Source organism: Rhodococcus sp. H36-A4, assembly GCF_027158005.1.
In the GTDB taxonomy this organism is placed as follows: domain Bacteria; phylum Actinomycetota; class Actinomycetes; order Mycobacteriales; family Mycobacteriaceae; genus Rhodococcoides.
In genome coordinates, this window is the sequence record NZ_JAPVLQ010000004.1 from 340,394 (window position 1) to 397,858 (window position 57,465).

Annotated in this window: 56 protein-coding genes and 1 tRNA gene (2 of these 57 only partly in view); 20 read left to right on the forward strand and 37 right to left on the reverse strand. The window is 62.1% G+C overall.

What is annotated here, in order from left to right:
* Window positions 1–2,164, forward strand: partial view of a DEAD/DEAH box helicase gene (locus O1W68_RS13440; protein ID WP_269304236.1) — the 3' portion only. The gene continues 1,337 nt to the left of window position 1, outside the view; 2,164 of the gene's 3,501 nt are visible here — the last part of the coding sequence; its start codon lies beyond the left edge, outside the window; the stop codon is at window positions 2,162–2,164.
* A gap of 503 nt (window positions 2,165–2,667) precedes the next feature.
* On the opposite strand, the gene O1W68_RS13445 is transcribed toward O1W68_RS13440, so the two are convergent.
* The 5 genes from O1W68_RS13445 to O1W68_RS13465 form a co-directional block, all read right to left on the reverse strand.
* Window positions 2,668–3,390: a hypothetical protein gene (locus O1W68_RS13445; RefSeq protein WP_269304238.1), complete on the reverse strand. Its 723-nt coding sequence runs from the start codon at window positions 3,388–3,390 to the stop codon at window positions 2,668–2,670.
* 201 nt (window positions 3,391–3,591) lie between these two features.
* Window positions 3,592–4,122 (reverse strand): TIGR02391 family protein, encoded by a 531-nt coding sequence (locus O1W68_RS13450; RefSeq protein WP_331283586.1) that lies wholly within the window; start codon window positions 4,120–4,122, stop codon window positions 3,592–3,594.
* 431 nt (window positions 4,123–4,553) lie between these two features.
* On the reverse strand, window positions 4,554–5,684 hold the full coding sequence (locus O1W68_RS13455; RefSeq protein WP_269304241.1) for a hypothetical protein: 1,131 nt from the start codon (window positions 5,682–5,684) through the stop codon (window positions 4,554–4,556).
* The gene (locus tag O1W68_RS13460) at window positions 5,681–6,181 is read right to left on the reverse strand and encodes a DUF4365 domain-containing protein (protein ID WP_269304243.1); all 501 of its coding nucleotides are present in this window, start codon (window positions 6,179–6,181) and stop codon (window positions 5,681–5,683) included. The genes O1W68_RS13455 and O1W68_RS13460 overlap by 4 nt, the downstream gene beginning before the upstream one ends.
* A 277-nt stretch (window positions 6,182–6,458) precedes the next feature.
* Window positions 6,459–6,531 (reverse strand) — tRNA-Asn (locus tag O1W68_RS13465).
* Window positions 6,532–6,721: 190 nt separating this feature from the next.
* On the opposite strand from O1W68_RS13465, the gene O1W68_RS13470 reads away from it, so the two are divergent.
* The gene (locus O1W68_RS13470) at window positions 6,722–6,970 is read left to right on the forward strand and encodes a hypothetical protein (protein ID WP_088944798.1); all 249 of its coding nucleotides are present in this window, start codon (window positions 6,722–6,724) and stop codon (window positions 6,968–6,970) included.
* Here O1W68_RS13470 and dnaG read toward each other — a convergent pair whose 3' ends face one another.
* From dnaG to O1W68_RS13505, 7 genes are all read right to left on the reverse strand, one after another.
* Window positions 6,971–8,902 (reverse strand): DNA primase, encoded by a 1,932-nt coding sequence (gene dnaG / locus O1W68_RS13475; RefSeq protein ID WP_269304248.1) that lies wholly within the window; start codon window positions 8,900–8,902, stop codon window positions 6,971–6,973.
* Window positions 8,903–8,944: 42 nt separating this feature from the next.
* On the reverse strand, window positions 8,945–10,222 hold the full coding sequence (locus tag O1W68_RS13480) for a deoxyguanosinetriphosphate triphosphohydrolase (protein ID WP_269304546.1): 1,278 nt from the start codon (window positions 10,220–10,222) through the stop codon (window positions 8,945–8,947).
* The gene (locus O1W68_RS13485; RefSeq protein WP_269304249.1) at window positions 10,219–10,950 is read right to left on the reverse strand and encodes a YdcF family protein; all 732 of its coding nucleotides are present in this window, start codon (window positions 10,948–10,950) and stop codon (window positions 10,219–10,221) included. Before O1W68_RS13485 ends, O1W68_RS13480 begins: the two co-directional genes overlap by 4 nt.
* A gap of 65 nt (window positions 10,951–11,015) precedes the next feature.
* Complete coding sequence (locus tag O1W68_RS13490; RefSeq protein ID WP_269304251.1) at window positions 11,016–11,624, reverse strand: response regulator transcription factor; 609 nt, start codon at window positions 11,622–11,624, stop codon at window positions 11,016–11,018.
* Window positions 11,621–12,730, reverse strand: a complete 1,110-nt coding sequence (locus tag O1W68_RS13495; RefSeq protein ID WP_269304253.1) for a sensor histidine kinase — start codon at window positions 12,728–12,730, stop codon at window positions 11,621–11,623. Before O1W68_RS13495 ends, O1W68_RS13490 begins: the two co-directional genes overlap by 4 nt.
* Window positions 12,731–12,773: 43 nt before the next feature.
* Entirely contained in the window at window positions 12,774–13,562 is a 789-nt protein-coding gene (locus O1W68_RS13500; protein WP_269304256.1) for an ABC transporter permease, read from the reverse strand.
* Window positions 13,559–14,470 (reverse strand): ABC transporter ATP-binding protein, encoded by a 912-nt coding sequence (locus O1W68_RS13505; RefSeq protein ID WP_269304258.1) that lies wholly within the window; start codon window positions 14,468–14,470, stop codon window positions 13,559–13,561. Before O1W68_RS13505 ends, O1W68_RS13500 begins: the two co-directional genes overlap by 4 nt.
* Before the next feature lie 102 nt (window positions 14,471–14,572).
* Here O1W68_RS13505 and O1W68_RS13510 point away from each other — a divergent pair, with 102 nt between their 5' ends.
* Window positions 14,573–16,600 (forward strand): TPM domain-containing protein, encoded by a 2,028-nt coding sequence (locus tag O1W68_RS13510; RefSeq protein WP_269304259.1) that lies wholly within the window; start codon window positions 14,573–14,575, stop codon window positions 16,598–16,600.
* Window positions 16,601–16,687: 87 nt separating this feature from the next.
* On the opposite strand, the gene O1W68_RS13515 is transcribed toward O1W68_RS13510, so the two are convergent.
* On the reverse strand, window positions 16,688–18,073 hold the full coding sequence (locus O1W68_RS13515) for a glycine--tRNA ligase (protein ID WP_136171884.1): 1,386 nt from the start codon (window positions 18,071–18,073) through the stop codon (window positions 16,688–16,690).
* 326 nt (window positions 18,074–18,399) lie between these two features.
* Here O1W68_RS13515 and O1W68_RS13520 point away from each other — a divergent pair, with 326 nt between their 5' ends.
* Together O1W68_RS13520 and O1W68_RS13525 are read left to right on the forward strand one after the other, a co-directional pair.
* Entirely contained in the window at window positions 18,400–18,687 is a 288-nt protein-coding gene (locus O1W68_RS13520) for an ArsR/SmtB family transcription factor (RefSeq protein ID WP_136172813.1), read from the forward strand.
* Window positions 18,688–18,695: 8 nt separating this feature from the next.
* Complete coding sequence (locus O1W68_RS13525) at window positions 18,696–19,136, forward strand: Fur family transcriptional regulator (RefSeq protein ID WP_269304263.1); 441 nt, start codon at window positions 18,696–18,698, stop codon at window positions 19,134–19,136.
* 22 nt (window positions 19,137–19,158) lie between these two features.
* On the opposite strand, the gene O1W68_RS13530 is transcribed toward O1W68_RS13525, so the two are convergent.
* The 3 genes from O1W68_RS13530 to recO are packed head-to-tail and all read right to left on the reverse strand — an operon-like array spanning window position 19,159 to window position 21,146.
* Window positions 19,159–19,554 carry a hypothetical protein gene (locus O1W68_RS13530; RefSeq protein WP_269304265.1) on the reverse strand — a complete coding sequence of 132 codons (396 nt, stop codon included), beginning with the start codon at window positions 19,552–19,554 and terminating at the stop codon, window positions 19,159–19,161.
* Complete coding sequence (locus tag O1W68_RS13535) at window positions 19,547–20,365, reverse strand: isoprenyl transferase (RefSeq protein WP_269304266.1); 819 nt, start codon at window positions 20,363–20,365, stop codon at window positions 19,547–19,549. The genes O1W68_RS13530 and O1W68_RS13535 overlap by 8 nt, the downstream gene beginning before the upstream one ends.
* Window positions 20,322–21,146, reverse strand: a complete 825-nt coding sequence (gene recO / locus O1W68_RS13540; protein ID WP_269304551.1) for a DNA repair protein RecO — start codon at window positions 21,144–21,146, stop codon at window positions 20,322–20,324. The genes O1W68_RS13535 and recO overlap by 44 nt, the downstream gene beginning before the upstream one ends.
* Window positions 21,147–21,214: 68 nt before the next feature.
* On the opposite strand from recO, the gene O1W68_RS13545 reads away from it, so the two are divergent.
* From O1W68_RS13545 to O1W68_RS13555, 3 genes are all read left to right on the forward strand, one after another.
* The gene (locus O1W68_RS13545; protein WP_269304268.1) at window positions 21,215–22,618 is read left to right on the forward strand and encodes an amidase; all 1,404 of its coding nucleotides are present in this window, start codon (window positions 21,215–21,217) and stop codon (window positions 22,616–22,618) included.
* A gap of 98 nt (window positions 22,619–22,716) precedes the next feature.
* Window positions 22,717–23,607: a hypothetical protein gene (locus tag O1W68_RS13550; RefSeq protein WP_269304553.1), complete on the forward strand. Its 891-nt coding sequence runs from the start codon at window positions 22,717–22,719 to the stop codon at window positions 23,605–23,607.
* Window positions 23,608–23,718: 111 nt separating this feature from the next.
* Entirely contained in the window at window positions 23,719–25,050 is a 1,332-nt protein-coding gene (locus O1W68_RS13555) for a diacylglycerol/lipid kinase family protein (RefSeq protein WP_269304270.1), read from the forward strand.
* On the opposite strand, the gene O1W68_RS13560 is transcribed toward O1W68_RS13555, so the two are convergent.
* Window positions 25,038–26,252 (reverse strand): cation:proton antiporter, encoded by a 1,215-nt coding sequence (locus tag O1W68_RS13560; RefSeq protein ID WP_269304272.1) that lies wholly within the window; start codon window positions 26,250–26,252, stop codon window positions 25,038–25,040. The two genes, O1W68_RS13555 and O1W68_RS13560, sit on opposite strands and share 13 nt — an antisense overlap.
* A gap of 85 nt (window positions 26,253–26,337) precedes the next feature.
* Entirely contained in the window at window positions 26,338–27,690 is a 1,353-nt protein-coding gene (locus O1W68_RS13565) for a hypothetical protein (protein ID WP_269304274.1), read from the reverse strand.
* Window positions 27,691–27,955: 265 nt separating this feature from the next.
* Between O1W68_RS13565 and O1W68_RS13570 the strand changes: the two genes are divergently transcribed.
* Window positions 27,956–28,264 carry an amphi-Trp domain-containing protein gene (locus tag O1W68_RS13570; RefSeq protein WP_269304276.1) on the forward strand — a complete coding sequence of 103 codons (309 nt, stop codon included), beginning with the start codon at window positions 27,956–27,958 and terminating at the stop codon, window positions 28,262–28,264.
* A gap of 167 nt (window positions 28,265–28,431) precedes the next feature.
* Window positions 28,432–28,812: an SHOCT domain-containing protein gene (locus tag O1W68_RS13575; RefSeq protein WP_269304278.1), complete on the forward strand. Its 381-nt coding sequence runs from the start codon at window positions 28,432–28,434 to the stop codon at window positions 28,810–28,812.
* Window positions 28,813–29,025: 213 nt separating this feature from the next.
* Here the strand turns inward: O1W68_RS13575 and era are convergent, their stop codons facing one another.
* From era to hrcA, 8 genes are all read right to left on the reverse strand, one after another.
* Window positions 29,026–29,940: a GTPase Era gene (gene era, locus O1W68_RS13580; protein WP_269304280.1), complete on the reverse strand. Its 915-nt coding sequence runs from the start codon at window positions 29,938–29,940 to the stop codon at window positions 29,026–29,028.
* Window positions 29,941–30,008: 68 nt separating this feature from the next.
* A complete protein-coding gene (locus O1W68_RS13585; protein WP_269304282.1) occupies window positions 30,009–31,319 on the reverse strand; it encodes a hemolysin family protein in 1,311 nt (436 codons plus the stop codon).
* Window positions 31,316–31,858 (reverse strand): rRNA maturation RNase YbeY, encoded by a 543-nt coding sequence (gene ybeY / locus O1W68_RS13590; protein WP_269304284.1) that lies wholly within the window; start codon window positions 31,856–31,858, stop codon window positions 31,316–31,318. The genes O1W68_RS13585 and ybeY overlap by 4 nt, the downstream gene beginning before the upstream one ends.
* A gap of 39 nt (window positions 31,859–31,897) precedes the next feature.
* Window positions 31,898–32,914 (reverse strand): PhoH family protein, encoded by a 1,017-nt coding sequence (locus O1W68_RS13595; RefSeq protein ID WP_210730070.1) that lies wholly within the window; start codon window positions 32,912–32,914, stop codon window positions 31,898–31,900.
* 127 nt (window positions 32,915–33,041) lie between these two features.
* A complete protein-coding gene (locus O1W68_RS13600; protein ID WP_269304286.1) occupies window positions 33,042–33,809 on the reverse strand; it encodes an alpha/beta hydrolase family protein in 768 nt (255 codons plus the stop codon).
* A complete protein-coding gene (locus O1W68_RS13605) occupies window positions 33,809–34,582 on the reverse strand; it encodes a 16S rRNA (uracil(1498)-N(3))-methyltransferase (protein WP_269304288.1) in 774 nt (257 codons plus the stop codon). Before O1W68_RS13605 ends, O1W68_RS13600 begins: the two co-directional genes overlap by 1 nt.
* A 2-nt stretch (window positions 34,583–34,584) precedes the next feature.
* On the reverse strand, window positions 34,585–35,739 hold the full coding sequence (gene dnaJ, locus O1W68_RS13610) for a molecular chaperone DnaJ (protein WP_269304289.1): 1,155 nt from the start codon (window positions 35,737–35,739) through the stop codon (window positions 34,585–34,587).
* An 83-nt stretch (window positions 35,740–35,822) separates the two neighbouring features.
* Complete coding sequence (gene hrcA, locus O1W68_RS13615) at window positions 35,823–36,866, reverse strand: heat-inducible transcriptional repressor HrcA (protein WP_269304291.1); 1,044 nt, start codon at window positions 36,864–36,866, stop codon at window positions 35,823–35,825.
* Between the two features lie 211 nt (window positions 36,867–37,077).
* Here hrcA and O1W68_RS13620 point away from each other — a divergent pair, with 211 nt between their 5' ends.
* On the forward strand, window positions 37,078–37,383 hold the full coding sequence (locus tag O1W68_RS13620; RefSeq protein ID WP_084344746.1) for a type II toxin-antitoxin system VapB family antitoxin: 306 nt from the start codon (window positions 37,078–37,080) through the stop codon (window positions 37,381–37,383).
* A gap of 52 nt (window positions 37,384–37,435) precedes the next feature.
* Here O1W68_RS13620 and hemW read toward each other — a convergent pair whose 3' ends face one another.
* Complete coding sequence (gene hemW / locus O1W68_RS13625) at window positions 37,436–38,644, reverse strand: radical SAM family heme chaperone HemW (RefSeq protein WP_269304295.1); 1,209 nt, start codon at window positions 38,642–38,644, stop codon at window positions 37,436–37,438.
* Between the two features lie 407 nt (window positions 38,645–39,051).
* Between hemW and O1W68_RS13630 the strand changes: the two genes are divergently transcribed.
* From O1W68_RS13630 to O1W68_RS13655, 6 genes are read left to right on the forward strand one after another with little or no spacing between them, the layout of a single operon-like run.
* Window positions 39,052–40,785, forward strand: coding sequence for a nitrite/sulfite reductase (locus O1W68_RS13630; RefSeq protein WP_269304296.1), 1,734 nt, complete (start codon window positions 39,052–39,054; stop codon window positions 40,783–40,785).
* Window positions 40,786–40,793: 8 nt separating this feature from the next.
* Window positions 40,794–41,492 carry a phosphoadenylyl-sulfate reductase gene (locus tag O1W68_RS13635; protein ID WP_269304299.1) on the forward strand — a complete coding sequence of 233 codons (699 nt, stop codon included), beginning with the start codon at window positions 40,794–40,796 and terminating at the stop codon, window positions 41,490–41,492.
* A complete protein-coding gene (gene cysD / locus O1W68_RS13640) occupies window positions 41,489–42,433 on the forward strand; it encodes a sulfate adenylyltransferase subunit CysD (protein ID WP_269304301.1) in 945 nt (314 codons plus the stop codon). Before O1W68_RS13635 ends, cysD begins: the two co-directional genes overlap by 4 nt.
* Window positions 42,433–43,743, forward strand: coding sequence for a sulfate adenylyltransferase subunit 1 (locus O1W68_RS13645; protein WP_269304302.1), 1,311 nt, complete (start codon window positions 42,433–42,435; stop codon window positions 43,741–43,743). Before cysD ends, O1W68_RS13645 begins: the two co-directional genes overlap by 1 nt.
* On the forward strand, window positions 43,740–44,489 hold the full coding sequence (locus tag O1W68_RS13650) for a sirohydrochlorin chelatase (RefSeq protein ID WP_269304304.1): 750 nt from the start codon (window positions 43,740–43,742) through the stop codon (window positions 44,487–44,489). Before O1W68_RS13645 ends, O1W68_RS13650 begins: the two co-directional genes overlap by 4 nt.
* A 42-nt stretch (window positions 44,490–44,531) precedes the next feature.
* A complete protein-coding gene (locus tag O1W68_RS13655; RefSeq protein WP_269304305.1) occupies window positions 44,532–45,236 on the forward strand; it encodes a hypothetical protein in 705 nt (234 codons plus the stop codon).
* Here O1W68_RS13655 and O1W68_RS13660 read toward each other — a convergent pair.
* From O1W68_RS13660 to O1W68_RS13680, 6 genes are all read right to left on the reverse strand, one after another.
* Window positions 45,226–46,284: a sulfate/molybdate ABC transporter ATP-binding protein gene (locus O1W68_RS13660; protein WP_269304307.1), complete on the reverse strand. Its 1,059-nt coding sequence runs from the start codon at window positions 46,282–46,284 to the stop codon at window positions 45,226–45,228. The two genes, O1W68_RS13655 and O1W68_RS13660, sit on opposite strands and share 11 nt — an antisense overlap.
* A complete protein-coding gene (gene cysW / locus O1W68_RS13665; RefSeq protein WP_088944772.1) occupies window positions 46,284–47,084 on the reverse strand; it encodes a sulfate ABC transporter permease subunit CysW in 801 nt (266 codons plus the stop codon). The genes O1W68_RS13660 and cysW overlap by 1 nt, the downstream gene beginning before the upstream one ends.
* Complete coding sequence (cysT, locus tag O1W68_RS13670) at window positions 47,081–47,902, reverse strand: sulfate ABC transporter permease subunit CysT (protein WP_269304308.1); 822 nt, start codon at window positions 47,900–47,902, stop codon at window positions 47,081–47,083. The genes cysW and cysT overlap by 4 nt, the downstream gene beginning before the upstream one ends.
* A gap of 45 nt (window positions 47,903–47,947) precedes the next feature.
* Window positions 47,948–48,970 carry a sulfate ABC transporter substrate-binding protein gene (locus O1W68_RS13675; RefSeq protein ID WP_269304309.1) on the reverse strand — a complete coding sequence of 341 codons (1,023 nt, stop codon included), beginning with the start codon at window positions 48,968–48,970 and terminating at the stop codon, window positions 47,948–47,950.
* Window positions 48,971–49,209: 239 nt separating this feature from the next.
* Window positions 49,210–49,302 carry an Ms4533A family Cys-rich leader peptide gene (locus O1W68_RS21625; protein WP_349307561.1) on the reverse strand — a complete coding sequence of 31 codons (93 nt, stop codon included), beginning with the start codon at window positions 49,300–49,302 and terminating at the stop codon, window positions 49,210–49,212.
* 146 nt (window positions 49,303–49,448) lie between these two features.
* The gene (locus tag O1W68_RS13680) at window positions 49,449–49,679 is read right to left on the reverse strand and encodes a hypothetical protein (protein ID WP_269304310.1); all 231 of its coding nucleotides are present in this window, start codon (window positions 49,677–49,679) and stop codon (window positions 49,449–49,451) included.
* A gap of 79 nt (window positions 49,680–49,758) precedes the next feature.
* Between O1W68_RS13680 and O1W68_RS13685 the strand changes: the two genes are divergently transcribed.
* Window positions 49,759–51,801, forward strand: a complete 2,043-nt coding sequence (locus O1W68_RS13685; protein ID WP_269304312.1) for a glycoside hydrolase family 15 protein — start codon at window positions 49,759–49,761, stop codon at window positions 51,799–51,801.
* A 34-nt stretch (window positions 51,802–51,835) separates the two neighbouring features.
* Here the strand turns inward: O1W68_RS13685 and O1W68_RS13690 are convergent, their stop codons facing one another.
* On the reverse strand, window positions 51,836–52,849 hold the full coding sequence (locus O1W68_RS13690; protein WP_269304315.1) for a nitronate monooxygenase: 1,014 nt from the start codon (window positions 52,847–52,849) through the stop codon (window positions 51,836–51,838).
* The gene (gene lepA / locus O1W68_RS13695; protein WP_269304317.1) at window positions 52,846–54,687 is read right to left on the reverse strand and encodes a translation elongation factor 4; all 1,842 of its coding nucleotides are present in this window, start codon (window positions 54,685–54,687) and stop codon (window positions 52,846–52,848) included. The genes O1W68_RS13690 and lepA overlap by 4 nt, the downstream gene beginning before the upstream one ends.
* 114 nt (window positions 54,688–54,801) lie before the next feature.
* Here lepA and O1W68_RS13700 point away from each other — a divergent pair, with 114 nt between their 5' ends.
* Window positions 54,802–55,365 carry a type II toxin-antitoxin system PemK/MazF family toxin gene (locus tag O1W68_RS13700; RefSeq protein WP_269304318.1) on the forward strand — a complete coding sequence of 188 codons (564 nt, stop codon included), beginning with the start codon at window positions 54,802–54,804 and terminating at the stop codon, window positions 55,363–55,365.
* A 1-nt stretch (window position 55,366) separates the two neighbouring features.
* Here the strand turns inward: O1W68_RS13700 and O1W68_RS13705 are convergent, their stop codons facing one another.
* Entirely contained in the window at window positions 55,367–56,137 is a 771-nt protein-coding gene (locus tag O1W68_RS13705) for an aquaporin (RefSeq protein WP_269304319.1), read from the reverse strand.
* 312 nt (window positions 56,138–56,449) lie between these two features.
* Here O1W68_RS13705 and rpsT point away from each other — a divergent pair, with 312 nt between their 5' ends.
* The gene (gene rpsT / locus O1W68_RS13710; RefSeq protein ID WP_084344722.1) at window positions 56,450–56,710 is read left to right on the forward strand and encodes a 30S ribosomal protein S20; all 261 of its coding nucleotides are present in this window, start codon (window positions 56,450–56,452) and stop codon (window positions 56,708–56,710) included.
* 55 nt (window positions 56,711–56,765) lie between these two features.
* Here the strand turns inward: rpsT and holA are convergent, their stop codons facing one another.
* Window positions 56,766–57,465 carry the 3' portion of a DNA polymerase III subunit delta gene (gene holA, locus O1W68_RS13715; protein ID WP_269304321.1) on the reverse strand. The gene runs 275 nt beyond the window's last position, so the window shows 700 of its 975 coding nt (coding positions 276–975); the start codon falls outside the window, past its right edge — the gene reads right to left on this strand; it ends in the stop codon at window positions 56,766–56,768.

Below are 57,465 nucleotides of genomic sequence, written 5' to 3' on the forward strand. Positions count from 1 at the left end.
CGCCAGCGGCGCACGACTCATCCTCCTCTCCGGCGTGATCGGCAACGCTGCATCTCTCGCCGCGTGGACATCCAAGGGCAAGGCAGACGTGCTGTTCACCGACGATTGGAGAGCCCCGCGTCGGCTCCATGTCCTCCTGAATACTGAGAAGATCGAGGAAAGCCGCGCAGACATCCCCGCCAACCGAGCAGGGGGGAAGAACAAGACCCGATACGACCTGCGTGCGCGCCTCGCGGTTCGGCCCACCAGAGCCACCGCGCAAGACCTTGCCACCAGCAAGGACACCCCTGTCGGCCAGCTCATTATCGGCCCCGACAGCACGCGACTCTCTGGTTCCTCCAGCGCCTACTCAATGACCGCCAAGACGGCCGCACTGCTATTGCGCGCCGGAAGTCTCCTCATGATCGTCTCCCAACGGGCCACTGCCCGCGACGCCGCGAAAGTGATGGCCGACGAACTCGAAGACGACCCTCGCTCGCAGGGCCTTGCCGACGCCCTCGTAGCCCGCCTGGGCGACGACCATCCTCTCATTGCCACAGTCCGCAAGGGCGTGGCCTACCACCACGCCGGGTTGCCTGTCGAAGTACAAGAGGCCGTCGAAGATGCGATCCGTAGCGAGACGATCAAGGCCGTCGTCGCAACAAGCACGCTCACTGACGGTGTGAATCTGCCCGTCCGTACCGTCATCATCGCAACCACCGAGTACGAGGGTCAGAACCCCGCCCAACGGATGAGCGCCTCCCAGCTTCTGAACGCCGTCGGCCGTGCAGGCCGAGCCGGGAAGGAGTCGGAAGGCTGGATCGTGCTGGCTCTTCAGAAGGCGCTGACCGTAAGTGATTTCGACCGGCTAACCCCCAGCCCTGAAGAATTGGAAGTTCGCTCGACCGTAGCCAGATCGTCCGCTCTCGATGCGCTTGCCGAGGCTGAGGGATTGGTAGCCGAGACACAAGACGCAATTCTGCGGTTGACACCCGATCAGGAGACCGGAGGGTTCGTCAACTACGTCTGGTTCATCCTCCACGTCCTGGAGCAGGTACCCACCCTCGCAAACACCCGAACCTGGCGGGAAATCGTCGAGCGCCTGTTCGCCTTCACCCAGCTCTCTGACGACCTCAAAGAGCGGTGGCTGGCACTCGCTGATCTCGTCGAGAGCGAGTACGAGCTGACACCACCTGCATCACGTCGGCGCTGGGCAGAAGCTGGAACCAGCCTGGCATCAGCCGCAGTCATCGAGACAATCGCAGAAGCAGTTGCCGACCATTTGCAAGGACTCGGCAGCATCGAAGAACAGACATTGGAGGAGACGCTCGACGTCCTCACCAGCCTGGCCGTGTACACCCAACTCTTGGCACTCCCCGAAGCAGGGAAATACTGGCGATTCCGAAAGTCACCCAGAGGCGCGGACATTGACGTCGACACCGATGCCGTTATTCGTGACTGGATCGCAGGACGCACACTCACCGAGCTAGCCAACGACCATCTTTCCGAAGTTCCCAACACGGCGTTCCGACTGGAGCAAATGGTCGACGGCATCAGTGAGGGGATCCAGCACTATCTGTCCTGGACCGTCGGCCTGGTCATCTCCCAAGCCAACGACATCCATCGGCTGAGCCTGGGTTCAGCGGCTCTTTTCGCTAGCACTTCTGCCCACCTGCGTTACGGCGTAGATTCACCACTCGCAATCAACCTGCTTGTACGAGATGTAAAGTCCCGGACGCTGGCGCAGCGTCTAGGGCGAGTGTCAAGAGAAGCAGGTTGGGATGAAGAAGGCCTACGCGAACACCTGAGCGAGCAGCACATTCGCGGATGGCGCGACAATCTCGAAGCAACCCCGACGGATGTTCTCGACCTGCTCCAGTACGTCCAGGGAAGAGACCGGCACAAGCTGGCCGAGATGATGGAATTGGGGGCTGTCACCGCTCAATCTCTTCTCGTCAACGGCGACAAGCAGGTCTTCCCGTTGGCCGTGAGCGTCGTCGCCTCGGACGACGGTAACGAACTCAGGATCCTGGCCGACGATCGCACTGTTCGCGGCTTCATCGTGGCGCCTGATCATGCCGGCGTCGCAGCGGTGCTCGCGAGCGGCCTAGTACTCGACTTCGTCCTCCAGGGCACAACGGTGACCATCACGCGCGCCTCGGCGGGACAGATTGACTTTCTGTGACCGACCCGGCCCTGCACGCCCGGGGATAATCAACTCGGGGCCCGGCGGCAACGTGGGATTGACGGGCAGCCGGCGCAGAACCCGGGTAGCTACTAACGGTTTCAGCCCAAAGTGTTTGCGATATCGACAATCTCGCTACCGATAAGAGGCCGGTTTTCCGGGCTCTGCTTGCTATTGGGTCGTCAAGTCGTCGGAAGCATAAATGGCGGCGATGAGGCGGTCGCCACCCAACTGTGGAGCAATACGCCCAGTCTTGATATGCAGGGTTACCAGTAAACCGCTGCATATTGGATCAGATGAATGAGGGCCCGGCTGCGCACCCTCTTTCGTAACCCACCTCAAACCCCATGCTCGCCAAAGGTTTCCGTCAAGATCTGAGCCGCCCGGCTGCCTCAAACGATGCTTCACCGACCGAAGGGGCGACGTGTGATCCCACCCTACCCGCAAAAAAGCCACTGCGACCGACCGTGACAGCTACGGTGATTTCGGATGCCACATGCGTCTCACGCCGATTCGACCCTGGCGATGCCGTTGCCGTCGTCGTCTATCGACCATACCCAGTCGTTCGACTCAGCGGAACACAGCCCCAGGCGGGCCATTTCGTCGGCAATCGGCTTGCAGGCTCGGAGGGTGCAGCGTGCTATCTCGAAGATCATGGCGGCGGGCATTGTGCGACCACACCACTTTGCCCCGCCATTCTCCATGTACTGGCGCAGTTCCTCAGCGTGCTTGTTGCGGTTCGGCTTTCCGTCGTTATGGACACCGCCAAGAGAGTTGGCCGCGACACGCAGCATGCTCTCAACGGAGTAAGCAAAGTCGTTCAGCATGAAGCCGACGTTGGCCTTGAGGAAGTCTTGACGCGACAGCTCTACTACCTGGTCACCCGGATTACCAGTGTCGCTGAGTTGGCCGGTCATGAGATCGAAGCGCAGGGCAATGGCGGTATCCACACGCTTGATTTCAGGACGCGACTCGTGAAGCTTCGCCCACGCTTCGTCCATCTGCTTCTTGAGCTCGGCCGGGATCGGAGTCGGTCCGGGCTTGACGACCCGGAACTTCGGCGCGAGGGATGTCGCGGCGCTCGCGGTGTCTAGAAGAGGCGGCTTATCCAGCAATATTGGCCGCAGCAGAGCGGAAACCTTCAACAGGTCGTACTCGCTGGGATTGGTCCTCAGCTTCTGATCCATGTCGATCAGTGTGTGAACGAAGAGGTGTTCAACTTTCATTGCCTAGTCTTCCTAATACTCCACCGAATGTTCGACATCAAGCGAGGGCCCCAAATTACTCTGAAATGACACCCTTGTCACTTCGAGGCATGACCTGCCGCAACTACACGGCTTCACGTCCGGTGAAGGTGTGCTTCGTTGTGGACCCAGGAGGATATGCAGAGATCGAATATGCAGGGTTACCAGAACCCTCTGTATGTGCTAAGTTCGGCGACTCTCGTCCAAGCGTCTGTGTACGTACGAAATCAGGGCGAACAGGTCGTAGAAGTCGGCCAGTAGCTCTTCAGTCCCTTCGCGTGTTTTGTGCGCCCTTGGGTTTCGATAGTGACCGTGTACTCCAATGAGCAGATTCTTAAATCCCTTGTGTTCACTAATTTCCGACGCCGTTCGATAAGGGTTAATAAACACGATCGGCGCAAGTGTGTTAGTCCCGAATGCAGCATCGTACAGCTCTTGACCATCTGTGGTCAGACCCGTTAGCGCGCGCACCCGATTCGGTGCACTTTTCGATGCTTCGCTCATTGCGTGGAACAAATCGTTGACGATCACTTCCTCCGCGCAGTAATTAAACAGTTCGGCGTGACAACCTCTTCGATACAACTCTGTTTGTAACTCCCCCGCCAGTCTCGCGGCCTCCGTGAGAGTGCTAGCTTTCGCGCCCGTAGACAGCCGGCCTTCTTCGTTGATCTTGTACCCGTATAGAACTAACACTCCGTTGAGCTGGTCGCGCAACTGCATCCACCTGCGTTGATCAGTTACGTACCGCGAGGGTCTCATCGCGCGAGCGACGAACCCTCCAAGGACGTTGCCGCATCCCTGCGAGACTTGGGTGTTGTGAAGCGTCAAATAAAGCCTCGTTCGTTTGTTCGGGCCAGGCTCTTGATCTGTGACGTTCACTAGCTGTAGCAGCGTATCTATGTCAGTTCCCGTCAGACCTGGATAGTCAGTCTGAGCCAAGATATTCGAGACTGCCTCAGTAAATTGAGGATCGAACACAGGGAGTCTCTTCAGGGATGGGGATGTCATGGCGAGATTGTCTCACTCCGTGCTGGAACAGAACCTATCCGAGGGCTGCCCGGATGACGAGGGAAAGGACGAGTGTGCACCCGTCGCGCGGCGGGTTGAGTTCAATTCTGAGTTTAGTGAGATTTCTGGTGCTGCGTCTATTCAGGTGCGATGTCTAGCATAAGTGGCGACACGGCGTCAGTCACTTCAGCCATCAGGCCCTCCCCAGTGCGACGGACGCGGCTTTCAATGACCAAAGTTCTGTGGTCGTGTGCCCAACCCCATGCTTGGTCCAAGACTCCAGCTGAGACGGGAACCGAAACGTGGGCACTACGTTTATTCCGCACCGTCTGCAGCGTGATCACCCCGGTTTCACCGTCCGGGTCGCGCTCGACCCTGCTTATTGGGCCGACGAACTGTTCTTCGGCGCGAGGTGATGGTACAGACCGCAACTTCACTGCTACCGACTTGATCCGTTGACTTGCTGCAGAGGGTATGGATACTGTGCCGAGATTCCGAGGTGCGGGCCCGCCGCTCGGCGCCCACTCGAAAGTACTACTAAATTCGTCAACTGCATCGTCAACCAGCAGACGCTGCAACGCTGCGGCGAATTGATGACTTACGCCCGCTCGTATTAGATCGTGCACGGCGTCCGAAGATGGTTCTCGCTCTGGTTGAACTGCAAGGATATCGAGGGCAGCAAGGGATTCGGCGAAGGTGCGCATCACCCGTCTCTGCATCGGCTCGGGTACAGCGGTCATCTGCAGTCCGTCGATATGCGGTTCATCCTTTGGAGGGTCGACATCCTCCGGTATTGGCAGATAGATCGGTATGATGTACGAGCCTCGACGGGTCTGAGCCATCCGCGCAGCTGCTAAAATTTCGTCCCCGTCACGGCGGTACCTACGTATGAAGGATTTTGGGCCGAGCGCGGTGGTCGCCGATGACCGAAACATCGTCCATCCTTCCTTCACCAGAGCGACGCCTGCTGCGTAGGGAATCGTATCCTTGATGACGATGTCGTTAGCAGCCCTTAGGTTGGCAATATCGACTGCGAATCCGTTCAGGCGAGCGAGTACGTCGATGACAGTCGATCGTTCGATCTGTGCCAAGCGATGAGTGATCGCAGACCAATCCAATCCTTCATCTTCGAGCTGGTTTGGTATTGGAAGCAGGTCGTGGGTCTCAACGTGGCGCCACAGACCGCCGAGTTGTCCAAGGTCGTCCGGCGGAAGCCATCCTGTAGCCGCAAGATAACGGACTAGTCGGCTATGAACTGAAGTCGTCACAGTCGGGCGGCCTTTCCCCATGCGCTCGTACCATCGAATTCGGCAGCCCAATCGTTGAAGGTGTCGGCCGTCAATCGATTCGCTCGCGGCACCCGCACGCTTTTTGCGGTGACTTGGTTAACCCTGATCCACTGTGCACGTGCGTACATTACTGTGTGTTGATCGTGATGTTCCAGCCATTCAGGTCCAACATCTCGTTCGAGCCGTACGTAGACCAGAAAGACCGGCAGCGTGCAGAGCGCCCATTTGCGTATCCAGTCATCCCTCAACGGAACCGTGATGCTTCCGTCCTTGTTTGGTTTCGTGGTGCCGGTCTTGATCTGGACTCGGACAGTTCCGGTTGCAAAGCTGATGTTGCCGTCAACAGCTAAGTAATCCTCGCCGGGTGAAAACTCCTCGTGAGCCACCCCGGCCTGTGTCAGCACCGATCGCATGTACATCACACCCATGCGTCCAATATGATCTGGACCGACGATCGATTGAACGTTGCTTGTCACCTGCGTGACCTTAGTTGCAATTTACGTAACCGTTGACGCAACAGAGTGTGAGTCGTGCTCAACCACAGCGTTGCCCCGTCACCCAGCAGCTAGATGAAGGTCCCTGACAGAACAACAGAGCCCAGTTGCTTTGGTGGACTTCGACCGTCCGACCAACCGAGATTGCGATCGGCACACCGGGGTGACTCGAAGCACCACTCCCAGACCAGATCGCCCCCAAACGCAGAAAGACCCTCCAACCAAGCGATAAAATCGCTGGTCAGAGGGCCTGTCACTGCTCCCCCGGCTGGACTCGAACCAGCAACCGTCCGATTAACAGTCGGAAGCTCTGCCAATTGAGCTACAGGGGATTACTTCGTGGCATCACACTCTCGTGTGCGCCGAGAGAAACCATAGCGCACACCCCCATGGGAGTACCAAATCGCCCTGGTGGAGCCGAGTCAGGCAGGATGGTGGGACGCGCGTAGAAGTAGGTGGAGTGGTGCCTACCTCGCTGACCGGCAAGACACTGATGACCAGCAACACTGTGGGAGGACTTTGATGATCCGTTTGGTTCTGGCTGCTGGAGCGGCGTACGTACTCGGAGCCAAGGCTGGTCGTGGTCGCTACGAGCAGATACGTAAGACAGCTGCGGCCGTCGCCGGCAGTCCAGCTACGAAGAAGGTTCTCGATGTGAGCAGGCAGAAGCTGTCGGATTCGTTGAATACGCAGCCGAAGCTCGAGCCCATGAAGACGATCGACGACGAATCGCAGCTGTACATCCCGCAGGATCAGCTCCGCAGGAAGTAGCTAGCCGGCGGCCGAATCGTCCTCCACGTTGCCGATGGCCTGCTCCAGCAGGCTTCGCCGGTACTGTTCGAGGGCGATGACGTCGCCGAGCAGTGCGTAGTACTCGTCCGGGTTGTCCTGCGGTGACATTCGTTGCATTTTCGATTTGAGTTCGGCGACCTGCTCACCGACCCACACTTCCTGCAGGCGCGCCATCACGCCGTTGGTGTAGCGGGTCAGCGCGATGTCGGCGACCGGTATGTGTTCGACGGCCAACTCCATGACGAGTGACTGCACGACAGGTCCCTCGGCACGTTTGGCGACGGCATCGACCCATTCTCCTCCGCCGAGCCCCGCAGCGGTGCCGCCCGCGGCTGTGACAGCCGCGCTGACGGCGGCGTAGGCGGGATGTGTGAATGTCTCCGGGGGCAGCGAATCGAACACGGACCCGGCGATCGACGGGTTCTGCAGCGCCGACTTGAGGGCTTCGCGCTGCGGCCACAGCGCGGGATCTCGCGGTTGCGGTCGCGGTGGGCCGGCCGGTGTCTCCGGCTTCGGCTCCTGACGCTTCTCGAACGGCACACGCTTGCTGTTGGCGTCTGCGCCGCCCCGAGCGATCCTCTTGGCTTCGTCCCGCACCCTGGCGAGCACCATCGCGGTGTCGTCCCAGCCGGTCCAGCCGGCGAGCTGGCGAGCGTACTCGTCACGCAAGGAGCCGTCCTTGATGCGGGCAACAACGGGAACCGTCCGCTTCAGAGCTTCGACGCGGCCCTCGGGGGTGTCCAGATCATGTTCGCTCAGCAGCGATTTGACGACGAACGCAAACATCGGTGTCCGACGCGCCACCAAATCCCGCACTGCAGGATCGCCGGATTTCTGGCGTAACTCACAGGGATCCATCCCGTCGGGGGCGATGGCGACGAACGTTTGCCCGGCGATCTTCTGATCACCCTCGAATGCCTTCATCGCGGCTGCTTTTCCTGCCGCGTCGCCGTCGAAGGTGTAGATGACCTCGCCGCGAAAGTAGCTGTCGTCCATCATGAGTCGACGCAGCATCGCCAGGTGGTCTTCACCGAATGCAGTGCCGCACGACGCGACGGCGGTCTTGACGCCGGCCAGGTGCATTGCCATGACGTCGGTGTAGCCCTCGACGATGACGGCCTGGTGCGACTTGGCGATGTCTTTGCGCGCCATGTCCAGACCGAACAACACCTGAGACTTCTTGTACAGCATGGTTTCCGGGGTGTTGATGTACTTGCCGGGCATGGTGTCGTCGTCGAAGAGCTTTCGCGCGCCGAAGCCGATGACGTCGCCGCTTTGACTGCGGATCGGCCACACCAGGCGGCGACGGAATCGGTCGATCGGGGTGCCGCGCTTGCCTGGCGTGGCCAGGCCGGCGTCGATGATTTCCTTGGCCTCGAAACCTTTGCTCAGCAGATGCTTGGTGAGGGTGTCCCAGCCGTCGGGGGCGTATCCACACCCATAGGTGAGTGCGGCTTGCCCGTCGAAGTCGCGTTCGGTGAGGTAGTCCTGCGCCGCCTGCGCGTCGGGCTCGCGGAGCCGTGCGGCGTAGAACTCCTGCGCGGCAGCGTTGGCCGCGATCAGCCGTGCGCGCGTGCCGCGATCCCGCTGAACCGACGGCCCGCCACCTTCGTAGGTGATGGAGTAGTTCAGCCGGTCTGCGAGCTGCTCGACGGCTTCCACGAACGAAATGTGCTCGATCTTCTGCAGGAACGAGTAGGCGTCACCGCCCTCGCCGCAGCCGAAGCAGTGATAGTGCCCATGGTTGGGGCGCACGTGGAACGACGGAGACTTCTCGTCGTGGAACGGGCACAGCCCCTTCATGGAATCGCCGCCCGCGCGCTTGAGCGAGACGTAGTCACCGACCACGTCCTCGATTCGAGTGCGTTCGCGGATGGCGGCTATGTCTCGTTCAGGAATTCGGCCGGCCACACCGGGCAGTCTAGTACCGCGGATCGGCTGCGAAGAATCAGATCAGCCCCAACTGGCCTGAGCGCCCAGGCTGCGCTTGTCGATCCGCTCGAGCCGACTTTCGGTGTACGACGCAATTTGATCGACGACGACTCGGGTGCGCTGCGCGTCGTCCTGGGCGCGGTGCCACGCCGGCACGAGAATCGGGTCCAACTCCCCCGGCGCCGAGCGCAACAACCATTGCGCGACGCGGTGGATTCGCTCCCGCTGCCGTTCCTGACGCATCTTGTGGCCGGCGTCGGACATCACGTACCGCAACGCCATCGTCTTCAGGAGCGCCACCTCCGAGGCGACGACGGCAGGGATGACCAGATCGGCGTCGTATCTCGACAGTGAACCGGTGCCCCACTTGTCGCGGGTGCCGTTGATCGCTGCGGTCGCGAATCGCCCGACCAGTTCGCTCGTGAGGTGCTTGAGCTTCACCGACGCTTCGAGTGTCCCGTCGAACCGACCGGCCGTCACGACAACCGGCATGCGCGAGAGTCGATCCGCAGCCTCGATCAGCTCGTTTACGTCGAGACCACGGAACTCCCTGATGCCGAGTTCGGCCAATGCGCGCTGTTCGGAACGATCGCCGAGGGCTCTGAGGTCGATTCTGGCGCCGATCACGCCATCTTCGACATCGTGGACCGAATACGCGACGTCGTCGGCCCAGTCCATGGCCTGTGCCTCCAGGCACTTACGCCGGTCCGGTGCCCCATCGCGAACCCAATCGAGGATCCGACCGTCGTCCTCGTACGCGCCGAACTTCGCTCCGGGCGACGGCCGCAGCCACGGATACTTGATCGCGGCATCGAGAGATGCGCGGGTGAGATTGAGGCCGACGCTGGTTCCGTCGGCGTCGAGGGTCTTCGGTTCCAGACCGGTTAGGATTCGTAGGTTCTGCGCGTTGCCCTCGAACCCGCCGCAGTTCTCGGCGACCTCGTCGAGCGCTCTCTCCCCGTTGTGCCCGTACGGCGGGTGACCGATGTCGTGTGCGAGCCCCGCCAGGTCCACCAGGTCCGGATCGGCGCCGAGTCCTTCGGCGATGCTGCGCCCGATCTGCGCCACCTCGAGCGAATGCGTCAATCGAGTACGCGGGGTATCTCCATCACGCGGCCCGGTGACCTGAGTTTTGTCGGCCAACCTCCGCAGCGCGGCGCTGTGCAGTACTCGTGCTCGGTCGCGCGCGAACGCGCTGCGGTGGGATGCATTCTCCTGCGCGCCGTCGAGCCCTGCCGTCTTACGCGGTTCCGCGACGAACCGTTCGAGGTCGTGATCGGTGTAGCAACTCACCGCTATTGCCCTGCCGTGTAGGAGAAGTCGGCGGTGAAGTGGGTGAGCTGATACCACAGCAGTGCGCCGGTCTCGCGAGCAATTCCGTGGGCCTGCGATTCCCTGGTGTACACCGCAGGGCCCGTCCTCGTCGGCGAGGTCCATGCGTCGAGGCCTGCGTCCCTGGCCATCGTGCGAGTGCGCAACGAATGCCACGGGTCACTGACCAGCACCACGGACGATCTTCCCTGTTCGCGGAGAGTATTGCTGACCGCCTCGATGCTTTCGAGAGTGTCCGAACCCTCCTCGACAGCAGTGATCTTGTCCGCGGGTACACCTTGCTCGATCAGATAGTTGCGCCCCGACGCGGCCTCGGTGAACAGGTCACCTTCCTGCTTGCCGCCGACGGTGACGATCTCGGGTGCCACACCCTGTTCGTACAGGGAGGCGGCCTGATCGAGGCGTGCCTCGAACACAGTCGACGGTGTACCCGAATACTGGGCCGCACCGAGAACCACGATCGCCTCGGCCGGGGAATTGTCGTCGATCCGCGCCACTTGCCAGACTCGAACGGCCGTGCCGCCGACGACGAGGAGACCCATCAGCACGACGCCCAGGATGAGCCGCGTCGTCCACCGGCCTAGCGTGCCGACGAATCCGAGCCGATCCCGATCGGATGGGCGCTGATCCAACGGTCGACCGTACGAATCCCCATCGGGTTCGCCGTACGGATTGCGGTCGAGAGTCGAGTTCACTCCTCGAGTTTGCCAGTCGCGCGCGATCGGGGTCGTATGGGCGCGCGGGAACTCGGCGTCGGTGATCAGAGCCAGCCGCGATCCAGGGCGATTCGAATCGCTTCGGCACGTGTGGTGGTGCCGGTCTTACCGATGGCCGCGGACAGATGATTGCGTACAGTCCCCTCGGACAGATGAAGCGTCGCCGCCATCCGCCCAGCCGTGCCACCTGCGACTGCTGCCCGGAGAACCTGCTGCTCACGCGAAGTCAACGGCGATACTCCGGCGGTCAGTGTCTCCGTGGCCAGCGTCGGATCGACGACGCGGAGGCCCATGTTCACGCGTCGGACCGCGTCGGCGAGCTGCCGAGCCGGGGTGTCCTTGACCACGAATCCGTCGGCGCCTGCGTCGAGGGCGCGTCGCAGATAGCCGGGGCGGCCGAAGGTTGTGACGATCAACACTCGACACGAGGGCACCTGGGTGCGTAGTTCCGCGGTGGCAGCGATCCCGTCGATACCCGGCATTTCCACATCGAGGAGCGCAACGTTTGGAGCGTGTTCCAGCGCCGCGGCAACGACCTGATCGCCGCGGCCGACTTCGGCCACTACCTCGAGATCGGATTCGAGCTCGAGCAGGGCCGCCAGAGCTCCGCGCACCAACGCTTGATCGTCGGCGAGCAACAGTCGAATTGTCATTGCGACATCACTTCCACGCGGAAACCACCGGATTCTCCGCTGCCGAGCACGAGGGTGCCGTTGGCAGCTTTCACTCGTTCACCGAGCCCACGAAGGCCATTGCCCCCGGAGTCCGCATCGGTAGCCATCCCGCGGCCGTCGTCGGACACGACGATCGACGTCGGATCGAGTGCGACGAAGCATCGTTGCGCCCCGCTGTGCCTGATGACGTTGGTGACGCCCTCACGCAATGCCCAGCCGAACAGTTCACGGTTGCGCAGAGGGACGTCGTCGGCGTCGGCAGGCAGGTCCGCTCCGATCCCCGCGGCGTCGAGCGCCGATCGTGCATTACCGAGCTCCACCGCGATGTCCACGCGGCGAGCACCGCTGACCGTGCTGCGTACGTCGCCGAGCGCTTCCCGAGCAAGTGCTTCGACCTGTGCGATCTCGACGGCGGCTCGCGCAGGGTCGAGGTCGATCAGACGTCCGGCCAGTTCGGCTTTGACCGTGATCACGGTGAGTGAGTGTCCGAGGATGTCGTGGACATCGCGTCCCATGCGTTCCCGTTCGGCAACGACGGCGAGGTCCGCCAATTGTTGTCGGGCTTCGGCGAGTTCGTGATTTCGCCGGAAGATCTGCGTAATACCCCAGGCGGCAAGGGCACTGACGATGAGTTGGAATCCGAAGAAGCTGTCCGGTTCCCAGTCCGGCACGAATCGCGGAAGGAGTTCGACGGATGCGAGCATCGCAGCAACGAGCGTGACGGACTGCACCGAAGGCAGGATCATCACGGCGATAACTGCGATGTAGATGGTCAGACCGAATGCGGTCGTCCCCAGCATCAGCGAGAGTAGGGCCGTGATCGCGAGCATCGCGGTGAGCGAACCCCATGCCAGCGCCGAGGACATCGGCCGATCGTGGCGGTGTCCTCGGCGAAATGCCCAGAACGTACCGAGAAAGAGCAGCGCGAACCCGATCACTAGTGTCAGACCGGCGACCCGAGCGAACCACGAGGGCTTGGCGAGTACCTCACCGATCGGATAGGCCAGGTAGATCAACCACGCTGCAGCGAAGATCGGCCCGAACCGCCAGAAGCGGTCGCCACCCTCCTGCGCCGGCTCATTCATGCTGCCTACGTTATCGGTGTCGGCAGCACGAGTGAGCGAAGAATCAGACACGTTGGGTATCGCGTCGGAACAGCACGGCCGCACCGACGATGAATACGCCTGCCCACACCACGAGATTGAGGACGGCGACCGCGAGGGTGGCGGCGCTGGGATCGGTGAAGGGAGCGCGTGCCACTGTGGCGAGCCCGTAGAGCGGGGTGAACTTGGAGACGAAAGGGAACCAGCCGCTGTCGGCCAGCGGCACGAAGAGCCCGCCTGCGAACGCGAGCACGGCGAGAACTGGGCCGAGTACCTGCATGACGTTCTCGGACGGCAGGAGGTATCCCATGAACAATCCGAAGGCCGCGAAGACCGAACTACCGAGCCATGCGATGACGCCCGTCGAGATCCACACCCAGATCGGCATATCGGCGCCGAAGACGGAAGCTACCGCGAACACGACGACAATGGAGGCCAGTCCCATGGTCATCGCCACTGCCATCTTGGTGACGATATAGGCGACCGGCTTCAACGGGGTCAAACGCAGTTGTCGACTCCATCCCTGTGCACGCTCGACGGAGACCATTGCGCCCCCGCTGGTTGCGGCGAGCATTGCCCCGTAGACGGCCATGCTGATGGCGATGAACGCGGTGACGTTGCCGTGTGCGAACGCGTAGTTCGACGAGTAATCCGACGCGGTCCCGAAGATGACGAAGAACACCGGCGGCATGACGAGGGTGAACAGCACCGTCCGACGGTTACGAATCAATCTCTTGATCTCCAGGCCGAGGAAGGTGGGGCTGAATCCACCGAGCTTCAGGGTCGGACGTGAAGTCGTGTGTGTTGCAGTCATATCGAACTCCCTGCGAGATCTGATGGATGGTCGGTGGTCAGTGCGAGAAATGCGTCTTCGAGTCCCCGAGAAACAATTTCGAGGTCGACGGCGTCGATGCCGAGTAAGTAGCGCGCGACGGCGTCCGAGTCCTGTCCGTGGACGATCACTCGATCTCCCCGCGTTTCCACTCGGTCGACCCCCGGAAGTGCCAGGAGTGCTCGCTGGTCGACGTCTACCGCCGTGGCAGACACGGTGCGACCCGATGCCAGGTTCTTGACCTCCGCGGCACTGCCGTCGGCGACGATCCGCCCGTGGCGAAGCAGCACGATGCGATCGGCGTAGGCATCGGCCTCGTCGAGATAGTGGGTAGCGAAGAGAACGGTGCGCCCGCTTCTCGCGTCGGTGCGAATGGCGTTCCAGAAATCACGCCGCCCCTCCACATCCACTCCGGTCGTCGGCTCGTCGAGGACGAGCAGATCGGGTTCGGGCAGAAGTGCCAATGCGAACCGCAGGCGTTGCTGCTCACCGCCCGAGCACTTCGCGACACGTCGGTCGGCGATGGCGGTGATTCCGGCGCGTTCGATGACCTCGTCGACCGGTTGTGTCCGCGGAAACAATGCAGCGGTGAGCCGGACCGTTTCGCGCACCGTGAGGTCTCTGAGCAGACCGCCGGACTGCATCACGGCCGAGACTCGCCCCGCGCTGATCGCGTCTGCGGGTGTCTCACCGAAGATGCTCACCGTCCCGGCGTCCGGTCGCACCAGACCGAGCATCATGTCGATGGTGGTCGTCTTCCCTGCGCCGTTGGGGCCGAGGAAGGCCACCACTTCCCCCGGTTCGATCCGCAGACTCACATCCGCGACGGCTCGAACATTTCCGAAAGATTTACTCAGGTGGTCCAGATGCACCGAAGGTGTCGTTGTCATGAGAACAACACTGCTCGCGTCGAGGGCGTCGAGCCTCTTCCGTGCGTCATGTTCTCGGCATGACATGTGTCATGGATTGGCCTCCCGGTAAGTTCGGTACCTATGGCAGTCGATCAGGCAGAGCACCGGCCCGCTTTCGTTGCGGTCCGGAGAGTTCTCGCATACAGCGCACTCACCACCGTCCTGGGATTCACCGCTTTGTTCGGCGCCGCGGGGACCGCCTCGGCCGAGCCTCCGTCGCGCCTCGACACGCAGATCACCGACGAAGTGCAGGTGCTCGACGAGCAGAGCACCGGAGATATTCAGGCCGCGATCGACGATCTCTACGACAACAGCCGTATCCGGCTCTGGGTTACTTTCGTCTCCGATTTCGACAACTTGTCCTCCGAGAGCTGGGCAGAACAGACGTACACCGCGAGCGATTTCGGACAGCGCGACGTACTTCTTGCAGTGGCGACGGACGGCCGGGCGTACTACCTCGGCGTCGACAAGTCCTTGACGGAGATCACCGCGGCGGAGCAAGAGTCGATCCGCGTCGATCAGATCGAGCCGGCGTTGGCACAGCGAGATTGGTCCGGTGCGGCCATCTCCACTGCAGGAAGCCTCGACGAGGCCTACACCTCCTCCGGCTCGGACGGGTCCGGTACACCGTGGCTGATCGGTGCGGGCGCAGTACTCGTCGCCGGCGGCGGAGCCGTCGCCTACTCCTCTCGGCGAAAAAAGAAGCTACACAAGGCGAGCATCGAAGCAGCGCACACCATCGATCCGACCGATACTGCGGCACTCAGCGCGCTTCCGCTCGATGTACTCGATGCTCGCGCCCATTCGATGCTCGTGGAGACGGACAACGCCGTGCGCGCAAGCGAGGAAGAGTTGACCATCGCGCGATCGGAGTTCGGCGATCGAACTGCAGCACCCTTCATCAGTGCATACGAGGAAGCAAAAAAAGCACTCGCTTCCGCGTTCGAAATGCGGCAGCGTCTCGACGACGCCATTCCGGAAACGCCGGATCAACGACGCTCCATGCTCATTCATATCATTTCCTCGTGCGGCCGAGCCGATCACGAACTCGACTCTCGCGTAGCGGAATTCGAATCGATGCGAGATCTGCTCATCAACGCCGGTTCGACGTTGGATTCGCTGACTCAGACCGTTGTCGGCTTGACCGTCCGAATCCCAGAATCGCAGCAGATTCTCGAACAATTGCGCACCGAATTTGCGCCGGCTGCGCTCGCATCGATCGAAGCCAACGTCGATATGGCTCGCGAGGCAATCGAACTCGCCGAGTCGAACATCGCCGTCGGCCGAGAGGCAGCTGCACGACCCGCGGGCAAACAGGGCGAACTGGTCTCTGCCGTCCGAACCGCAGAAAAAGCAGCCGAACAGGCACGGGCATTGCTCGACGCAGTCGACCACGCGCAGAGCGATATCCGCAATGCGATAGCGACTCTTCCGGCCGCCATCGAAGAGGTGCGTAAAGACATCGCCGATGCCGCAACGCTCAGTCGGCACGGTGGGCCCGATTTGGACAAGGCGCGCGCAGCGGCCGAACAGGCACTGCGCAACGCCGAGGCGTCGCAGGCGTCGGATCCGCTCGGAAGCTACAACCAACTGGTTGCTGCGGATCAACAACTGGATGCAACGATCGAAGACGCAACCGAGGTGAAGGAGCAGGAGGAGCTTCTGCGCGCCCGACTCGCGCGTGACATCGGCGGAGCTCAGTCGCAGATCACCGCCGCCAAGGACTACATATCGACCAGACGCGGCGGCGTCGGAGCCGAAGCGCGAACCCGCCTCGCCGAGTCGGAACGTCATTTCGAGGCTTCTCGCCAGCTGGAATCCTCGGACCCGGCGAAGGCGCTCCAGCATGCTCAGGCCGCAGCACAATTGGCCACGCAGGCATCTCAGAGCGCGCAGGCCGACGTCCGAGACTGGGAGGATCGCAATCGCCCACGCGGCGGCGGTGGCGGGGGAAATGTCGCCGGCGCGGTCCTCGGCGGAATCCTCATCAACAGCGTCCTACGCGGCGGTGGCGGCGGTTTCGGTGGAGGTGGCTTCGGCGGGGGCGGAGGCTTCGGGGGCGGCGGAGGTGGCGGCGGCGGTTTCGGTGGAGGCGGCGGCCGGTTCTAGGCCGGTGTGCGCATCCGGTCGGTGAAGAAGTTCGAACCTGTGTCGAGGTGACCGAACACGACGTTCGGTCACCTCGACTCTGGCGTTCTAGGCTCCGAGCAACCGCTGCGCGAGGTAGCCCTCGACCTGATCGAGAGCGACCCGCTCCTGCGCCATCGTGTCGCGCTCGCGGATGGTGACGGCGTGGTCGTCGAGGGTGTCGAAGTCGACGGTGATGCAGAACGGCGTACCGATCTCGTCCTGGCGACGGTATCGACGGCCGATGGCTCCGGCGTCGTCGAATTCCACGTTCCAGTACTGACGCAATTGCTGTGCCAGATCCTTCGCCTTCGGCGTCAGATCGGCATTACGCGAGAGCGGCAGAACGGCAACCTTGACCGGCGCGAGGCGGCGGTCGAGCTTGAGTACGACGCGCTTGTCGACGCCGCCCTTGGCGTTGGGTGCCTCGTCCTCGGAGTACGCGTCGACGAGGAACGCCATCAGGGAACGAGTCAGACCGGCCGCCGGCTCGATGACGTACGGCGTGTAGCGGGTGTCGGTTGCCTGCTCGTAGTAGCTCAAGTCCTGGCCGGATACCTTCGAGTGCACCGAGAGGTCGTAGTCGGTGCGGTTGGCAACGCCCTCGAGCTCGCCCCAGGCGCTTCCCTGGAAGCCGAAGCGGTACTCGATGTCGACGGTGCGCTTGGAGTAGTGCGAGAGCTTCTCCTTGGCATGCTCGTACAGGCGCAGGTTCTCCGGATCGATACCGAGGTCGGTGTACCACTTCATCCGGTAGTCGATCCAGTACTCGTGCCACTCCTCGTCCTCGCCGGGCTTGACGAAGAATTCCATCTCCATCTGCTCGAACTCGCGAGTGCGGAAGATGAAGTTTCCGGGGGTGATTTCGTTGCGGAAACTCTTGCCGATCTGGCCGATGCCGAACGGTGGCTTTTTGCGCGAGGTCGTCAGCACGTTCGCGAAGTTCACGAAGATGCCCTGAGCGGTCTCGGGCCGCAGGTAGTGCAGCCCTTCCTCGTTATCGACCGGCCCGAGGAACGTCTTGAGCAGGCCCGAAAACGCGCGCGGTTCGGTCCACTGGCCCGGGTCGCCGGTCTCGGGATCGCGGATATCGGCGAGGCCGTTCTCCGGTGGATGCCCGTGCTTCTCCTCGTACGCTTCGAGAAGGTGATCGGCGCGGTAGCGCTTGTGGGTGATCAGCGATTCGACGAGCGGGTCACTGAAAGTCTCGACGTGACCCGACGCTTCCCAGACCTGACGCGGCAGAATTACCGAAGAGTCGAGGCCGACGGTGTCTTCGCGGCTGGTGACCATGTTTCGCCACCACTGCTTCTTGATGTTCTCTTTGAGCTCGACGCCCAGCGGGCCGTAGTCCCAGGCAGACTTGGTACCGCCGTAGATCTCGCCGCAGGGGTATACGAGACCTCGACGCTTGGCGAGGTTGGCGACGGTGTCGACTTTGGACTTGGGTGCCACTGGCGGAGCTCTCCATCTTCGGTGTTCGAGGGGGTCGTTGCAGGCGCTTGGCCTCGCGCCAGCCTATCGGTCGGGCGGCGTATCTCCGAACGGTCCCCATTTGGTTTGACATGCATACTCCTGCATATCAAAATGGAAGTGATTTGCATTAACACCAAGTGCGTGGGCCTGACACCGACGAAAGACGTTCGAAACGTAGGGAGATCCTCTTGGCAACGATAGAGACGAACCCGTCACACCGGAGCGGTGATGCTGCCGACGATTCCCCATCTCAGGCTCTCGACGACCATTCCCACGACCCGTTCGCATCTTCTCCCCCGGCACCGATTCCGCCGAAGGAAACCCTCGCAGCCGCAGGCGACATCCTGCGCGCTCTCGCTGCACCGGTACGTATCGCGATCGTGCTTCAACTACGCGAATCGGAGCGCTGCGTACACGAGCTGGTCGGCGCCCTCGGCGTCACCCAACCGTTGATCAGCCAGCACCTGCGCGTTCTCAAGGCTGCTGGAGTCGTCCGCGGTGAGCGCAACGGCCGCGAAGTTCTCTACCGTCTCGTCGACGACCATCTGTCTCACATCGTCGTCGACGCCGTCGCACATGCCGAGGAAGGCTGAAAACACCCATGACCGACAGTTCGTCGACCGATACTGCCCGTCCCCGAAAGCCCGTCGTTGCCGGAGTGCGGGCCACCAAACAGCGGAGCGCGATCTCCGACCTGCTGGACAGCATCGAGGAGTTCCGATCCGCTCAGGATCTGCACGACGAACTCCGCAAGCGCGGAGAAGGCATCGGCCTCACCACCGTCTACCGCACGTTGCAGACCCTCGCCGACGCAGGCACCGTGGACGTTCTTCGCCTCGACACCGGCGAATCGGTGTACCGGCGATGCTCGTCCGGGCACCACCACCATCTGGTATGCCGGCTCTGTGGCTACACCGTGGAGGTCGAGGGCGTAGACGTAGAGAAATGGTCGCAGGATGTCGCCGAGGACAACGGGTTCAGCGAGGTCAGCCACACGGTCGAAATTTTCGGCACCTGCAGCGAATGCCGAGCCAATTCCTAGCTCAGCCCTTCACAAGTAAGCCTCAGGGCAAGAGCCCTACCCGTGCCTTCTCGACGCCTGCGAGCACGAGAACCAGCATCGTCATCAGCGGTTCGTCGTCGAGGCCGCTGGCCGGGAACGTGTACCGCAGCAGTACGTCGGCCATCTTTCCGTTGACATTGACCGAGATCGAGCCGAACTGCGACTCGGCGTTTCGGTCTGCGACCTTCTTGTGCAGCGAGGCCTTCACCGGGCGATCCCACGCCAGAACCGCGGTCAGAGAAAGCACTTCGAGGCCCGGCGACAGCACGAGCGAACGCAACGAGCACAAGGCACCCGCGTAGTCGAACCCCAGCGACCCCTCGTCTGCCACTGTGACGGTAGCGAACTGGGTAAGCGCAATCTGGGCGCGGGATTGCAGGGACAACTGTTCACTCATACTTGACTCCACCGAATCTGCGGTCTCTGGAAGCGAATTCGACACATGCCGCCCACAGATCCCGGCGGTCGAAGTCCGGGAACAGCTTCTTTTGAAAGACGAACTCCGCGTAGGCCGATTGCCACAGCAGGAAGTTGGAAGTGCGCTGCTCACCGGACGGCCGCAGAAACAGGTCGACGTCGGGCATGTCGGGCTCGTCGAGATACTTCGCGACGGTCGCTTCGGTGATCTTCTCCGGATCGAGTTTTCCCTGTGCGACCAGCCGCGCTATTTCCTTTGTCGCGTCGGCGATTTCGGCCCGTCCGCCATAGTTGACACACATCGTCAGCGTCATGACGGTGTTGTGCTTCGTCAACTCCTCGGCGACCTCGAGCTCCTTGATCACACTGCGCCACAGACGAGGTCGACGGCCGGCCCACCGAACACGAACGCCCATCTCGTTCATTTCGTCGCGCCGACGCCGAATGACGTCGCGGTTGAATCCCATCAGGAATTTCACCTCGTCGGGACTACGCTTCCAGTTCTCCGTCGAGAACGCATAGGCCGAGAGCCATTTCACGCCGATGTCGATGCAGCCACTGACCGTATCCATGAGCACGGCCTCGCCGCGCTCGTGTCCCGCGGTACGCGGCAGGCCTCGGTCCTGCGCCCACCGACCGTTGCCGTCCATGACCAACGCGACATGTTGTGGGATCAACTCGGGTTGCAGGATCGGCGGCCGGGCGCCCGACGAGTGCGGGTCCGGTGGGCGTACAGCGATCTCCTCGTCAGGCCGGGTACGCGGTTCGCGTCGTCGAATCACGATCTTCATCCTGCCCGACGGTGGATATTCGGACCGACTCAGCCTCGGCCTGATGCGGCTTCGATCGTTCGATCAGGGGCAACGTCCGCAACTGACGCTCGAGATGCCATTGCAGATGTGCGGCAACTAGGCCACTCGTCTGACTACGCACGACAGCCGACGTCGTCTCGGTGTAGACCCACTCACCACGCTCGAGGGCAATCATCAGGTCGAGTACACCGGCCATCGGGGTCGCCGCCCCGGGCGGCCTGCAGTGAACGCAGACGGAGCCGCCGGCCGCGACATGGAACGCCCGATGTGGGCCGGGAGCGGCGCACCGGGCGCACTCGGTCAACGACGGCGCCCACCCGGCGTACCCCATTGCACGCAGCAGGAAGGCGTCGAGGATCAGTTCCGGTGGCCGCGCCCTGTCACTGAGTGCACGCAGGGCTCCGACCGTCAGTTGATGCAGACGCCTCGCTGGCGCGTGCTCCTCGCCTGCGAGACGCTCGGCGGTCTCCAACACCGCGCACGCGGTGGTGTAGCAACCGTAGTCCGAGACGATGTCTCCACCGAAGGCATTGACCGTGTGGACCTGGGTGATGATGTCGAGGTTACGACCGGGATGAAGTTGCACGTCGATGTGTGCAAACGGTTCCAGGCGAGCACCGAACTTCGAGGTGGTGCGCCGCACGCCTTTCGCCACCGCACGGACGATTCCGTTGTCTCGGGTCAGGAGCGTGACAATCCGATCGGCCTCGCCCAGCTTGTGCTGGCGCAGCACGACTGCGTTGTCCCGATAGAGCCTCACGTCCTCCATACTCCCACGCTGGTCCGGCGCTTCCCATCTCCCTCGCGCAGGTTCGATACTGTGCCAGCGTGGACTTTTCTCGCGCGACCCTCGTCGAACAGGCCGCAGCACTCGCAGCAGGCCGCATCACATCAGTTCAGGCCGTCACCGAGTCGCTGGACCGGATCGAGAAGAGTCAGCCATCTCTCAATGCGTTCCGCATCGTGCGACGTGACGCCGCACTGCGGGAGGCCTCGGAGGCCGATCGACTACGTGCAACAGGGCACACTGCTCCCCTGCTGGGCGTGCCGATCGCGGTCAAGGACGACGTGGATGTCACTGGTGAACCGACGGCCTTCGGATGTGCCGGGGAGTTCCCGCGGGCAACCGTCGATTCGGAGGTGGTGCGCAGACTTCGCGACGCCGGTGCCGTCATCGTCGGTAAAACGAATAGTCCAGAACTCGGACAGTGGCCGCTCACCGGTGGAAGCGCGTTCGGGCACACTCGAAATCCCTGGAGTCGCACGCACACGCCCGGCGGTTCGTCCGGCGGGAGTTCGGCGGCGGTTGCCGCCGAATTGGTCTCGGCTGCGCTGGGTTCCGATGGTGCGGGCTCGGTGCGCATTCCGGCGTCGTGGACCAATCTCGTCGGAATCAAACCGCAGCGTGAACGCATCTCGACGTGGCCCCAGCCCGAGGCCTTCAACGGCATCACCGTCATCGGCCCGCTGGCGCGGACCGTCGCTGATGCGGCACTTCTGCTCGATATCGTCTCGGGTAGTCACGACGGCGATGTGCACAAGCCCGCTCCGTTGCAGGTCTCGGACGCGGTCGGTCGCAATCCAGGCCCGCTCAGGATCGCGCTGAGCCTGCGCAAGCCGTTCATTCCGACACCCTCGAAACTGGACCCCGAGATCTCGGCGGCGGCCTACGAGATGGCAGCGGTGCTGCGGTCATTGGGCCATCACGTCGTCGTTGACGATCCGAAATACGGAATTACGTTGGGGCTCAATTTCCTTCCCCGTTCACTGGCCGGAGTGGCAGCCTGGCTCGATCAGCTCCCGGATGCGTCGCTGGCCGATCCGCGGACCCGCGCCAACGCAAAACACGGGCGCGCCCTCTCCGGCGCCCCGCTGCGCGCAGCGCGCGCCGCGGAACCGCGGATCCGGCGTCGTATCGGCCGAATATTCGACGAATACGACATCGTGCTGGCTCCGACGACGGCTACTCCACCGCCGCTGATCGAAGCAATCGACGACAAAACCAACAGCGAGACCGACCGCATCATCACCGAACACTGTCCCTACACCTGGCCGTGGAACGTTCTTGGATGGCCGAGTGTGAACATCCCGGCCGGCTTCACCACGAACGGCCTGCCGATCGGTCTGCAATTGATGGGCCACGAATCCTCGGAACCGCTGCTGGTCTCCGTTGCCGCACAACTGGAGAACGTGCTGCAATGGCACCTCGAGCGACCCGAACAGTGGTGGTGAGCGGCACCGTCGACCTACTCCCACTTCATCTGCCACGGACGAAGACACACCCACCCAACCGGAGTTGAGTCGACGGGGTGAGGCCGACAAAATTGTCCGTGGTTCTGGCCCGGGAGGCTCGCCACGCGCGAACCGAAGCAGATGGCTGGTTCGAGAGAACCTCACCAGGCAGGACGTTTCGGCGGGTGATCGAAGAGATCGTGGCAATCGAACTCTTCGATCGTGCAATGACGCTCGCCGCCAAGATCTTCACGTCGGTTCTCCCCGTTATCATTGCCGCCACGATGTTCTCCGGTTGGGACCTGGTAGCCCACGGAATAGACGATCAGTTCGGATTCAATCCTGCCTCGGGGCCCGGCGGAAGTGGTGGACTCCAGGCGACGGATCCGTCGTTTGCGACCTTCGGCGTAGTGGGGCTGTTGATGATCGTCATCAGCGGCACCTCGTTCGCTCGCACCCTCACCCGGATCTACGGGAAAATCTGGAACATGCCGCCGAGCGGTCTGAATCATGCCTGGCGGTGGATGGTGGTCCTGTTCATAGTCGCCATGTCGGTACCGCTGCTCGGAATCGCCCGCTCGGTTGCCGAGCTCAGGTTCGTCGGCAGACCCCTGGCACTCTTGGTGGAGTTCGCCGTATGGCTGTTCGTGTGGGTACTCACCCCGCATCTGCTCACAGGAGGCTGGGTATCCGGCCGAGTGCTGTGGGCGACCGGTGCTCTCACCGCGGCGGGGCTCACTGCTTTTCGCGCCGGAGGACGCGTCGTCCTCCCCCGAATCACCGAGACAGCAGAAGCACAATTCGGCCAGTGGGGTCTGGTATTCACTTCGATCAGCTGGCTGTTCGGATATTCCGTCATCATCGTCGGTGCCGCTGCTGTCACCAAAGCTCTTGCCCTCGACGAAGGACCGATCGGCCGGGTTCTTCGTGGTCCGGAACCCGCGCTGGTTCCCGAGTCCACCGATCGCTCGACCCCGGGCGATCCGTGAAGGTAGGTGCGGGCAAATTCGCCCATGGTGGGCGACGCGCGCAGCGGGCACCTGGCATTAGCGTCGAGCACACGGTCGATGTAGAAGCACGCTGATCACTGAGGTGTCGTTATGAGTCTTCACTACGAACAACGCTCTTCCGTCAGACAGCGCTGGTCGGCCCGGGCTGCATTCGGCGCGGTGATCGGCGCGGTGGCCGTGCTCGTCGTGTTCGCAGGCGCACGGACGCTGGCGTTGTTCGCGGTGACCGTCTCTGCCCTCGTCGTCGGGGTCGCGACTTTGTTCTGGTTCCTCACGAGTCGAGGTGTGTTCCGATGGATTTCGCTGACCATCGCGGTTCTCGCGCCGATCGTGGTCGTCGTCTACCTTGTTCGCGCGCAGCTGTTGTGGGTGGCGATACTAGCTCTCGGACTTGCCGCACTTGCCGCACTGTCCGCCCGGGCCGCCCTCGGTGGCGCTACCAAGGATGCGCCGACGCCCGAGCACGCTGCGTCGATTCCGCAAAGCCCGTTCCTGATCATGAATCCGCGATCGGGTGGCGGGAAGGTAGGACGATTCGATCTGAAGAAGCGAGCCGAGGCCCTGGGTGCGGAGGTGGTGCTACTCGAAGGACCGGACACAGTCGACGTCGAAACTGTGGCCAGGAAAGCTGTGGAGCGGGGCGCAGACCTGCTCGGGGTGGCCGGCGGTGACGGGACTCAAGCTCTCGTTGCCGGTGTCGCCGCCGAGTACGACCTTCCGTTCTTGGTGATCAGTGCTGGAACTCGCAATCACTTTGCGTCGGATCTCGGGTTGGACCTCACCGACCCGGGCCGATGTCTGGACGCGCTGTCCGATGGCGTCGAGCTGCGTGTCGACCTCGGCACCATCGACGGGCGAACTTTCGTCAACAACGCCTCCTTCGGTGCCTATGCGCAGGTAGTGCAGAGCCCCGCGTACCGCGACGCGAAAACCGGAACGATCCTGCAGATGCTGCCGGACGTGATCGCGGGCCACGACGGTGCTCGATTGATCGCCCACCTCGGCGATCTCGAGATCGAAGGACCGCAAGCCGTACTGGTGAGCAATGGACCGTATCGAACTCACGATTTGGTCGGCCTCGGACATCGGGCGCGATTGGACCACGGCCTTCTCGGCGTGGTGACGATCTCGGTGAGCAGTGCACGTCAAGCCGTTGGACTCCTCCGCCGTACACATCGACACGGACTGACTCAACATCTCTCGGGCGATATCACCGTCGACGCGGACGAACCGATGATTCCGGTCGGAGTCGACGGTGAGGCTCTCATGCTCGGGACCCCGGTGCGCTGCACCATCACCCCGCGCGCTCTCCGCGTCCGCGTACCGCGGGTTCGTCCCGGAGTTCGCCCGCCCACACCGGCGATGGACTGGGTTCGACTCTTCCGACTCGCTGCGCCGCAGCGAGTCGGTCACGTGCGCTGAGAGGACGATCGATACCACCTCGAGTATCGCCCGGCGAGCGGGGCCGCAGTAAGTCCATGGGCCACAACGGAAAGCCCGATCGTGATCACCGCGGTGGTCAGTAGAAGACTCTCGTGGGGCAATTCGTGAGGTTCTTCGACGATGAGGATGACGAAGACGATAGTAGCGAGACCACGCGGCCCGAACCACCCGACGAACCCAACGGTCGGCGCCCGGGCGTGTAGACCGATCATTGCCCCTGCGACGGGCAGCATGCGGACAACGGTGAGGCTCACCACGGCGTACCCGAGTACGGCCCACGACAGACTACCGAGTGCGGGCCCGAGCAAGACAGCACCGTAGACGATGAATGTCACTGCGCTGGAAAGATCCCCGAATTCCTCGATCAGGTATGACACGTCGCCGCCGGCCCGCCTGCGGATGACTCCGAACGCCAGCCCTCCGACGAATGCTGCGATGAACCCGGAGCCACCGACTCCGACGGCCGCGGTATAGGCGAGTGCAGCAGCCGCTACCGGGACGATCTGAACCCAGAACGGGTCTATCGAGTTTCTACGTCCGGCTAGGACGAGCACAGTTCCCGCAACGACCCCAGCAACGATGCCGGCGGCGACACCGTAGCCGATCTGCTCGAGAACCAGGACGGCGGCGGCACCACCTCCGATCGTTCCGGTCTCCGTGTGGGCAATCGCAAGCACGACCAAGAAGATCGGCACGCAGATGCCGTCGTTCAGCCCGCTCTCGACGTTGAGACCTTGACGGACCATCGTCGGTAGCGACGGCAGAGTCACGACCGCCTTCCCAAGCGCGGCATCAGTGGGGGCCAGAATCACGGCGAGCAGAATCGCTTCCGGCAGCGAGAACTCGTCGAAAATTACAAGTGCGGCAACAATTCCGAGCGCGATCGTCCCTGGAAGCCCGAGCGCGAGCAGTCGGACAGGTAGCGCAAGCTGGCGCCGCAGAGCGGCGAAATCGATGCGCGAGGCGTCGACGAACAACACCAACCCGAGCGTCAGTTCGGCGAGAAGTTTGACCGCTTCACCGGCGTAGTCCAGTTCGATCAAATCGGACCCTGCTACACCCAGCGCTAAGCCTCCGACGGTGAAGACGATCGGCGCAGTGATCGGAGTTCCGTCGATGCGTCCCGAGATCGCGGCGAACGCAATCAGCAGACCGGCGATGGCGGGCACCGCCCATGTCATGGCCGCACCTCTGCGAACTGTCTCGAACATTCGGTAGCGTCCGGAAATATCGTCCCGAACGCGCTGCCCTCGAGGAGGTTCCGCATCATGTCGATCGGGCGTCGTCCGGCGCAATCTCATCGAGCGCTGGCCGCGCAATCAGTTCCACTACCAGCAGAGCTGCGACGGCAACGAGCACTGTCACTGCCACGACAGCACCGGAGGGGTACCTCCAGAACACCAGTGTCATCACCGCGATCGCGACGATTCCCGCACGAAGAGGGAGTCGCAACTGCGCGACCACGGACTCGAACCGATTCGGTGCCCGTCCGCCTGCACGACCCCTGATCGCATCGACGCCTTTGCCGTAGGCGGAGCGAACCGCCACTGCCGATCCTGATGAACCGGTGAGATATCCGACGATTGCGATCACCACCGCAAGCACGAATACCGCGCGCAGGGTCGTCCTGAGCGGCACCAGGACAGTGTCGATCAGTACCGTAGCGGCTTGCGGGGACAACACATCGGCGGGGATCGCATCGAGATACAGCGACCGACCGATGCTGATCGCGACGGCGAGCAGCGCCATGGCCACAGCGAGGCTGACTCCGACGAGCGCACCTGCCCGTCGGCGCATGCCCTTCGGGCTAGCCCATACCGCGCCAACCGCTGCGAGCAAGGTCAACCATGGAAGCACCCCGGATGCTTTGTCCAGCAACGATGTTGCGCGTTGCGCCTTGACCAGGTCGGGTGCCTGGAACAGTACGAAGGACTTGTCGATCGACGGTATCTTGTCCGCGAACGCGAAGCCACGCTCGGTCAGCTTGGCGCGCACCTTGTCGATGATCGGGGTGAGCGAGATGCTCACCGTGCCTTCGTCGCTGACCACGACGGCCGCTCGGGTGTTGCCGGTCAGCACGGCCGTCAGAGCTTGATGCGCCTCTCGGTTGGCCTGAATCCACAGTATTTCGAATTCGTCGGAGGACACCAGAGAGTCCACCGTCTTGTGCACGAACGACTCGGCCTGGTCCGCGATGACCGGGGCGAGACCGACAACCGCGGGTGGCACGCGGGGCGCGTTCTCGGTGATCGAGGTCAAGGCTTCGGCGGTGATCGACTCGACATCGAGACGCGTCATGATCTCGTTCGTGATTTGATCTGCCAGCTCACCTTGCAGCACCGGATTCGAACCCAGCGGCGTCACCGTCTCGACATAACGGTCGGCATCGAGAATCTCGCTGCGCGCATACCGGGCAAGTACTGCGGAGAAGCCCAGAACTGCGACCAAAACCAGAAGCAGGATCGCTGCGATCCAGCGCACTGTCGAATGCCCGGCGCGGGTTCGAGGTACTGCGGTCGGTGTGCGCTCCTCGCGCAGTTCGGCCAACTCTCGCCGCAAACTGTCCAGCTCCCCCCGCTCAGTCGCGCTGAGTGGTTGTTCGGAGCCTGGTGAATCCATGTTCGGCCTCTTCTCCGGTGGGCACAATCAGGGCCAAGCAACTGCTCCCTCATCGATGACCTTGCGCGGCTCCGGGCCCAACTGCATCATTCGTATCGGGTGACATTCTTCTTCGAGAAGCGGTATCCGCCTCCGGTCCGCCCACACGTGGGACGGTGAAGTTCTAGGGTCGGAGCCAACTGATCAGGAAGCGGTCCTGCCCTGGTGGCGGCCGTCTAAGTGAGAAGTTTCGAGTATCCGATGCACATCGAAGTCAGGAGTCACGATGGCAAAGCTGGAATTCAAACGCGTATCCGAAATCTCCCGCAAGGAGGTGGCAGAACGAATCATCGCGCTCGGCCACGCTCTCGCCAGTGGTTCGGAAGTGGAGTTGGGGTCGGGTGGCGACTCGATCTCGATCGTCGTCGCCGATCGAGTCCGGTGGGAACTCGAAATCGAAGTGGACGGAAACGAAACCGAGATCGAAATCGAGATCAGCTGGCGAGACGCTCCTTCCGAGGCTGCCGAAAGCGCGCCGGCAGAGAAGCGCGATCCGCCGCGTCGGGCGCGGGCACGCAAGTCGACCCCGAAGTAGGACCTGAAATGGACGCAGACCTCACCCGCCTCGGATGACGCCACGGCCCCCGAGGAATTTTAGAGTTGAAGCGTCGAGAGAGCTCGAACCAGCTGTCCGTCACCCCGAGTCGCGACCATCGGCCGGAGTCTCGCAGACCGATGTCCAAGTTCGAAGGAGTTCGAAACATGATCGATTCATTCTGGGAACTGATGTGGTACACGCTGATCGTGTTCGCGTTCGTCGCGTATTTGATGATCCTGTTCCAAATTGTCGGCGACCTGTTCCGTGACCGCACCATGTCCGGTTTCGTCAAGGTCATTTGGATCATCCTGCTTGTCGTAATTCCGTACCTCACGGCCTTCGTCTACGTGATCGTGCGCGGTCGCGGCATGACGACTCGACACATCGAGGCACAGCAGTCGGCCATGGAGGCAACCGATCAGTACATCCGAGAAGTCGCGGGCAAGTCCTCTGCCGAGCACATCGCCGACGCCAAGGCACTGCTCGACGCCGGCACCATCAACCAATCCGAATTCGAAGCGTTGAAAGCCAAAGCAATGAGCTGATTGCCTTGCAGCGACCGGGGTCCACAAAAGGAAGGGACGCACATGAGTTCTCTTGTCCTGGAGCTACATCACGTCGTGCAGCGGATGCGCGGACCCCGGCACAGGCATCACCATAATTGCCGATCTCGTCGGCGCAACCACGTGCAGACGCTCCTCGCGCACCATTCGATCCAACCGAGGGCGCGATCTAGAGGGGGGCTCGACCCGATCGAATCAAAACCCGAGCTTGCCCATCTGCTTGGGATCGGTCTGCCAGTCCTTGGCGATCTTGACGTGCAGGTCGAGGTAGATGCGAGTACCGAGCAGCTTCTCGATCTGCAAGCGCGAGTTGGTACCGACCTCTTTCAACCGAGCACCGCCCTTGCCGATGATGATCGCCTTCTGGCTCGAGCGTTCGATGTAGAGGATGGCGTGGACGTCGAGCATGTTGTCGTGGCCCTCGCGGGGAGTGATCTCATCGATGACGACGGCTAGCGAGTGGGGAAGTTCGTCGCGAATGCCTTCGAGCGCGGCCTCTCTGATCAACTCCGCCATCAGGATTTCTTCTGGCTCGTCCGTCAGTTCACCGTCCGGGTAGAAGGCAGGGCCGGGTGGCAATTCAGAGGCGAGCAGGGCGACCAGCTTCTCCACCTGCTCACCCGATTCGGCAGACACCGGAATCACGTGGCTGCTCTCCCCCAGCAACTTCGACAGAGCCATGAGCTGCTGTACGACGCGTTCTTTCTTGACCTTGTCGATCTTGGTCACGATACCGATCAGCGTCGTCTTCGGCGAGATGTGGCGAACCTGCTCGAGAATCCAACGATCACCCGGCCCGATCTTTTCGTCCGCGGGGATGCACAGTCCGATGACATCGACCTCGGAATACGTGTCCTGCACCAGATCATTGAGTCGCTGCCCGAGAAGTGTTCTGGGACGATGCAATCCAGGGGTGTCGACAAGAATCAACTGCGCATGCTCGCGGTGAACGATCCCACGAATGGTGTGGCGCGTGGTCTGCGGACGCGATGAAGTGATGGCGATCTTGGAACCGACGAGCGCGTTGGTCAGCGTCGACTTTCCGGTGTTCGGCCGACCTACGAAACAAATGAATCCGGACCGAAAATCTTCTTCGCTCGAATCAGACATCGAGCACCTCCCAGCTCTTCCCGCCGCGCGATGCGGCCGGGATGGTTGTATTCGTTCTGCCGCACAGCTCAGGCATCGGACGCTTCTGTCGACGATTCCTCGTCGCGATCGTTCTCGAACCTCTCCACCAGAACGGTCGTGACTCGCACTCGCCCTTTCTGATCGGCGCCGCCTTCACCGGTGAATGCCAAGCCGTGCGACTGCACACGCGAGCCTGGAAGCGGTACTCGTCCGAGCTCGTAACCCAGGAGACCACCAACGGTGTCGACATCCTCGGATTCGATGTCGATGCCGAACAACTCGCCGACGTCATCGAGTGGTACGCGCGCAGACACCCGATAGCGTCCGTCACCCAAGTCTTCGATAGGGGCAACTTCACCTGCGTCGTACTCGTCGGCGATCTCTCCGACGATTTCCTCCAACACATCCTCGATGGTGACCAACCCTGCAGTTCCGCCGTATTCGTCGATGAGCACGGCCATGTGCTTACGGTCACGCTGCATTTCGGCGAGCAAACTATCCAACGGCTTGGAGTCCGGTACGAATACTGCCGGCCGCATCACGTCGGTCACCTTTACACCGCGTCCGCCATCGGTGGAGTAGTACGTCTGCTGCACAAGATCTTTCAGGTACACGACGCCGATGATGTCGTCGACGTTCTCACCGATCACCGGAATCCGGGAATGCCCACTGCGCACGGCGAGCGAAGTCGCCTGTCCCGCTGACTTGTCGGACTCGATCCATACCATTTCCGGCCGCGGAACCATCACCTCGCGAGCCGAGGTATCACCGAGTTCGAAGACGGACTGAATCATTCGGCGCTCGTCGTCAGCAACCACTCCACGCTCACGGGCCATGTCGACCAGTTCACGCAGTTCGATCTCGGATGCGAACGGGCCGTTGTGGAATCCGCGCCCCGGCGTGATCGCGTTGCCGATCAAGATCAGCACGCGGCTCACCGGACCGAGAATCCAGCCGAGGCCTCTCAACGGAAGTGCCGCGAACAGTGCAATCGAGTACGCGTGTTGGCGCCCGAGCGTTCTGGGACCGACACCGATGACAATGTAACTGACCAACACCATCACGACGGCAGTCACGAGAAGCGCGATCGTTTCGTCGAGAAGACCTATCAGCCCACCCGCGAGTAGAACTGTGGCAACGATTTCGCACAGGATGCGAAGAAGGACCGTCAGATTCACGTATCGAGGGCGGTCCGCGACGATGGTGAGAAGGCCGATAGCGCCCGGGCGCCCATCTTTGACCATGTCCTCGACACGAGCCCGCGAGACGGTGTTCAGTGCCGAATCCACGGCTGCGAACAAACCTGCGATCGGTACGAGAACGACTGCTGCCACTATCAGCGCAGGCGCATCGCTCACAGGTTGTCGCCGCCGACGAAGCCGGTTTTGCCGAGCAGTCGACTGTCCCTGGCCGCCTGCACTTCGGCTTCTTCTGCGAGACGGAGATCCTCGTACCACTCCGCCAGAATGCGATTCTGAAGAGCGAACATTTCCTTTTCTTCATCCGGTTCGGCGTGGTCGTAGCCGAGTAGATGCAGAACGCCGTGGACAGTCAGCAATGCCAACTCGTGTTCGAGAGGATGGCCGGCGGCTGCAGCCTGATCTGCGGCGAAGGACGGGCACAGGACGATATCGCCGAGCATCGACGGTCCCGGCTCGGGAGAATCCGGACGACCGCCGGGCTCGAGCTCATCCATCGGGAACGACATCACATCCGTCGGGCCCGGTAAGTTCATCCACCGCATGTGCAGGTCAGCCATGGTGGACGAATCGACGAGAACCATCGACAGTTCGGCCGCCGAATGCACGTCCATACTGGCGATAGCGAACCGGGCCACACTTACGAGATCCGTTTCGGAGACTTCCATCCCCGATTCGTTGGACACCTCGATACTCATTGCTGCTCACTCTTTCGACAAGGGACTTTCGAGCAGATTCTATCGGCGAGCAGAGCGCGGCCCTCCAGAGCGTCGCTGTGCCCGATTGCTCAGCGAGAGATCTTGGTTGTTCGTGGACTCGAACCGCTCGTAAGCATCGACGATCTCCGACACCAAGCGATGTCGAACCACGTCGCTACTGGTCAACTGTGCAAAGTGAATGTCGTCGACGTCGTTGAGTATCTCCGACGCAGCACGTAGCCCCGAACGTGCGCCACCTGGTAGGTCGACCTGAGTGATATCGCCGGTCACGACGATCTTCGAGCCGAATCCCAGCCTGGTGAGGAACATTTTCATCTGCTCGGCGGTGGTGTTCTGCGCCTCGTCGAGAATGATGAACGCGTCGTTGAGTGTCCGACCGCGCATATACGCCAGCGGAGCGACCTCGATGACACCTGCCTGCATGAGCTTCGGAATCGCCTCGACATCCATCATGTCGTGCAGTGCATCGTGTAGCGGGCGTAGGTACGGATCGATCTTGTCGTGCAACGTGCCGGGCAGAAAGCCGAGACGCTCGCCTGCTTCCACCGCGGGCCGCGTCAAGATGATCCGGCTGACCTGCTTGGCCTGCAACGACTGGACCGCCTTGGCCATCGCCAAATAGGTCTTGCCAGTACCAGCGGGGCCGACACCGAACACGATGGTGTTGGTGTCGATCGCATCGACGTAGCGCTTCTGATTGAGCGTCTTCGGCCGGATGGTCTTGCCTCGACGAGAAAGAATGTCCAGGCTCAGCACTTCGGCCGGTGACTCCGCAACACCTTCGGTCATCATGCCGACTGCCCTGCGTACCGCATCGACGGTCAGCGGCTGCGCGCGCTTGGCGACGGCTGCCAACTCGGAAATAACGCGCTCGGCGAGCGCCACGTCGGTGACCTTGCCACTCAAAGTGACTACGTTTCCTCGGACATGGATGTCGGCGCTCAGAAGCTGCTCGAGGGTCCGCAGGTTCTCGTCGGCGGGTCCCAGCAGCGGGAGAACGGCCTCGGGCGCAAGCTCCATGCTGGACCGAACCATGCGTTCGGTGGGAAGTTCGCTGTGTTCACTCACGTGGTGGCTATGGCCTGCTTTCCGATGTCGACGAGCATGAAATGGACGGGGCCTGATTCGAGTTTAACGCGCGTGCGAAAAACAGCATTCCCATTTACCCGCCGGCACCGGCGAGCACCGCGGTCATCGAGCGCTGCCAGCTCTGCGACCCGGTCTCGAGAAACGCGACGTGGTCCTCACCAGGAACGATCGTCAGTTCGGCGTAATCACCAGCTGCGCGCGCCGCTGCCACATAGAGTTCGCTCTGCGACGCTGGCACCAGCGTGTCGAGCGATCCGTGAATGCAGTGCATCGGTATCGACGTGGGAATGCGATGCAGGGGCGACGCCGACCGATACAGCTCGGGCTCGTCCTCGTAGTCGGCGTCGAGCAATGCGCGGACGGCAGGATTGACGATTCCCGACGCCGGTCCCGTCACCAAGTCCAGAACACCTGCCTGCGTCACGATCAGCGACGGGGTCAGCGCGCCATCGCGTCTGCCTGCGAGCCAGGCGGCGAGGTGTCCCCCGGAAGAATGACCGAGCACTCGGATGTCTGTGAGATCGAGTGAGATCGAATCGAGGTCGGCAGAAATGCCGATCAGTGCGTCGAGTGCCGCGCCGACATCGCTGCTCACTTCTGGCCACAGACCGCCTGCGCCGACGCGGCGGTACTCGACGTTCCAGGCTGCGAAGCCTGCTCGCGCACATTCGACGGCATACCGGGTCCCGAGGCTGGAGCTGTACTGGCTACTCCAGGATCCGCCGTGAACGATCATGACGACAGGTACTGGAGTCCCGGTTTCAGCGGCGGAGCGCTCCGGAAAATACAGGTGGCCGTACTGCTCCTCGTGCTCGCCGTAGTCGATCCTGATTCGCTCCACTAAGGCTCACGGAAGTCGAGAGGCTGCTGCGCCCAGCGGTCGGTCGAGACACCGATCGCACCCAGGGCAACGGCCGCAGCGGTCGAGGTCCGCAGAACAGTCGGGCCCAGTACGACGGTTCGCGCTCCGGCGGCAGTCAGTCTTTCTACTTCGTTGTCGTCCAAACCACCTTCAGGACCTACCACCAACAACACTTCGCTCACCGAACGCAGCGGCAACTCCGAGAACCTGTCGGTTGCCGATTCATGAAGCACTGCAACGATTCCCCCGCGGGAGACGACCCCACGCACGAGTTCGAGTACCGCCGCCGTGTCATGGAGCTCGGCGACGTCCGGAACGAACGGCCGTCGAGACTGCTTGGCCGCGGCGGCAACCGTACTGCGCCACCGAGCGACACCCTTGGCTGTTTTCGCACCTTCCCAACGCGCGACGCATCGGGAGGATTGCCACGGCACGATGGAGTCGACGCCCGCTTCGGTCGCCAGTTCTACAGCCAACTCCGATCGATCTGCTTTGGGCAGCGCTTGGACGAGCCCCACAGTTGGTGTAGGCCGCGGCATGTTCGATCGAGCATCGACGGTCAGTTCGAGGCGATCGCGCTCGGCGGAGATCACGACCGTGTGAGCGACCCCGCCGTGCCCGTCGGAGAGCAAGATTCGTTCTCCTACTCGAATCCGCCGCACTGTAGCGGCATGGTGGCCTTCTTTCCCGTCCAGGACAGCGATGCTCCCGACCTGTGGCAAGGGATCGAGGTAAAAAACGGTGGCCGCCATCGTCAGCGACCGCTGAATGCTTCCCGGAGCCTCGAGAACAGCCCACCGCTGTGCTGGGAACCGATGGTGACGACCTCGGCTGAATCGCGGTCTCGCAGGGCCTTCAGGTCATGGAGGAGCTGCGTCTGCTTGTGGTCCAGACGTGACGGCACCACGACCTCCAGGTGCGCGTGCAGGTCGCCTCGAATTCCGGATCGGAGCTTCGGCATACCGTGACCACGCAGTACCGCGACTGCTCCGGGCTGAGTACCTTGATCGACGACGATGTCCGTCGGTCCGTCGATGATCGCGTCGACCGACACGGAGGTACCGAGCGCTGCGTCGACCATCGGGACACGAATCGTGCAATGCAGATCTTCGCCGTCGCGGACGAACACATCGTGCTGCTGCTCGACGATTTCCACGTAAAGGTCACCTGCGGGTCCGCCACCCGGGCCGACTTCACCCTGCGAAGCGAGTCGAATCCTCATGCCGTTGCTGACACCGACCGGGACCTTGACAGAAATGTCTCGTCGCGATCGAACGCGACCGTCGCCACCACATTTACGGCACGGGTCGGGGATGGTCTCCCCGGCTCCGCGGCAGGTCGGGCACGGCCGTGAGGTCATGACCTGACCGAGGAATGAACGCTGAACGGACTGAACTTCGCCTGCGCCACCGCAGGTTTCGCAGGTCACGGGCTTGGAGTCGCCGTTGGTACCCGCACCGGTACACAGGTCGCACAGGATCGCCGTGTCGACGGTGATGTGCTTGGTGACACCCGTCGCGCACTCGTCGAGCGTGAGTTTCGTTCGTAGCAGCGAGTCGGCACCCGGCTGAACGCGACCACGGGGTCCGCGACCACTGCCGCCTCCCTGGCCGCCGAAAAAGGCCTCGAAGACATCTCCGAGTCCGCCACCGAAACCGCCGCCACCGAAACCGGCTCCACCCCCGCCACCTTGCTGAAGCGGATCTCCACCGAGGTCGACGACACGTCGCTTCTCTGGATCGGAGAGGACCTCGTAGGCAGTCGAGATGTCCTTGAATCGGGCTTGCGCGCTCTCGTCCGGATTCACGTCGGGGTGGAGTTCACGCGCAAGTTTGCGGTAGGCGCGCTTGATCTCTTGGTCCGATGCCTTCTGGCTCACACCGAGCGTCCCGTAATAATCCCGTGCCACGTAAGTCTCTTTCGTTTTTGTCGATCCGGTCTGCGCTTACCTCCGCCTTCGCGGTGCGGCAAGCAATGTCTGTTGTCCGGTGATCAGCGCTCGGCGAGAACCTCGCCGATATACCTCGCAACGGCGGCGACCGATGCAATTGTTCCCGGATAGTCCATGCGTGTGGGGCCCAGCACTCCCATACCCCCCAGAACCATGCCAGCCGAACCGTACCCAGTGGAAATCACCGAGGTTCCGCGCATCTCCTCGACCTGCGTCTCTTCACCGATTCGCACCGTCACGGTTCGCGTGTCCTGTGTCACAGCGAGCAGCTTGAGCACGATGACCTGCTCTTCCAATGCTTCGAGAACAGCACGCAACGAACCGGGGAATCCAGCGTCACCTGCAAAATCGGCGGCATTTCTTGTCAGGTTGGCGGTACCGCCGAGCACCAAACGTTCCTCCGAGTGCTCTACCAGGGACTCGACCAACACAGTGGCAGATCTGATCATCGCGTCGCGCAGGGGTTCGGGGGCATTCTCGGCGAGTTCGGCCACGGCCGCCGACGCGGCGGCGAGCCGCTTTCCTTCGAGCGCTCCACCGAGCAGTCTGCGCAGTTTCGCCAAGTTCTCGTCGTCGATGACATCGCCCAGTTCGACGATGCGCTGATCGACGCGTCCGGAGTCCGTGATGAGCACCAGGAGCAACCGGGCTGGCGTGAGCGCAACTACTTCGAGGTGGCGAACCGACGACACCGACAACGTCGGATACTGGACCACGGCCACCTGGCGGGTGAGCTGTGCAAGCAGTCGAACCCCGCGGCGAAGAACATCGTCGAGGTCTACGCCGTTTTCGAGGAACTCGAGAATGGCACGCCGCTCGGCAGACGAGAGTGGTTTGACGTCGGCAATGCGGTCGACGAACTGACGGTAACCCTTGTCCGTCGGTACCCGACCGGAGCTGGTGTGAGGCTGTGCAATGTAGCCCTCGGCCTCCAGCGCAGCCATATCGTTACGCACCGTCGCGCTGGACACACCGAGGTTGTGACGTTCCACCAATGCGCGTGACCCGACAGGCTCCTGGGTGGAGACGTAATCAGCAACTATGGCCCGAAGAATTTCGAACCGACGGTCATCAGTGCCCGACATCGGTATCCACCTCCACATCTGCTCTGTTCATGACAAATACCGGGTCGGGGCGCGAACAGCCGGTTGACCGCACTCCCCCGGTCGACCCGTCTTTCGAGTCTAGTGGCCGTGGAGCACTACCCACCGCTAGGCCTTAGTGTGGACAAGTGGGTTACTCGACTGCGACAACGGACATAGCTGTGACGAACTACACCGAATCGAGGGTCACACAGTGATCTTCAAAGGTGTCCGCGACGGAAAGCCGTACCCCGAGCACGGCCTGTCACTGCGGGACTGGTCCAAAATTCCACCTCGTCAACTACGCCTCGACGACATAGTCACCACCACGAAGGTTCTCGAACTCGACCGCCTTCTGTCCGAGGATTCGACCTTCTACGGCGACCTGTTTCCGCACGCGGTCCACTACCGCGGGGTGGTCTACCTCGAAGACGGCCTACACCGAGCCGTACGTGCGGCCCTGCGGAACAGAACCGTCCTCCATGCCCGCGTGTTCGACTACGACGCACTGAGTGCGTGAGTTTCCAGAGTTCGAGTTTCCAGTGCTCGACTCGTGGTGATCGAACGACCGATTACGCAGCGATAGCGCGAACGACAGCGTCGGCGAGAAGACGGCCGTGATCGGTGAGGACGTAACGATCGTGCTCGACCACCATCAGGCCGTCGACCACCAACTGGTCAGCTGCCGCGCGCTCGGAATTCGCCAGCACATCGGCCGGCAGTCCAGTTCGTAGACGGATCTTCAACATCAGCTCTTCCAAGTGAAGGTCCTCACTCGTGAGCAGTTCACTACCTGCGACGGGGAACTCACCCGCTTCCAACCGGTCCGCATAGCGAGCGGGGTGCTTGATGTTCCAGAACCTGGTTCCACCGATGTGACTGTGCGCGCCAGGACCGGCTCCCCACCAATCTCCGCCATCCCAGTAGCCGACATTGTGTTTGCATTCGGCAGCGTCATCGGTAGCCCAGTTGGACACTTCGTACCAATGCAACCCAGCGCCGGACAACACCGAGTCGATCCGCTCGTACCGACTGGCCAGCACGTCGTCGTCGGGAGCCGGTAGCTCGCCGCGTCGAACCTTGCGCGCCATGGCCGTTCCGTCCTCGACGATCAACGCATAGGCCGACACGTGATCGACGCCCGCCTCGAGAACTGCTGCAAGGGATGCGTCGAGATCCTCCGCGCGTTCACCGGGGGTCCCGTAGATCAGGTCGAGGTTGACATGGTCGAAGCCCGCTGCCCTGGCCTCTTTCGCCGCGGCAACAGCACGTCCGGGCGTATGCGTTCGATCGAGCACCGCGAGAACGTGCGGGGCGGCCGACTGCATGCCGAGCGAAATCCGGGTGAAGCCCGCGGCGCGCAGCTTTTCGAAAAATGTCGGCGACGTCGATTCCGGATTCGACTCCGTCGTCACCTCGGCGCCCGTCTTCAACCCGAAGCTGCCACGGACGGCGTTCAGCACATCGGTGAGGCCGTCCCCACCCAGAAGCGAGGGCGTACCTCCTCCGACGAAGACCGTGTCGGCGGTTGGCACCGATCCTGCGCGATCGTTCATGAGCGCGGCGGCGGCATCGAGTTCACGACGCAATCCGGTCAGCCACGACTGCGGCGACGCGGATGTTCCGAGCTCCCCGGCGGTGTAGGTGTTGAAATCGCAGTAACCGCATCGTGTCGCACAGAAGGGCACGTGCACGTAGATCCCGAATGGCCGCGAACCGACGCCGTCGAACGCCGCATCTGGCAGTTCGAGTGAGACTGCGGGCGAGGCGGGAAGGTTCACGCTCTCCAGTGTCCCAGAACCTGAACAGTCGACTCACCACACGGACAGCGTTCCGAGATCCAGGCGCTCTGCCAGCCTATTTACCCCGAAAACGAGGTAAATAGGTCGCCGCGGTCGGCACTTGCCAGATGACGTGGCACAATAGGCTCCGTGAACGACTCTGGGATCCGATTGGTGGCGCGACGCCACGTCGATCTCAAGCGTGTCTGCAGTTCTTCGTGTCGATGCCGTAAGAGTGTGTAGCTGAGCTCTGCGTCTCCTTCGATGCGCACGCTCATTCCCGCTCGGAATTCGAACTGAGCACGTTTCTTCTCACAATCCCCGAACCAACCGAACGCGTGTGCAAGCGGTGAGATTCAGCCCCCACCCTTTCACCGTCCGGCAGAGAAAAGATGCAGGAGCCTTTGATGTCGTCGACAACCGACGCGACAACCGATGCGACCGGCGCGAAATCGCCTGATGTTGCACCCAGAGAGCGCACCGCACGGCCCACCAAGCGCCGCGCCGAAGGCCAGTGGGCCCTCGGATACCGCGAGCCCCTCAACGCCAACGAGCAGGCGAAGAAGGACGACAACCCGCTGAACGTGCGGGCGCGCATCGAGAACATCTACTCCAAGCAGGGGTTCGACAGCATCGACAAGAGCGACCTGCGTGGACGTTTCCGTTGGTGGGGCCTCTACACCCAACGTGAGGAGGGATACGACGCCACCTTCACCGGTGACGAGAACCTCGACCTCCTCGAAGCCAAGTACTTCATGATGCGAGTGCGTTGCGACGGAGGCTCTCTGAACCTCGAGCAGTTGCGGACCATCGCCGGCATCTCGCAAGAATTCGGCCGTAACACCGCCGACCTGTCCGACCGCGAGAACGTCCAGTTCCACTGGATCGAGGTCGAGAACGTACCGGAGATCTGGACGCGACTCGAGGCTGTCGGCCTGAAGACCACCGAAGCCTGTGGCGACTGCCCCCGCGTCGTTCTCGGCTCTCCCCTGGCCGGTGAATCCCTCGACGAGGTGCTCGATCCCACCCCCGCTATCGACGAGATCGTGCGCCGCTACATCGGCGACCCTCGTTACTCCAACCTGCCCCGCAAGTTCAAGACTGCGATCTCGGGCCAGCAGGACGTAGTCCACGAGATCAACGACGTCGCGTTCATCGGCGTGAACCACCCGGAACACGGTCCCGGACTCGATCTCTGGGTCGGCGGTGGCTTGTCCACCAACCCGATGCTCGCTCAGCGGGTCGGCGCCTGGATTCCGCTCGACGAGGTTCCCGACGTCTGGGAAGGTGTCGTCTCGATCTTCCGCGATTACGGCTACCGCCGTCTGCGCGCCAAGGCCAGGCTCAAGTTCCTCATCAAGGATTGGGGAATCGAAAAGTTCCGCGAAGTCCTCGAGACCGAATACTTGAAGCGTCCCCTCATCGACGGCCCGGCACCCGAGAAGCCGACGCGGCCCATCGATCACGTCGGTATCCAGAAGACCCAGAACGGACTCAACGCAGTCGGTTTCGCGCCGATCGCGGGCCGCGTTTCGGGAACCATTCTCGCTCGGGTTGCCGACGCCGCCGAGAAGGCCGGCAGTGACCGAATTCGCTTCACTCCCTTCCAGAAGCTGATCATCCTCGACGTGGCCGAAGAAACTCTCGAGCCGCTGATCGCCGACCTCGACGCTCTGGGCCTCCCGGCCCGGCCGTCGCACTGGCGCAAGAACCTGATGGCCTGCTCCGGCATCGAGTTCTGCAAGCTGTCGTTCGCCGAAACACGCAAGCGCTCACAGGTTCTCGTGCCCGAACTCGAAGAGCGTCTGGCAGACATCAACGCCCAGCTCGACGTACCGATCACGATCAACATCAACGGTTGCCCCAACTCCTGCGCCCGCTCGCAGGTCGCGGACATCGGATTCAAGGGCCAATTGGTCGACGACGGTGAAGGCAATCAGGTCGAAGGCTTCCAGGTTCACCTGGGCGGCAGCCTAGGCTTCGACACTGCCTTCGGCCGAAAGCTACGCCAACACAAGGTCACCAGCGTCGAGATGGGTGACTACATCGATCGCGTCGTACGGCAGTTCGTGAAGAACCGCAACGAGGGCGAACGTTTCGCCGAATGGGCCGTGCGAGCAGACGAGGCGGATATGCGATGAGAACTCGAATGAATCTTTCGGTCGAGGAGCTGAAGGCGATCGCGGAGCGCGGTGCTCGCGAACTCGACGGAGCCGACGCACACGAATTGCTGGCATGGACCGAACGCGAATTCGGAACCGACTACATCGTGGCGTCGAACATGCAGGACGCAGTGCTGGTACACCTTGCAGCCCAGGTACACCCGGGCATCGACGTCCTGTTCCTCGAAACCGGCTATCACTTCGCGGAAACCATCGGCACTCGCGATGCGGTAGAGGCCGTCTACGGTGTGAAGATCGTCAACGCCCGCGCCGAACTGACTGTGCCGCAACAAGATGCAGTAGAGGGCAAAGATCTTTTCGCTCGCGAGCCGAATCGATGCTGCGCCATGCGCAAGGTCGCTCCCCTGAAGAACGAGCTTGCAAACTACAGCGCCTGGGTGACCGGCATCCGTAGAGTCGAATCGCCCACCCGCGCGAATGCGCCACTCATCTCCTTCGACGACGGCTTCGGCCTGGTGAAGATCAATCCGATCGCAGCCTGGTCGGACGAGGACATGCAAAACTACATCGACGAGCACTCCATACTCGTCAATCCGCTTGTCGACGAAGGCTATCCATCGATCGGGTGCGCACCTTGCACCGTCAAGCCCGCCCCCGGCGCCGATCCGCGTAGCGGACGGTGGGCCGGTAAGGCCAAAACCGAATGTGGGTTGCACGCATCATGACACTGGACACGACAGCTGTAGAAACTCACCGAACACTGCTCGACAGCGATCGATTCGATACACTCGACGCGCTCGAGTCCGAGGCGATCCACATTTTCCGTGAGGTAGCAGGCGAGTTCGAGCGCCCGGTCATTCTCTTCTCCGGCGGCAAGGACTCCACCGTTTTGCTGCACTTGGCGATCAAGGCCTTCTGGCCTGCGCCACTTCCGTTCTCGCTGCTGCACGTCGACACCGGCCACAACCTGCAGGAAGTGCTGGACTTTCGCGACTACATAGTCGCCAAGTACAACCTCCGCCTGCACATCGCCAGCGTCGAGGACTACATCGCCGACGGCCGGCTCACCGAACGTCCCGACGGCATCCGCAACCCCCTTCAGACCGTTCCGCTACTGGACTCGATCGCAGAGAATCGCTTCGACGCCATCTTCGGTGGTGCACGCCGCGACGAGGAGCGCGCTCGCGCAAAGGAGCGCATCTTCTCCCTTCGCAACGCGTTCGGCCAGTGGGACCCGAAGAAGCAGCGTCCGGAACTGTGGAACCTCTACAACGGTAAGCATTCGCCGGGTGAGCAAGTTCGAGTGTTCCCGTTGAGCAACTTCACCGAACTGGACATCTGGCGTTACATCGCCCGCGAAGATGTCGAATTGGCGTCCATCTACTACGCCCACCAGCGCCCGGTGTACCAGCGCGATGGAATGTGGATGACTCCCGGCGTGTGGGGCGGCCCGAGCGAATCCGAGGAGCTGAAGACTCTGTCGGTTCGGTACCGAACCGTGGGCGATGGTTCCACCACCGGCGCAGTTCTCTCCGATGCCGCGGACAACGACGCGATTCTTGCCGAGGTCGCGGCATCTCGGCTCACCGAACGTGGTGCCACTCGCGGAGACGATCGTGTTTCCGAGGCTGCCATGGAAGACCGCAAGCGCGAAGGATACTTCTGATGAGCAACTCTCGTTCCGGTACACAGCTTCTACGGCTTGCGACCGCTGGGAGCGTCGACGACGGCAAGTCCACTCTGGTCGGGCGACTGCTCTACGACACGAAATCTGTTCTTGCCGACCAGATCGATGCCGTCACTCGGGCATCGGTCGACCGTGGACTGAGCACGCCGGACCTGTCACTGCTGGTCGACGGCCTGCGTGCTGAGCGCGAACAGGGCATCACGATCGATGTTGCCTACCGGTACTTCGCGACGCCCGCGCGTTCGTTCGTTCTCGCCGATACGCCCGGCCACGTTCAGTACACCCGTAACACCGTCTCCGGTGCGTCCACAGCTCAGCTCGTCATACTTCTCGTCGATGCACGCAAGGGTGTCATCACGCAAACACGTAGGCATGCAGCGGTTCTCGCACTGCTCGGGGTACCCAAGTTGGTGTTGGCCGTCAACAAGATCGACCTCGTGGAGAATCCGGAGCAGGTATTCGCGGACATCTCGGAAGAATTCAACTCTCTGACGAGTTCACTCGGCTGGGCTACCGAGGATGTCACCGAGATACCGGTGTCCGCCCTTCATGGTGACAATGTGGCGGTGCGCTCGACCAAGACCCCGTACTACGACGGCCCGACGCTGATCGAGCATCTCGAGTCCGTCCCGGTGGACGCGGAACCTCATCGAGTCGGACTGCGATTCCCCGTGCAGTACGTAATCCGTCCGCGCACAGCCGAATTTCCGGACTACCGCGGCTACGCCGGCCAAGTCGCAGCGGGAACGGTGTCCCCCGGTGACGAAGTCGTCGTGTTGCCCTCGGGGGTACGCACGACCATCGAGCGCATCGATACGGCCGATGGCGAACTCGGATCGGCCCATGCCGGCCGCAGCGTCACGTTGATTCTCACCGACGACGTCGACGTGTCTCGAGGTGACACCATCGCGTCCCCGCAGGATGCGCCGGAGGCCCTCGGCGACTTCGACGCCACTGTGTGCTGGCTCGCCGAGAAGCCTCTGCGGCCCGGTGCACGACTGCTGCTCAAGCACGGAACGCGCACCACGCAGGCCATCGTCGGTTCGCTGGTGGAGCGGTTCGACGAACAAAACTTGACGTCCGAGCCGTCACCGGAATCGCTGGAGCTCAACGACATCGGTCGAATCTCAGTTCGTGTTGCCGAGCCGATCGTGGCGGATGACTACCGGGTCAACCGTCACACCGGAAGCTTTCTGCTGATCGACCCCAACGGCGGAAACACCCTCGCTGCCGGTCTGGTCGGCGACGCGTTGTCCGCCGTCGAGCTCGGGACGCCGACACCGGTGTGAGCGTGCTGATTGCCACCGCTCACGGTAGCCGCGATCCGCGCTCGGCTCGTACGGTGCACGCAGTTGTAGATAGAATCCGACTTCGGCGCCCGGATGTGGATGTGAGAGTGGCGTTTCTGGACCTCACGGAGCCACACGTCGATCGAGTGATCGACGATGTCGCGCTGGCGGGCGCCGACTCGGCAGTCGTCGTTCCGCTGCTACTCGGGAGCGCGTTTCATGCGAGAGTGGACTTGCCGACGATGCTCGATGAGGCACGGCAGCGGAACCCTGGATTGTCGCTGGTGCAGGCCGACGTACTGGGCGAGGACCAGCGGTTGGTCGATGCCGTTCGCTCTCGCGTATTCGACGCAGGCGTCGACGTCGGCGACCCCGATGTCGGTGTCCTTTTCGCCGCCGTCGGATCCTCGGACGGTGCCGCCAACGAACGCACTCGTGCCATTGCTCGAGACGTTCTCACGGGAACTCGTTGGCGCGAGGCCGTGACATGTTTTGCGACCGTGCCGAATCCGGGCCCTGCCGAGGCTCTCCAGCTTCTGCACAGCGCCGGTGCGAGAAAGATGGTGCTCGCGCCTTGGTTCCTCGCACCGGGGTTGCTGACCGACCGGGTATCCGCAGTCGTGGACGCATCAGGTTTCGAGGTCGTCCGAGCGGACGTCATCGGTGCGCATTCGTCGGTGGCCGAGGTGGTGTCCCATCGTTACGATTGCGCTCTGACGCAGACTGCCCGATCGGTCCTTCGCTGAGGGTCCCGACCTGTCTTCCGACACTCCTGCGAGACTGTCGAGATGGACGACGAGTGGTTGGACGAGGATCTTCGACAGGATATCTCCGAGGGGCGTTGGGTCGCCGACAGCGTAACGTTCGCCCCCACTACGACAGTGGGCTCCCTCGTCCCCGCAGGATTCGACGCCTACGCCCGAATTTTGTACCCGGTACGTCTGTCGAATCCCGACGGCGACAGCCGCCTGGTGCGTTGGTCCGACATTGCACGTCACACCGGCACGATCGCCCACGCCGAGATGGAACTCCACGCACTCACAGCGAAAACAGGACCTGGGTTCCTTCGCTCGGATCCCCCTACCCCGGCTGCACAAGTCCTCGACTGGCGCGAACAACTCGAGGGAGTGGTGCAGGTGCTCGCCCAGCACACCAGCACGCCTGACGACTGCTGGTTCGCATTCTGGGAAGGCAACACCTCCCTCGACGACATACGCACGACTGCACCGACCGTTACGATCGGCGGCTTCGACTACTTTCTGCTCAGAGGACACGGCGCACGCGCCACACAGCCCTTCCGTGCACTTGCACCGCACATCTGGTGGCCCGCCGACCACTCATGGTGCATGGTCGCCCACTTCGATTTCCCCTGCGTCTATCTCGGAGGAAGCCATCAGGCGGTAGGGGACGTACTCGCCATGCCTGAGATCGAGGCGTGGCCTGCGCGAGTCGACCAGATCGTCACTGCAGACAACGATCACCTCAATAGGTAGATCCGGCGGCCGTCGCCACCGTGCCCTTGGAATTGAGGATCTTCGGGATCCGTGTGGCGCGCACGTACACCGTCTCCCCGGCGTTGAGCTGGAGCGCTTCACTGTCGCCGCGAGTGATCTGCGCGGTGAAGGGTTCTCCCGTTGCAGCATTCTTCAGTTCGACCTTCACCTCGAACCCCAGGCGCACGACGCGTTCGACGATGGCGCGAGTCACGCCCGCAGATTCTGCTGTCCCGTTCTCCTGCGCCAGCGCCATGCTCGGATCCCGACCGACGCGAATGTCGTGCGGTCGGACCAGTAGTCCGTTGAGCTTGGCGACCTGCCCGAGGAAGGACATCACGAAGTCGTTCTCAGGACGATCGTAAAGGTCCTCGGGAGTACCGACCTGCTCGATCCTCCCCTTGTTGAGCACCGCGATCCGGTCGGCAACATCGAGGGCCTCTTCTTGATCGTGTGTCACCAATACCGTCGTGACATGCACCTCGTCGTGCAATCGACGCAGCCAGGTTCGAAGATCCTCACGGACCTTCGCGTCGAGCGCGCCGAAGGGCTCGTCGAGCAGCAGCACTTGCGGGTCGACCGCGAGCGCGCGGGCGAGTGCCATCCGCTGCCGCTGGCCGCCCGAAAGCTGCGCCGGGAACCTCGTCTGGAAGCCGGCGAGGCCGACGATCTCGAGGAGTTCGTCCACCTTCCGCTTGATTTCCGGTTTCGGTCGCTTCCTGATCTTCAGTCCGAATGCGACGTTGTCCCGAACGCTGAGGTGTTTGAAGGCTGCATAGTGCTGGAAAACGAATCCGATCTCACGACGCTGTGGGCTCACCCACGTCACATCCTGGCCCGCCAGGACAACCTGACCGGAGTCGAGTTGCTCGAGGCCCGCAATCGACCTCAGCAGGGTCGACTTACCGGAGCCGCTGGGCCCGAGCAACGCCGTCAGCGATCCCTTCGGGATGTCGATGCTGACGTTGTCGAGTGCGGCGAAGTCGCCGTATTTCTTGTTGGCGCCGACAACGGAGATCTCGATCTCGTTGTTCTTCGATCCGGTCATTACTTCGTCCTCTTTTTGTCGAGGGCAGTCATCAGCAGCAATACGATGACGGCAATTGCCATGAGCAAGGTGGATGCGGCGTATGCACCCGCTTGGTTGAAGTCCTCGTATCGTGAATTCACCAACAGCGTCAGCGTCTGAGAGACGCCTGGCAAGTTGGTCGACACCATGATCACGGCGCCGAACTCGCCGAGCGAACGCGCAACGGTCAGAACGATTCCGTACGTCAGGCCCCAGCGAATGGCAGGAAGGGTGATCCTCCAGAAGGTCTGCATCGAGGAAGCCCCCAACGTCGATGCAGCTTCTTCCTGCTCTTCGCCGATCTCGTAGAGCACCGGCTCCACTTCGCGCACCACGAAGGGCAGCGTCACGAAGATCGTTGCTATCACCATGCCGGGCAGGGCGAAGATGATTTTGAAGCCGAGACTCTCGATGCCGCCGAACCAACCGTTTGCGCCCCACAGCAGGATGAGCGCGACGCCGGTCACGATGGGCGACACCGCAAATGGAAGGTCCACGATGGCCTCGAGGACGCCCCTTCCACGGAATCGTCCACGCACGAGTGCAAGGGCAGTGATGACTCCGAACACGACGTTGATCGGAACGACGATCGCGACGATCAGGAGCGACAGTTGCAGCGCCGACTGGGCGGCCGGTGTCGTTATCAGTCCCCAGAACTCGGCGACCCCATTTTCGAACGTCCGATAGAGGATGGCACCGAGCGGAAACAACACCAGTGCAGCGAGATAGAACAACGCAACGACACGCAGAGAGAGTTTGACCGGAAGTCCGAGCTTCATCGGATCTGTTCCTCTCTTCGAGCGAGTCGACTTCCCACGATGCGAAGAACGAACAACACGACGAAAGCCAACGTCAGCAACACGACCGAGATCGCCGCTGCGTCCACCTGATGGTCGTACTCGATCAATTCACGGATGTACTGGGATGCGATCTGCGTTTGCCCTGGAATGTTGCCACCGATGAGCACAACCGATCCGAATTCGCCGATAGCCCTGGCGAAGGCCAAGCCCGCGCCGCTCAGAACTGCGGGCATCAGCACCGGAAGCACGATGCGCCGAAAGATCGTCCAGTTCCCTGCCCCCAGCGATGCCGCCGCCTCCTCGACTTCCTTGTCGAGCTCGATGAGTACGGGTTGTACCGCTCTCACCACGAACGGCAAGGTGACGAACAGCAACGCTACGACGACGGCGGGCTTGGTCGCATTGAAGACCAGGCCGATGGGGCTGGTGGGGCCGTAGAGCGAGAGCAACACCAGGCTCGCCACGATCGTCGGCAATGCGAACGGCAAGTCGATCACCGCGTTGACGAATCGTTTGCCCGGGAACTCGTCCCGAACGAGCACCCACGCGATCAGCGTGCCGAGGAAGAGGTTGACGACCGCGGTGGCAGCCGACACTTCCAGCGTCACCTTGAATGTCGCGACCGCACGCGGCTGGGTTACCGCATCCCAAAAGCCGGCAAGCCCGTTGTCGAACGACTTGACCAGCAACGCTGCAAGCGGCAGCAACACGATGATGCTCAACCACAGCACTGCCACTCCGAGGCCGAGGGGGCCGACGGAGCCGGGACCGCGGAACTTGCGCCCCTTACGCGACATTGCGCGCCTTGACCGTGACTCGGCCGATAGTGGTCGACATGGTTCCTACTCGGTGTTTTCGCTGTAGATGGTCGTGATCGCACCGCTGTCACCGAACAGATCTGCGTCGACCTGACTCCAGCCACCCAGATCGTCGATGGTGCGCAGCTTCTCCGGAGTGAAGAACTTGTCCGAGTACTGGGTTGCAACGTCCGGATCGACGGGTCGGAATCCGGCCTCCGCCCAGATCTTCTGTCCCTCGTCGGTATAGATGTAGTCGTTGAGCGCATTGGCCAGTTCCAGCTGGCCGCTGGTGTTCACCACTGCAACGGGGTTTTCGATACGGAAGGTATCGGCCACATCGATGTGCTCGACCTTCTCGCCCTGCTCTTCGATGAGGAGTGCTTCGTTCTCATAGCTGATCAGCACGTCACCCTGCCCCTGCAGGAACGCCTCGGTCGCCGCTCGACCCGATTCCGGTTGTACCGGAAAGTGTCCCGAGACGAGCTTCTGGACGTAGTCGAGACCCGCCTGCCGATCCTGACCGCCGTTGCTCATTGCCGCATACGGCGCCAGCAGATTCCACTTGGCCGAACCGGAACTGAGCGGGCTCGGGCTGATGACCTGGACATCAGGGGAGAGCAGGTCGTCCCACGTTCGAATATTCTTCGGGTTCCCCTCACGGACGACCAAGGTGACGACCGAACCGAAAGGCACACCGCCGTAAGCGTTCTGGTTCCAATCCTCGTCGACCTTGCCCGCCTTGACCAACCGTGTCACATCCGGCTCGACGGAGAAATTCACGATGTCTGCCGGGGCACCGTCGACCACTTTGCGTGATTGGTTGCCCGAGGCACCGTAGTCGGCGTTGATCGAACTATCTTCGCCCGCTTCGCTTCCCGCGAATGCAAGCCCAATCGCATCCCAGCCGTTCTTCGGCACTGCGTAACCGACGAGGGTCAGTGCGGTGCCACCCGAGGATCCGCCCGAGTCACCGACGACGTCGCTGGATCCACCTCCGCAGGCGGAAAGAACGAGAGTTCCCACCGCAACGAAGGTGGTAAGCAGGTAGCGAGAGCTGTGTCTCATCGAAAAGGAGCCTTTCATCTGTTCAGTCCGTTCGAAGCCGATTCGCGGCTGTACGAGAGGACGGTGTGCGGGCACGCATGCGCGGAACGAGAGACCAGCGCGGCGAAAGAAGAGAGGCGGCCGGTCGCCTGGATAGATGTCCGGCATCTACGTCGAACAAGCGGCGCAGCCAACGACAGGTCGCAGCGAGCAAGCAGGCTATGACGCCTGACCGTCACGGGGCCGGATCGCCAGGAGGTCTATGGACAACAGTCGATATCGGCAACTGCGAGCATGCCGACCGCAATCAACGCCAACTCATGGCGGACTCGGTACTCGGCAGCGGCAGACACGGACAGAAATCTAGCAGAGGATCCTGGTGGACTCTAATTCCTCGATCAGTCCCGTCGTATATGTGTCGACTACCTGGTCAGAAACCAAGCGATCACAACGAGAACGAGTAAAGCGAACAGGGCTAGCGAGACCCTCGACCGTGGCATCAGTGGCCTTCCGTTTTCGACGTTTCTTGAAATGGGGCTTCCAGCTCGGCCTGAGAGTGAGCATCTCGACCCAGCACTCGCAGCAGTGCTGCAAGAACTCGGTCGAACAGAACCGCGAACCCGAATGCAATGGGTACGACCACCAGCATCACTACGAGCGACTGTGGAATGAACGGGAGAGCGATGATCCACAGTTCGATCCCGTCCCACCAGGTCGCTATTGCATCCACGCCCCTCACTCTATCGGTCCGCCACGCCGAGAAAGCTCGGCGGTGGACGACGGGCACCCACACCGATGATGATTGGATCATGACGGCATTCGAGAACGAGTCGACAGTAGTTCCCGTAACCGACGACACTGTCCTGGCAGCGGGGGTACCCGACGCCGACGGGCACCACTCTCAAGGTGCTCTGTCCAGTACGGATGCCCCGGTCTCCAGCCTCACCTCCTATCGAAGCGCATTCCCTCCGATCGACGATTATGCGTTTCTGTCCGATTGCGAGACGACCTGTCTCATGGCCAGGAACGGTTCGGTGGAGTGGATGTGTATCCCACGCCCCGATTCCCCGAGCGTGTTCGGTGCGGTACTGGACCGTAGCGCCGGCCACTTTCGGGTCGGCCCGTACGGCCAGTCGGTTCCAGCTGCCCGACGCTATCTGCCCGGCGGCTTGATCGTCGAGACGACGTGGCAGACCGAGACCGGTTGGCTCGTCGTCCGCGATGCGTTGGTGATGGGTCCGTGGCACAACACCGATCAGCGTTCCCGGTCACACAAGCGGGCACCGACCGATTGGGATGCCGAGCACATCCTTCTCCGCACGGTCAAATGTGTCAGCGGCACCGTCGAATTGGAGATGAGTTGCGAGCCTGCATTCGACTACCACCGTGCTCCCGCGCAGTGGGAGTACACCGGCAAGGTCTACGAGCAAGCAACAGCTACATGCGAGGCCAGTACTGACGGAGACCAGCCGACGCTGACCCTGACAACCAACCTTCGTATCGGCATCGAGGGCCGAGAAGCTCGTGCTCGTACCCGCATGGCAGAGGGTGACAACATATTCGTGGCGCTCTCATGGTCCGATCTCGCCGCACCTGCAACATTCGAAGAAGCCTCCGAGAAAATGTGGCGTACCGCCGAATGTTGGCGTCAGTGGATCACCATCGGACGGTTCCCCGACCATCCGTGGCGCGGCTACCTGCAACGCAGTGCGCTCACTCTCAAGGGTCTCACCTACGCACCCACCGGCGCCCTGTTGGCCGCGTCGACGACATCTTTGCCGGAAACACCCGGTGGAGAACGTAATTGGGACTATCGGTACACCTGGGTACGCGACTCGACCTTCGCTCTGTGGGGCCTATACACGCTCGGTCTCGACCGCGAAGCCAACGATTTCTTCTCGTTCATGGCCGATGTGTCCAGGGCAGAGAACGGCGATGCCAACCCACTCCAGGTGATGTACGGCGTCGGCGGTGAGAAGACTCTCGAAGAGAGCGAGCTGCTCCACCTGTCCGGTTACGACGGCGCGCGACCGGTCCGCATCGGAAACGGCGCGTACAACCAGGAGCAGCACGATATCTGGGGGACGATGCTCGACTCGGTGTACCTCCATGTGAAGTCACGCGAACATGTACCGGAGTTCTTGTGGCCGCTACTCAAGCGACAGGTCGAAGAAGCGATCGCGAACTGGCGCAAACCCGACCGCGGAATCTGGGAAGTGCGAGGCGAACCGCAGCATTTCACCTCGTCCAAAATGATGTGCTGGGTAGCACTCGACCGCGGCTCGAAGCTTGCCGAAATTCACGGCGAGAGCGGCTATGCCGACCAATGGAACGATATTGCCGACGAGATCAAGGCCGATATCCTCGAGCATGGCGTGGACTCTCGCGGGGTGCTGACTCAGCGATACGGACACTCTTCTCTGGACGCGTCATTGCTGCTGGCGCCGTTGCTCAGATTCCTCCCACCCGACGACGAACGCATCAAGGCGACAGTGTTGGCCATTGCCGACGAACTCACCGAGGACGGGTTGGTGCTCAGGTATCGCGTCGACACGACCGATGACGGTCTGGCGGGCGAAGAAGGAACCTTCACCATTTGTTCTTTCTGGCTGGTGTCGGCGCTCGTGGAAATCGGCCACCTACAACGTGCCAAGCATCTGTGCCAACGTTTGCTGGGATACGCGAGTCCGTTGAAGCTCTACGCCGAAGAACTCGATGCGAAGACCGGTCGGCACCTCGGCAACTTCCCGCAAGCATTCACTCACCTAGCGCTCATCAATGCCGTTGTCCACGTCATTCGAGCGGAGGAAGCTCAGGCCAGCGGACACTTCAAGCCCGCGCACGCCCACTGAGTTCCCTCAATACCGGCCACTCGACGCCGGACCATCAACGCTGTAGCTGCTGCGCCCATTCGGCCAGCAGCTCGGCAGCGGGGACCGCCCTGGCTCTGAGGTGGCCCGTGCCTGCCCACATCGACAGCCCCGACGGATCTCCCGCAGCGGCAGCCTTGGCCCGCATGGGGCCTGTGAGGTAGTGCACGTCCGGGTAGGCCAGCGGTGCCACGTCGGAGTTCTCCGAGATGAACTCGTTGACGAGCCCACGTGCTGGACGGCCGGAAAACGCGCGGGTCACCGCGGTGCCGGACGCCTTCCTCAGCTGCTCTCGGTGGACCGCCCTGGTACCGGCCTCCGGGGTGTCGAGAAAGGCTGTGCCCAGCTGCGCAGCGTGCGCCAATCCTGACGACACCAGCGGTGCGATGTCGTGTCCGTCCATCAATCCGCCCGCAGCAATACGTGGAAGAATCGACGCCACCCGCACGGCCTCGAGTACGCCGGTCAACGGAATATTCGGGGCCGAACCATCGAAACTTCCTCGATGGCCGCCGCTTTCGGGGCCTTGCACCACGAGTGCGTCCACCCCGTTGGCTTGCGCCTCCTGCGCCTCCGACCCGCTCGTCACGGTGCACCAGACCTCAGTGCCTACTTCGTGCAGCGCAGCGACCTCCGCAGCACTGAACGTGCCGAACGTGCTCGTCACGAGGGGAACCGGGTGCTCGACGAGCCAGCTGAATTTGTCGGCATAGTAGTCGTCGCGGCGCGGCAACTCCCCCGGTTCGACGTCGAACCGCGCGAACCATGACTCGAGATGCCGCGCATACGCAGCGACATCGGCGCCTGTCGGGTCGTCTGGGATGAACAAGTTGACGCCGAAAACGATGCCTCGCATCGAATCTACCTGCGCGGCAAGCTTATCGACGTCGAGTAGGGCACCGCCCAGCATTCCCAGTCCACCCGCGTTCGACACCGCTGACGCGAGTTCCACGGTCGAGGGCCCACCGGCCATCGGCGCACTGATCACCGGGACACGAAGCCCGTCGAGGATGACCGTGGAGCGAATCACTTCTTCGGCTTGTCCGTCGACGACTCCGAAGACAATGCGGCAACGAAGGCTTCTTGCGGAACCTCGACCCGACCGATCGTTTTCATCCGCTTCTTGCCCTCTTTCTGCTTCTCCAGGAGTTTGCGCTTACGGCTGATGTCACCGCCGTAGCATTTAGCGAGCACGTCCTTACGGATCGCGCGGATGTTCTCGCGAGCGATAATCCGGGACCCGATAGCAGCCTGAATGGGCACCTCGAACTGCTGGCGCGGAATCAACTCTTTGAGCTTGGTGGTCATCTTGTTTCCGTACGCGGCCGCGGCATCCTTGTGCACGATCGCCGAGAAGGCGTCGACTGCCTCGCCCTGAAGGAGGATGTCCACCTTGACCAGAGCTGCGCTCTGCTCGCCGATCTCCTCGTAGTCGAGGCTCGCGTAGCCACGGGTACGCGACTTCAAGATGTCGAAGAAGTCGAAGATGATTTCGGCCATGGGAATCGTGTAGCGCAGTTCGACACGCGTCTCCGACAGATAGTCCATACCTCCCAGCTCGCCGCGCCTGCCCTGGCAGAGCTCCATGATCGAACCGATGAACTCGCTCGGGGTGATGATGGTGCACTTCACCATCGGCTCGAAGACGTCGCGCACCTTGCCCTCGGGCCAGTACGACGGATTCACCACCACATGTTCGGCGTTGTCTTCCATCTCGACGCGATACACCACGTTCGGGGAGGTGGAAATCAAATCGAGGTTGAATTCGCGTTCTAGGCGCTCACGGGTGATCTCCATGTGCAGCAACCCGAGGAAGCCGCAGCGGAAACCGAATCCGAGCGCGACCGACGTCTCGGGCTCGTAGGTGAGTGCAGCGTCGTTGAGTTGCAACTTTTCGAGTGCGTCACGCAGGTCCGGGTAGTCGGAACCGTCGAGTGGGTACAGGCCGGAGTACACCATCGGGCGGGGTTCGCGATAACCGGTGAGGGGTTCCGTCGCGCCCTTGCGCGCCGTGGTGACGGTATCGCCGACCTTCGACTGTCGAACGTCTTTGACGCCGGTGATCAGGTACCCGACCTCGCCGACGCCGAGACCCTTGGTCGCTTTCGGGTCGGGTGAGACGATCCCGACTTCGAGAAGTTCGTGAGTCGAGCCGGTCGACATCATCGTGACCTTCTCGCGGGGATTGAGAGCCCCGTCGACCACTCGGACATAGGTGACGACGCCACGATAGGTGTCGTACACGGAGTCGAAGATCATTGCCCGCGCCGGCCCGTCCGGATTCCCGACTGGCGCGGGAACAAGCTTGACGACCTCGTTCAGCAATTCCTCGACGCCGACACCCGTCTTGCCAGACACGCGAAGTACGTCTTCCGCTTCGCAACCGATGATGTGCGCGATCTCGGCGGCATAGCGGTCGGGGTCCGCTGCGGGAAGATCGATCTTGTTCAGGACCGGAATGATCGTCAGCTCTTTTTCGAGCGCAAGATACAGGTTCGCGAGCGTCTGAGCTTCGATCCCCTGCGCGGCGTCGACCAGCAACACTGCCCCCTCACAGGCCTCGAGCGCACGAGAGACTTCGTAGGTGAAGTCGACGTGGCCGGGTGTGTCGATGAGGTGGAGTACGAACTCCTCGCCGTCGACCAACCACGGAAGGCGAACGTTCTGCGCCTTGATCGTGATGCCGCGTTCACGCTCGATGTCCATACGATCGAGGTATTGAGCCCGCATCGATCGGTCATCGACGACGCCCGTGAGCTGCAACATCCGATCTGCCAGCGTCGACTTGCCATGGTCGATGTGGGCGATGATGCAGAAGTTCCTGATCCTGGACGGATCGGTGAACGTCGTGTCGGCGAAGCTGGGCACTTACGATCCTTTGGCCGGGGAGAAGAGCGAACGGACAGACCCCATCTTCCCACGTCTCGCGCTCGAAGACTTCCCCGGCTGGCCGTTCGCGCGGAATGACTAGACTGTCGTCGCATGGCTGGGAACTGGAGCAAGTTCGGTAAGGAATTGAGCAGGATCGCGCGGCGCGAGGGCCCGAGATTGTTCCGTCAACTTCAGAGTTCGGGCGCCCTCCAGAAGGGCATCGATGCCCTGGCGAGTAAAACCTCCTCCGGCCCGACCGTCGATCCAGGGCGTCCGGTTGCCTCGCACACGGTCCCGACCGCACATCGCGCACGACGGGTCGAATACTCCCCCGATCTCGATGGGAAAGCCGATCCCGGTGAAATCGTGTGGACCTGGGTCACCTACGAAGAAGACGTGAATCAGGGCAAGGACAGGCCCGTCCTCGTGGTCGGACGCGATGGCGACGTCCTGCTCGGTTTGATGCTGTCGAGTCAGAGCAAGCGCGATGGTGAACGAGACTGGGTCGCCATCGGCTCGGGCTCCTGGGACAGCGAGGGACGGCCTAGTTGGATTCGACTCGATCGGGTCCTCGACGTCCCCGAATCAGGGGTTCGACGCGAAGGTGCGGTACTGCACAAGTCGAAGTTCGACATCGTGGCGTCACGTTTGCGCACAGACTTCAGCTGGACCTGATTCAGGAGTCGAGACGGTTGTACCGGCCGAACACGCCGCGATAGATGAGGGCACCCAACGCTCCGCCTAGCAGCGGAAACACGACAAAGAGCCAGACCTGAGAAAGCGCACCGGGTTGCCACACCGCGACGGCGAGGCTTCGAGCGGGATTCACCGACGTGTTGTCGATCGGGATGGCAACCAGGTGGATGACGGTGAGTGTGAATCCGATCGATACCCCCGCCAGTGGCACGTCGGAGATCTGATCGGTCGACGCCAACACCACGAAAACGAGCAGCGCGGTCAGCAGCACCTCGATGACGATCGCGGCGCCGATGCCGTAACCGTTCTCCAGCACACCCCCGAGCGGGCCCTTGATGGCAGAGGGGCTGTGCGCGCCCCAACCGTTTGCGCCGAGTCCGTCCACTTTTCGGTCGTACGACGGGAGACTGTTCGCGACCGCGAACAGCGTCGCGCCTGCGATGAGTCCGCCTATTACTTGAGAGAGGACGTAGAGCCCCGCTTTGGCGATCGACAACCGCCCCAGTAACAACTGCCCCATGGTGACGGCGGGATTGACGTGACAACCGGAGATCGGGCCGATCGCGTAGACGAGAAACAGCAGTGTCAGACCGAAAGCGAGTGCAACGCCGAGGTTTCCGACTTTATCCCCCGCGAACACTGCCGTACCGACGGCGGTGAACACGAGCACGAAGGTGCCGATCGCCTCCGCGACATACTTTTTCGTGTCGGAAATTACTTCCGGTTCCGCATACTCCTGTGCTGTCGACATGTCCCCACCTCGCTGAGAAGGTATTCCCGGCCTCATTCTGTCGAGCAGTAGGATACGCCACCGATGTGATCTACACCACACATTCGGCAGTGGACCCGTCGGCATCGACGTCCGATCAGCACTCCCGAGGGAGAGATTCCCGGCCTCCACACTCGTGCATCCATACCGCAAGCGTTGCCGATTTCGGTTATGACTGTCGGTGCTGGTATTCTCGATCTTCGGCGCTGGGCTTCACAGCTCGGCAGCATACTTCGGGCATTTCAGCATGGATCGCCCTGACCGGAATACCGACGAAGACAGAAGGATTTACGCGTGGCAAACATCAAGTCCCAGAAGAAGCGGATTCTCACCAACGAGCGTCAGCGACTGCGCAACCAGTCGGTGAAGTCTTCGCTGCGGACGGTCATCCGTTCCTTCCGTGATGCCACTTCGACCGGCGACAAGGACAAGGCCTCGGCATTGCTCCTCACTGCAGCTCGCCAGCTCGACAAGGCAGCAAGCAAGGGCGTCATCCACAAGAACCAGGCAGCCAACAAGAAGTCGGCACTGGCTCTCGCGGTCAACAAGCTCTGATCTTCACGTAACAAAAGAACCCGCTCGGATTGCCGAGCGGGTTCTTTTGCGTGACCTACCTGCTGCTCAATTCCGCCACCACTGACACTGCACGCTCGACGGCGTAGTCGAAATCGGCGGCTTGCCCCTTCACGTCTGCATTCAGCTGAGCCACGATCTGCAAGGCTTCTGCGATCGTTCGACCGTTCCACGTGCGGGCCTGCCCCTGTGCCTTCTTGATCTTCCAGGGCGGCATGCCCAGCTCTCCCGCCATCCGGAAGGGATCTCCGCGTCCTGCCGACCCCACCAGCGCAATGGTGCGTACCGCATCTGCCAACGCATCGGCCAGAAGCACGTGCGGCACACCCCGGTGCTGCGCCCAGCGCAAGGCCTCCAACGCGCCGGGACGGTCCCCCGCTACTGCCTTGTCCGCGACGTCGAAGCCGGACACTTCTGCTTTGCCGGAGTAATACCGACGCACAGCGGCGACATCGACCTTGCCACCGGTGTCGGCAATCAACTGCGAACATGCAGCGGCTAGTTCGCGGAGTTCGGAACCGACCGACTCGACTATTGCGTCGACTACGTCACCACTGACCCGGACCTGTGCGGCGGTGAACTCGCGTTTGACGAAGTCCACTCGCTCGGATGCCTTGGTCAGCTTCACGCACTCGTGGGTCACGGCCCCACTCTTCTGCAGCGATCCGACCAGAGCCTTTGCGCGCCCACCGCCGGAGTGCATGACGATCAGCACTGCGCCGGCCGGCGGGTCTGCC

What these genes read in the sequence shown, in the direction of transcription:
- O1W68_RS13530 (WP_269304265.1), bottom strand. Translation starts at nt 19,554, where the DNA reads ATGAGTGAACAGTTGTCCCTGCAATCCCGCGCCCAGATTGCGCTTACC.
- hrcA (WP_269304291.1), bottom strand. Translation starts at nt 36,866, where the DNA reads ATGTCGGGCACTGATGACCGTCGGTTCGAAATTCTTCGGGCCATAGTT.
- ybeY (WP_269304284.1), bottom strand. Translation starts at nt 31,858, where the DNA reads ATGAGTATCGAGGTGTCCAACGAATCGGGGATGGAAGTCTCCGAAACG.
- O1W68_RS13510 (WP_269304259.1), top strand. Translation starts at nt 14,573, where the DNA reads ATGGCAGTCGATCAGGCAGAGCACCGGCCCGCTTTCGTTGCGGTCCGG.
- O1W68_RS13470 (WP_088944798.1), top strand. Translation starts at nt 6,722, where the DNA reads ATGATCCGTTTGGTTCTGGCTGCTGGAGCGGCGTACGTACTCGGAGCC.
- O1W68_RS13655 (WP_269304305.1), top strand. Translation starts at nt 44,532, where the DNA reads ATGGACGACGAGTGGTTGGACGAGGATCTTCGACAGGATATCTCCGAG.
- O1W68_RS13645 (WP_269304302.1), top strand. Translation starts at nt 42,433, where the DNA reads ATGAGCAACTCTCGTTCCGGTACACAGCTTCTACGGCTTGCGACCGCT.
- O1W68_RS13605 (WP_269304288.1), bottom strand. Translation starts at nt 34,582, where the DNA reads ATGGCGGCCACCGTTTTTTACCTCGATCCCTTGCCACAGGTCGGGAGC.
- O1W68_RS13660 (WP_269304307.1), bottom strand. Translation starts at nt 46,284, where the DNA reads ATGACCGGATCGAAGAACAACGAGATCGAGATCTCCGTTGTCGGCGCC.
- O1W68_RS13595 (WP_210730070.1), bottom strand. Translation starts at nt 32,914, where the DNA reads ATGGTTCGGTCCAGCATGGAGCTTGCGCCCGAGGCCGTTCTCCCGCTG.
- O1W68_RS13570 (WP_269304276.1), top strand. Translation starts at nt 27,956, where the DNA reads ATGGCAAAGCTGGAATTCAAACGCGTATCCGAAATCTCCCGCAAGGAG.
- cysD (WP_269304301.1), top strand. Translation starts at nt 41,489, where the DNA reads ATGACACTGGACACGACAGCTGTAGAAACTCACCGAACACTGCTCGAC.
- O1W68_RS13555 (WP_269304270.1), top strand. Translation starts at nt 23,719, where the DNA reads ATGAGTCTTCACTACGAACAACGCTCTTCCGTCAGACAGCGCTGGTCG.
- O1W68_RS13565 (WP_269304274.1), bottom strand. Translation starts at nt 27,690, where the DNA reads ATGGATTCACCAGGCTCCGAACAACCACTCAGCGCGACTGAGCGGGGG.
- O1W68_RS13685 (WP_269304312.1), top strand. Translation starts at nt 49,759, where the DNA reads ATGACGGCATTCGAGAACGAGTCGACAGTAGTTCCCGTAACCGACGAC.
- O1W68_RS13495 (WP_269304253.1), bottom strand. Translation starts at nt 12,730, where the DNA reads ATGAATGAGCCGGCGCAGGAGGGTGGCGACCGCTTCTGGCGGTTCGGG.
- era (WP_269304280.1), bottom strand. Translation starts at nt 29,940, where the DNA reads ATGTCTGATTCGAGCGAAGAAGATTTTCGGTCCGGATTCATTTGTTTC.
- O1W68_RS13705 (WP_269304319.1), bottom strand. Translation starts at nt 56,137, where the DNA reads ATGTCGACAGCACAGGAGTATGCGGAACCGGAAGTAATTTCCGACACG.
- O1W68_RS13500 (WP_269304256.1), bottom strand. Translation starts at nt 13,562, where the DNA reads ATGACTGCAACACACACGACTTCACGTCCGACCCTGAAGCTCGGTGGA.
- O1W68_RS13505 (WP_269304258.1), bottom strand. Translation starts at nt 14,470, where the DNA reads ATGACAACGACACCTTCGGTGCATCTGGACCACCTGAGTAAATCTTTC.
- O1W68_RS13575 (WP_269304278.1), top strand. Translation starts at nt 28,432, where the DNA reads ATGATCGATTCATTCTGGGAACTGATGTGGTACACGCTGATCGTGTTC.
- O1W68_RS13560 (WP_269304272.1), bottom strand. Translation starts at nt 26,252, where the DNA reads ATGACATGGGCGGTGCCCGCCATCGCCGGTCTGCTGATTGCGTTCGCC.
- O1W68_RS13525 (WP_269304263.1), top strand. Translation starts at nt 18,696, where the DNA reads ATGACCGACAGTTCGTCGACCGATACTGCCCGTCCCCGAAAGCCCGTC.
- O1W68_RS13635 (WP_269304299.1), top strand. Translation starts at nt 40,794, where the DNA reads ATGAATCTTTCGGTCGAGGAGCTGAAGGCGATCGCGGAGCGCGGTGCT.
- cysW (WP_088944772.1), bottom strand. Translation starts at nt 47,084, where the DNA reads ATGAAGCTCGGACTTCCGGTCAAACTCTCTCTGCGTGTCGTTGCGTTG.
- O1W68_RS13535 (WP_269304266.1), bottom strand. Translation starts at nt 20,365, where the DNA reads ATGAAGATCGTGATTCGACGACGCGAACCGCGTACCCGGCCTGACGAG.
- O1W68_RS13675 (WP_269304309.1), bottom strand. Translation starts at nt 48,970, where the DNA reads ATGAGACACAGCTCTCGCTACCTGCTTACCACCTTCGTTGCGGTGGGA.
- O1W68_RS13700 (WP_269304318.1), top strand. Translation starts at nt 54,802, where the DNA reads ATGGCTGGGAACTGGAGCAAGTTCGGTAAGGAATTGAGCAGGATCGCG.
- O1W68_RS13630 (WP_269304296.1), top strand. Translation starts at nt 39,052, where the DNA reads ATGTCGTCGACAACCGACGCGACAACCGATGCGACCGGCGCGAAATCG.
- O1W68_RS13445 (WP_269304238.1), bottom strand. Translation starts at nt 3,390, where the DNA reads ATGAAAGTTGAACACCTCTTCGTTCACACACTGATCGACATGGATCAG.
- cysT (WP_269304308.1), bottom strand. Translation starts at nt 47,902, where the DNA reads ATGTCGCGTAAGGGGCGCAAGTTCCGCGGTCCCGGCTCCGTCGGCCCC.
- O1W68_RS13490 (WP_269304251.1), bottom strand. Translation starts at nt 11,624, where the DNA reads ATGACAATTCGACTGTTGCTCGCCGACGATCAAGCGTTGGTGCGCGGA.